This window comes from Burkholderia sp. AU38729 (assembly GCF_020419725.1).
Taxonomy (GTDB): domain Bacteria; phylum Pseudomonadota; class Gammaproteobacteria; order Burkholderiales; family Burkholderiaceae; genus Burkholderia.
In genome coordinates, this window is record NZ_JAIZQO010000005.1 from 168673 (window position 1) to 225867 (window position 57195).

The 57195-nt window shown below is 68.3% G+C and carries 52 protein-coding genes (1 of these 52 only partly in view); 32 read left to right on the top strand and 20 right to left on the bottom strand.

What is annotated here, in order from left to right; all coding sequences use genetic code 11:
* Positions 1–184: 184 nt before the first annotated feature.
* From LGM56_RS15310 to LGM56_RS15345, 8 genes are all read left to right on the top strand, one after another.
* Positions 185–529 carry a DUF4148 domain-containing protein gene (locus LGM56_RS15310; protein ID WP_089497719.1) on the top strand — a complete coding sequence of 115 codons (345 nt, stop codon included), beginning with the start codon at positions 185–187 and terminating at the stop codon, positions 527–529.
* An 84-nt stretch (positions 530–613) separates the two neighbouring features.
* Positions 614–1405 (top strand): alpha/beta fold hydrolase, encoded by a 792-nt coding sequence (locus LGM56_RS15315; RefSeq protein ID WP_226205464.1) that lies wholly within the window; start codon positions 614–616, stop codon positions 1403–1405.
* Positions 1406–1481: 76 nt separating this feature from the next.
* Entirely contained in the window at positions 1482–2882 is a 1401-nt protein-coding gene (locus LGM56_RS15320; RefSeq protein WP_226205466.1) for an amidase family protein, read from the top strand.
* Between the two features lie 423 nt (positions 2883–3305).
* On the top strand, positions 3306–3776 hold the full coding sequence (locus LGM56_RS15325; protein ID WP_226205467.1) for a rhodanese-like domain-containing protein: 471 nt from the start codon (positions 3306–3308) through the stop codon (positions 3774–3776).
* A 28-nt stretch (positions 3777–3804) separates the two neighbouring features.
* A complete protein-coding gene (gene epsC, locus LGM56_RS15330) occupies positions 3805–4743 on the top strand; it encodes a serine O-acetyltransferase EpsC (RefSeq protein WP_089497715.1) in 939 nt (312 codons plus the stop codon).
* 8 nt (positions 4744–4751) lie between these two features.
* Positions 4752–4973: a helix-turn-helix domain-containing protein gene (locus LGM56_RS15335; protein WP_006484517.1), complete on the top strand. Its 222-nt coding sequence runs from the start codon at positions 4752–4754 to the stop codon at positions 4971–4973.
* Positions 4974–5111: 138 nt separating this feature from the next.
* Positions 5112–6044 (top strand): family 2A encapsulin nanocompartment shell protein, encoded by a 933-nt coding sequence (locus tag LGM56_RS15340; RefSeq protein ID WP_006479760.1) that lies wholly within the window; start codon positions 5112–5114, stop codon positions 6042–6044.
* The gene (locus LGM56_RS15345; protein ID WP_226205469.1) at positions 6019–8019 is read left to right on the top strand and encodes a family 2A encapsulin nanocompartment cargo protein cysteine desulfurase; all 2001 of its coding nucleotides are present in this window, start codon (positions 6019–6021) and stop codon (positions 8017–8019) included. Before LGM56_RS15340 ends, LGM56_RS15345 begins: the two co-directional genes overlap by 26 nt.
* 60 nt (positions 8020–8079) lie before the next feature.
* Here the strand turns inward: LGM56_RS15345 and LGM56_RS15350 are convergent, their stop codons facing one another.
* From LGM56_RS15350 to LGM56_RS15375, 6 genes are all read right to left on the bottom strand, one after another.
* Positions 8080–8973 carry an acetylglutamate kinase gene (locus LGM56_RS15350; protein WP_226205471.1) on the bottom strand — a complete coding sequence of 298 codons (894 nt, stop codon included), beginning with the start codon at positions 8971–8973 and terminating at the stop codon, positions 8080–8082.
* A 59-nt stretch (positions 8974–9032) separates the two neighbouring features.
* A complete protein-coding gene (locus LGM56_RS15355; RefSeq protein ID WP_089497712.1) occupies positions 9033–9554 on the bottom strand; it encodes a PTS sugar transporter subunit IIA in 522 nt (173 codons plus the stop codon).
* Between the two features lie 409 nt (positions 9555–9963).
* On the bottom strand, positions 9964–10335 hold the full coding sequence (locus LGM56_RS15360) for a DUF6697 family protein (protein WP_039354345.1): 372 nt from the start codon (positions 10333–10335) through the stop codon (positions 9964–9966).
* Positions 10336–10882: 547 nt separating this feature from the next.
* The gene (gene groL / locus LGM56_RS15365) at positions 10883–12523 is read right to left on the bottom strand and encodes a chaperonin GroEL (protein ID WP_039354347.1); all 1641 of its coding nucleotides are present in this window, start codon (positions 12521–12523) and stop codon (positions 10883–10885) included.
* A 12-nt stretch (positions 12524–12535) separates the two neighbouring features.
* Positions 12536–12826: a co-chaperone GroES gene (locus tag LGM56_RS15370; protein WP_011694564.1), complete on the bottom strand. Its 291-nt coding sequence runs from the start codon at positions 12824–12826 to the stop codon at positions 12536–12538.
* A gap of 143 nt (positions 12827–12969) precedes the next feature.
* Entirely contained in the window at positions 12970–14253 is a 1284-nt protein-coding gene (locus LGM56_RS15375; RefSeq protein WP_226205473.1) for an alpha/beta fold hydrolase, read from the bottom strand.
* A gap of 390 nt (positions 14254–14643) precedes the next feature.
* On the opposite strand from LGM56_RS15375, the gene LGM56_RS15380 reads away from it, so the two are divergent.
* Both LGM56_RS15380 and LGM56_RS15385 read left to right on the top strand, forming a co-directional pair.
* Complete coding sequence (locus tag LGM56_RS15380) at positions 14644–15324, top strand: class II aldolase/adducin family protein (protein ID WP_089498186.1); 681 nt, start codon at positions 14644–14646, stop codon at positions 15322–15324.
* Between the two features lie 120 nt (positions 15325–15444).
* A complete protein-coding gene (locus LGM56_RS15385; RefSeq protein ID WP_089497706.1) occupies positions 15445–16572 on the top strand; it encodes a sigma-54 interaction domain-containing protein in 1128 nt (375 codons plus the stop codon).
* Here the strand turns inward: LGM56_RS15385 and LGM56_RS15390 are convergent.
* Genes LGM56_RS15390 through LGM56_RS15405 form a run of 4 tightly spaced genes read right to left on the bottom strand, consistent with a single transcriptional unit; the run spans position 16563 to position 20397 of the window.
* Positions 16563–17351, bottom strand: coding sequence for an ABC transporter permease (locus tag LGM56_RS15390; protein ID WP_226205475.1), 789 nt, complete (start codon positions 17349–17351; stop codon positions 16563–16565). The two genes, LGM56_RS15385 and LGM56_RS15390, sit on opposite strands and share 10 nt — an antisense overlap.
* Before the next feature lie 16 nt (positions 17352–17367).
* Positions 17368–18183: an ABC transporter permease gene (locus LGM56_RS15395; protein WP_226205477.1), complete on the bottom strand. Its 816-nt coding sequence runs from the start codon at positions 18181–18183 to the stop codon at positions 17368–17370.
* A complete protein-coding gene (locus tag LGM56_RS15400) occupies positions 18183–19289 on the bottom strand; it encodes a PhnD/SsuA/transferrin family substrate-binding protein (protein WP_226205479.1) in 1107 nt (368 codons plus the stop codon). The genes LGM56_RS15395 and LGM56_RS15400 overlap by 1 nt, the downstream gene beginning before the upstream one ends.
* Positions 19290–19320: 31 nt before the next feature.
* Positions 19321–20397 (bottom strand): ABC transporter substrate-binding protein, encoded by a 1077-nt coding sequence (locus LGM56_RS15405; RefSeq protein ID WP_226205481.1) that lies wholly within the window; start codon positions 20395–20397, stop codon positions 19321–19323.
* A gap of 455 nt (positions 20398–20852) precedes the next feature.
* Here LGM56_RS15405 and LGM56_RS15410 point away from each other — a divergent pair, with 455 nt between their 5' ends.
* The 8 genes from LGM56_RS15410 (at position 20853) to LGM56_RS15445 (ending at position 29966) form a co-directional block, all read left to right on the top strand.
* Positions 20853–22025 carry an LLM class flavin-dependent oxidoreductase gene (locus LGM56_RS15410; RefSeq protein ID WP_089497701.1) on the top strand — a complete coding sequence of 391 codons (1173 nt, stop codon included), beginning with the start codon at positions 20853–20855 and terminating at the stop codon, positions 22023–22025.
* Between the two features lie 50 nt (positions 22026–22075).
* Complete coding sequence (locus LGM56_RS15415) at positions 22076–23122, top strand: ABC transporter substrate-binding protein (RefSeq protein WP_039354360.1); 1047 nt, start codon at positions 22076–22078, stop codon at positions 23120–23122.
* A 33-nt stretch (positions 23123–23155) separates the two neighbouring features.
* On the top strand, positions 23156–23968 hold the full coding sequence (locus LGM56_RS15420; protein WP_226205483.1) for an energy transducer TonB: 813 nt from the start codon (positions 23156–23158) through the stop codon (positions 23966–23968).
* A 41-nt stretch (positions 23969–24009) separates the two neighbouring features.
* On the top strand, positions 24010–24726 hold the full coding sequence (locus tag LGM56_RS15425; RefSeq protein WP_226205486.1) for a MotA/TolQ/ExbB proton channel family protein: 717 nt from the start codon (positions 24010–24012) through the stop codon (positions 24724–24726).
* On the top strand, positions 24726–25136 hold the full coding sequence (locus tag LGM56_RS15430; protein WP_226205488.1) for an ExbD/TolR family protein: 411 nt from the start codon (positions 24726–24728) through the stop codon (positions 25134–25136). Before LGM56_RS15425 ends, LGM56_RS15430 begins: the two co-directional genes overlap by 1 nt.
* Positions 25137–25170: 34 nt before the next feature.
* Entirely contained in the window at positions 25171–26247 is a 1077-nt protein-coding gene (locus tag LGM56_RS15435) for an ABC transporter substrate-binding protein (protein ID WP_226205490.1), read from the top strand.
* Complete coding sequence (locus tag LGM56_RS15440; RefSeq protein ID WP_226205492.1) at positions 26244–27461, top strand: MFS transporter; 1218 nt, start codon at positions 26244–26246, stop codon at positions 27459–27461. Before LGM56_RS15435 ends, LGM56_RS15440 begins: the two co-directional genes overlap by 4 nt.
* A 192-nt stretch (positions 27462–27653) precedes the next feature.
* On the top strand, positions 27654–29966 hold the full coding sequence (locus LGM56_RS15445) for a TonB-dependent receptor (protein ID WP_226205494.1): 2313 nt from the start codon (positions 27654–27656) through the stop codon (positions 29964–29966).
* Positions 29967–30011: 45 nt separating this feature from the next.
* On the opposite strand, the gene LGM56_RS15450 is transcribed toward LGM56_RS15445, so the two are convergent.
* Positions 30012–30971: a LysR substrate-binding domain-containing protein gene (locus LGM56_RS15450; RefSeq protein ID WP_226205496.1), complete on the bottom strand. Its 960-nt coding sequence runs from the start codon at positions 30969–30971 to the stop codon at positions 30012–30014.
* Between the two features lie 185 nt (positions 30972–31156).
* On the opposite strand from LGM56_RS15450, the gene LGM56_RS15455 reads away from it, so the two are divergent.
* From LGM56_RS15455 to LGM56_RS15465, 3 genes are read left to right on the top strand one after another with little or no spacing between them, the layout of a single operon-like run.
* Positions 31157–32278 carry a M20 aminoacylase family protein gene (locus tag LGM56_RS15455; protein WP_226205842.1) on the top strand — a complete coding sequence of 374 codons (1122 nt, stop codon included), beginning with the start codon at positions 31157–31159 and terminating at the stop codon, positions 32276–32278.
* Positions 32279–32328: 50 nt separating this feature from the next.
* Complete coding sequence (locus LGM56_RS15460; RefSeq protein WP_089457612.1) at positions 32329–33117, top strand: ABC transporter substrate-binding protein; 789 nt, start codon at positions 32329–32331, stop codon at positions 33115–33117.
* A 52-nt stretch (positions 33118–33169) separates the two neighbouring features.
* The gene (locus tag LGM56_RS15465) at positions 33170–34360 is read left to right on the top strand and encodes a porin (protein ID WP_226205498.1); all 1191 of its coding nucleotides are present in this window, start codon (positions 33170–33172) and stop codon (positions 34358–34360) included.
* A 51-nt stretch (positions 34361–34411) separates the two neighbouring features.
* Here the strand turns inward: LGM56_RS15465 and LGM56_RS15470 are convergent, their stop codons facing one another.
* Complete coding sequence (locus tag LGM56_RS15470) at positions 34412–35431, bottom strand: zinc-dependent alcohol dehydrogenase family protein (RefSeq protein WP_226205500.1); 1020 nt, start codon at positions 35429–35431, stop codon at positions 34412–34414.
* Positions 35432–35557: 126 nt separating this feature from the next.
* On the opposite strand from LGM56_RS15470, the gene LGM56_RS15475 reads away from it, so the two are divergent.
* On the top strand, positions 35558–36469 hold the full coding sequence (locus LGM56_RS15475; protein WP_089428290.1) for a LysR family transcriptional regulator: 912 nt from the start codon (positions 35558–35560) through the stop codon (positions 36467–36469).
* A 45-nt stretch (positions 36470–36514) separates the two neighbouring features.
* Here the strand turns inward: LGM56_RS15475 and csgH are convergent, their stop codons facing one another.
* From csgH to LGM56_RS15505, 6 genes are all read right to left on the bottom strand, one after another.
* On the bottom strand, positions 36515–36835 hold the full coding sequence (csgH, locus tag LGM56_RS15480) for a curli-like amyloid fiber formation chaperone CsgH (protein ID WP_089497692.1): 321 nt from the start codon (positions 36833–36835) through the stop codon (positions 36515–36517).
* 72 nt (positions 36836–36907) lie between these two features.
* Positions 36908–38281, bottom strand: a complete 1374-nt coding sequence (locus LGM56_RS15485) for a beta strand repeat-containing protein (protein ID WP_226205502.1) — start codon at positions 38279–38281, stop codon at positions 36908–36910.
* A gap of 131 nt (positions 38282–38412) precedes the next feature.
* The gene (locus tag LGM56_RS15490) at positions 38413–38952 is read right to left on the bottom strand and encodes a hypothetical protein (protein WP_226205504.1); all 540 of its coding nucleotides are present in this window, start codon (positions 38950–38952) and stop codon (positions 38413–38415) included.
* A gap of 32 nt (positions 38953–38984) precedes the next feature.
* The gene (locus LGM56_RS15495; protein WP_226205506.1) at positions 38985–39869 is read right to left on the bottom strand and encodes a CsgG/HfaB family protein; all 885 of its coding nucleotides are present in this window, start codon (positions 39867–39869) and stop codon (positions 38985–38987) included.
* Positions 39870–39946: 77 nt separating this feature from the next.
* A complete protein-coding gene (locus LGM56_RS15500) occupies positions 39947–40384 on the bottom strand; it encodes a curli assembly protein CsgF (RefSeq protein ID WP_226205508.1) in 438 nt (145 codons plus the stop codon).
* A 30-nt stretch (positions 40385–40414) separates the two neighbouring features.
* Positions 40415–40981, bottom strand: a complete 567-nt coding sequence (locus LGM56_RS15505) for a CsgE family curli-type amyloid fiber assembly protein (protein WP_179254920.1) — start codon at positions 40979–40981, stop codon at positions 40415–40417.
* Between the two features lie 630 nt (positions 40982–41611).
* Here LGM56_RS15505 and LGM56_RS15510 point away from each other — a divergent pair.
* The 6 genes from LGM56_RS15510 to LGM56_RS15535 all read left to right on the top strand — a co-directional run bounded on the left by LGM56_RS15510 (position 41612) and on the right by LGM56_RS15535 (position 48712).
* The gene (locus tag LGM56_RS15510) at positions 41612–43570 is read left to right on the top strand and encodes an arylsulfatase (protein ID WP_226205510.1); all 1959 of its coding nucleotides are present in this window, start codon (positions 41612–41614) and stop codon (positions 43568–43570) included.
* A 16-nt stretch (positions 43571–43586) separates the two neighbouring features.
* Positions 43587–44636: a formylglycine-generating enzyme family protein gene (locus LGM56_RS15515; RefSeq protein ID WP_226205512.1), complete on the top strand. Its 1050-nt coding sequence runs from the start codon at positions 43587–43589 to the stop codon at positions 44634–44636.
* A complete protein-coding gene (locus LGM56_RS15520; protein ID WP_089497685.1) occupies positions 44633–45442 on the top strand; it encodes a MetQ/NlpA family lipoprotein in 810 nt (269 codons plus the stop codon). The genes LGM56_RS15515 and LGM56_RS15520 overlap by 4 nt, the downstream gene beginning before the upstream one ends.
* Positions 45436–46422: a YkgJ family cysteine cluster protein gene (locus LGM56_RS15525; RefSeq protein ID WP_226205514.1), complete on the top strand. Its 987-nt coding sequence runs from the start codon at positions 45436–45438 to the stop codon at positions 46420–46422. Before LGM56_RS15520 ends, LGM56_RS15525 begins: the two co-directional genes overlap by 7 nt.
* A 65-nt stretch (positions 46423–46487) precedes the next feature.
* A complete protein-coding gene (locus LGM56_RS15530; protein ID WP_089497683.1) occupies positions 46488–46826 on the top strand; it encodes an antibiotic biosynthesis monooxygenase family protein in 339 nt (112 codons plus the stop codon).
* 185 nt (positions 46827–47011) lie between these two features.
* Positions 47012–48712 carry a hypothetical protein gene (locus tag LGM56_RS15535; protein WP_226205516.1) on the top strand — a complete coding sequence of 567 codons (1701 nt, stop codon included), beginning with the start codon at positions 47012–47014 and terminating at the stop codon, positions 48710–48712.
* 93 nt (positions 48713–48805) lie between these two features.
* Here the strand turns inward: LGM56_RS15535 and LGM56_RS36785 are convergent, their stop codons facing one another.
* Both LGM56_RS36785 and LGM56_RS15540 read right to left on the bottom strand, forming a co-directional pair.
* Entirely contained in the window at positions 48806–48931 is a 126-nt protein-coding gene (locus tag LGM56_RS36785; RefSeq protein WP_256990131.1) for a hypothetical protein, read from the bottom strand.
* 104 nt (positions 48932–49035) lie between these two features.
* The gene (locus LGM56_RS15540) at positions 49036–49968 is read right to left on the bottom strand and encodes a LysR family transcriptional regulator (protein WP_089428277.1); all 933 of its coding nucleotides are present in this window, start codon (positions 49966–49968) and stop codon (positions 49036–49038) included.
* Between the two features lie 205 nt (positions 49969–50173).
* On the opposite strand from LGM56_RS15540, the gene LGM56_RS15545 reads away from it, so the two are divergent.
* The 4 genes from LGM56_RS15545 to pdeR form a co-directional block, all read left to right on the top strand.
* Complete coding sequence (locus LGM56_RS15545) at positions 50174–50947, top strand: putative hydro-lyase (protein ID WP_089497681.1); 774 nt, start codon at positions 50174–50176, stop codon at positions 50945–50947.
* Positions 50948–51030: 83 nt separating this feature from the next.
* The gene (locus LGM56_RS15550; RefSeq protein WP_226205519.1) at positions 51031–52329 is read left to right on the top strand and encodes an MFS transporter; all 1299 of its coding nucleotides are present in this window, start codon (positions 51031–51033) and stop codon (positions 52327–52329) included.
* 121 nt (positions 52330–52450) lie between these two features.
* Positions 52451–56101 (top strand): hydantoinase B/oxoprolinase family protein, encoded by a 3651-nt coding sequence (locus tag LGM56_RS15555; RefSeq protein ID WP_226205521.1) that lies wholly within the window; start codon positions 52451–52453, stop codon positions 56099–56101.
* Between the two features lie 563 nt (positions 56102–56664).
* Positions 56665–57195 carry the start of a cyclic di-GMP phosphodiesterase gene (gene pdeR, locus LGM56_RS15560; protein WP_089497678.1) on the top strand. It continues 1473 nt past the right edge of the window, so the window shows 531 of its 2004 coding nt (coding positions 1–531); it begins with the start codon at positions 56665–56667; the stop codon falls past the right edge of the window.

Here is a 57195-nt window from a genome sequence, read left to right on the forward strand (position 1 = left end):
GGTTTGTATCGCACTGTATCTGCGGCCGTTCCTGAAAAACTGGCATGCAGAAAGCCCCGGTTTCGGAAACATCGCAGATACGTGCGCGGGTTCTACTGTCGACATGCAGGAAACGTTCGATGCCAGACGAACTGGATCGGATGCCGAATGATCGACTGACCTACCTCTCTCAAGGAGAACCCTCATGAAAGCCGCTCGACTCCTCGCCGTTGCCGTCCTCGCTGCCATCCCCGCCCTGTCGTTCGCCGATACCGGCCACGGCCTCACGCGCGCCGACGTGCGCGCCGATCTCGTCCGCCTGGAGAAGGCCGGCTACCGCCCGGCCGGCAGCGAAGCGAACTACCCGAACGATATCGCGGCCGCGGAGGACGCCGTCGCCGCGCAGCAGGTCGCGCGTTCCGACCAGAACGGCCCGTCGAAGTCGCAAGGCGACAATGTGGCCGATGCGTCGACGCCGGCCGGCCATCACGACGCGTCCCAGTCGCGCTCCGCACGGAATGCCGCCGACGACCTGTACGCCCATTCGTGATTGGCTGCCGCGCTTGCCTCAGGCGGGCGCGGCCACCCCTGCAGCACTACATGTGAAAAACACAACAGAGCAAGGAGCATGACGATGGCCGGTTCGATGAAACGCGTTCTGGTATCCGCCGCGGTGATCGGCGGACTGTTCGGTGCGGTGGCGGCGCAGGCCGCGCCGAAAGAAGATCTGAAGGGGACGAACGTCGTGCTCGTGCACGGCGCGTTCGCCGACGGGTCGAGCTGGAACCGCGTGATTCCGCTGCTCGAGGCGCGCGGGCTGCACGTGGTGTCGGTGCAGAATCCGCTGAGTTCGCTCGTCGACGATGCGGCCGCGACGAAGCGCACGGTCGACGCGCAGAAGGGGCCGGTCGTGCTGGTCGGCCATTCGTGGGCCGGCGTCGTGATCAGCGAGGCGGGCAACGACGACAAGGTGAAGTCGCTCGTGTACGTCGCCGCGTTCGCGCCCGACAACGGCCAGTCGATCGCCGACGTCACGCAGGGGCTGCCGGCCCCTGCGTGGGCCGGTGAGCTGCGCAAGGACGCGGGCGGTTTCGCCACGCTGTCGGACAAGGCGATCGCGCAGGATTTCGCCCCCGACCTGCCGCCCGCGCAGCAGCGCATCGTTGCGGCGACCCAGGGGCCGTGGTATGGCGGTTGCCTCTCGGAGAAGGTCACGCAGGCCGCGTGGCATGCGAAGCCGTCGACGTTCGTCGTCGCGACGCAGGACAAGATGATCGACCCGACGCTGCAGGAAGCGATGGCGAAGCGGATCGGCGCGACGGTCACGCGCGTGAACGGCAGCCATGTGGCGATGCTGAGCCAGCCGAAGGCCGTGGCCGACGCGATCATCGCGGCGGCCGAACGCGCGAAGCAGGATCAGCAGTGAGTGAACGCGGCGCCGCGCTTTCGCAGGAAAGTGCGGCGCCATGAGTGAGTGTGATGTCCTTCCACAAGGAGAAGTCATGACGGAACTCTGGCAACTGCCCGCAACCGAACTCGCGAAGCGCGTGCGGCATCGTGACGTGTCCGCGCGAGAAGTGGCGGATGCGGTGCTCGACCGTCTCGAGGCGGTGAATCCGGCGATCAACGCGGTGATCGAGCACCGGCCCGACGATGTCCGGCGGCAAGCCGACGAAGTCGATCGCGCAATCGCGCGCGGCGACGATCCGGGGCCGCTCGCGGGCGTGCCCGTCACCGTGAAGATCAACGTCGACCAGGCGGAATTCGCGACGACCAACGGCACGCGCCTGCAGGAGAACCTGATCGCGCACGCCGACAGCCCGGTGGTCGGCAACATCCGGAAGGCCGGCGCAATCCTGCTCGGCCGCACCAATTCGCCGACGTTCGCGTTGCGCTGGTTCACGTCGAATCTCGTGCATGGCCGCACGCGCAATCCGCGCAACCCGTCGCTGACGCCGGGCGGATCGAGCGGCGGTGCGGCGGCAGCCGTGGCCGCCGGGATCGGCCCGCTTGCCGTCGGCACCGACATCGGCGGCTCGGTGCGTTACCCGGCCTACGCCTGTGGCGTGCATGGCATTCGTCCGTCGCTCGGTCGCGTGCCGGCGTTCAACGCGTCGTCGCCCGAGCGGGCGATCGGCGCGCAGCTGATGTCGACGGCGGGGCCGATTGCACGCACGATCGGCGATCTCGCGCTCGCGTTGCGTGCGTTCGCCGTACCGGACCCGCGCGATCCGTGGCACGTGGCGGTGCCGTTCGACGGGCGCGAGGTGCCGAAGCGCGCGGCACTGTGCGTGCGGCCGGGTGGGTTGCAGGTCGTGCCCGAGGTCGAGGCTGCATTGCGCGATGCCGCGCGGCGGTTGATCGATGCTGGCTGGACCGTCGACGAGATCGACGACACGCCGCCGATGCGCGAGGCGGCACTGTTGCAGGAGCAGCTCTGGCTCGGTGACGGATTCGACGCTTTGATGAACGCGGTCGTGAACGACGGCGATCCGGGGGCGGCTGCCGTGGTCGAGGCCGTGCGCGGCAAGGTGCGCGACCTGCCGGCCGACGTGATCAGCCGCGCGCTCGTCCGGCGCACGACGCTGACGCGTCAGTGGCGGCTGTTTCTCGACGAGTACGCGGTGCTGCTGCTGCCGGTGTCGTCGGAACTGCCGTTCCCGGACGATCTCGACCGCCAGGGGCAGGACGGGTTCGATCGCGTGTGGGAGGCGCAGCTCACGTTGCGCGCGTTGCCGGCGATGGGGCTGCCGGGGTTGGCCGTGACGACGGCGCTCGTGAATGGCGTGCCGGTCGGCGTGCAGGTGGTTGCCGCGCATCATCGCGAGGATCTGTGCCTGCTCGCGGGGCGCGATATCGAAGCGCGCGGCGTGCCGGTCGCGCCGGTCGACCCCGTGGTGTGACGCGTTGAAGCGTGAGTGCATCGGCGATGCCGCGTCCGGCGTCGCACCGATGCATTCCGCCAGCCAACAGGATGTCACCCGCTGTCCCTGCATGCGCGCGCGTGCATGCATGCCATTTCGGATTCCATTGCAACGCGCGGCACGCCGCGTTGATCGTCTTCCGCGAACCCTTTCAAAATCCTTCGATGCGTGACATCGAACGGTCACCATGCTTCCCGTCCTGCTCGCCGATGAACCCGCCCCGATAGCGCACGTCTGCTATTGCATTCCCCGTGCCGCTGATTAGGAAATGAATTTTTATTGGTTCAGCTTGCCCGGCCGCAATCGCATAGTGGCGCTGACGGCTATAGACAGCACGCAAGCTGCAACGGCCGCATTCCCGGTGTCTTTGATCATACGAATCAACGAAAACAAGGAAGTGTCATGACGGTTGCATTGGAAGAACGAACCGCTGCGCAGCAGGCGCTCGAAGGCGCGCGCGCGGCGGCTACGGCGGCCGGCACGCCCTATGCGGGCGGCGTCGCGCCGGAAGTGGCGTGGGCGCTGTTCACCGCCGGCGACGCATTGCTGGTGGACGTACGCACTGCCGAGGAACGGAAATTCGTCGGCCACGTGCCGGAATCGCTGCACGTGCCGTGGGCGACGGGCACGAGCCTGACACGCAACCCGCGCTTCGTGCGCGAACTGGAAGCGAAGACCGGCAAGGAGGCCGTCGTGCTGTTGCTGTGCCGCAGCGGCAACCGCTCGGCGCAGGCGGCCGAGGCGGCGACGAAGGGCGGCTTTACGCAGGTATTCAACGTGCTCGAAGGGTTCGAGGGCGACCTCGACGAGCGGCAGCAGCGCGGCGGCAGCAATGGCTGGCGTTTCCGCGGCCTGCCGTGGGCGCAGGACTGATTCACGGCCGTTACAGGGAGAAAGCAGCATGGCCGCATTCGACATCGACGACATCGTTCAATCGCTGCAGACCGTGCGCCGCGCATGGCGCGAGAAGCAGCGGCGCTCGCTGGAACCGGGCGGGCGCGACCTGCCGGCGCGCGAGGCGCTCGCGCAGATCATCGGCGCGCTGAAGGGCGTGCTGTTCCCGATGCGGCTCGGGCCGCCCGACCTGCGCCAGGAGAGCGAGAACTTCCACGTGGCCCATGCACTCGACGCCGCGCTGAATGCGCTGCTCGCGCAGGTGAAGCTGGAATTGCGCTATGCGGCGCGACAGCGCAATGCCGACGGGCCGGTCGACAACGTCGATGAAGTGGCGTCGGCGGCCGTGCAGGCATTCGCCGCGCGCTTGCCCGAGATTCGCCGGCTGCTCGACAGCGACGTGCTGGCCGCGTTCCATGGCGATCCGGCCGCCGGCAGCGTCGACGAGGTGCTGCTGTGCTACCCGGGCATCCTCGCGATGATTCACCACCGGCTCGCGCACGAGCTGTACGGGCTCGGGCTGCCGCTGCTCGCACGGATCATCGCCGAGCAGGCGCACGCGGAAACGGGCATCGACATTCATCCGGGCGCGCGCATCGGCGCGGGCTTCTTCATCGACCACGGCACGGGTGTCGTGATCGGCGAGACGGCGATCATCGGTGAGCGCGTGCGCGTGTACCAGGCCGTCACGCTCGGCGCGAAGCGCTTTCCGCGCGATGCTGACGGCCATCTGGAGAAGGGGCATGCCCGCCATCCGATCGTCGAGGACGACGTGGTGATCTATGCGGGCGCAACGATCCTTGGCCGCGTGACGATCGGACGCGGCGCGGTGATCGGCGGCAACGTATGGCTCACGCAGGACGTGTTGCCCGGCGAAAACGTCACGCAGGCCGTGCTGCGCAGCGAAGCGAACGCCGCGCCGCGCGCGGCGGCGCGCGTCGCCTAGGAGGCGCGATGAGCGACCTCATCCATCACTTCGGCGCCACCGTGCGCAAGCTGCGCGAGGCGCGCACGTGGTCGCAGGAGCAACTGGCCGAGCATGCGGGGCTGAACCGCTCGTATGTCGGCGAGATCGAGCGCGGCGAGGCGATCGCGTCGATCGTCACCGCCGACAAGATCGCGCGCGCATTCGACGTGTCGATCTCGACACTGCTGCCGGGCGCGTACGTCACCTGAGGCTGCCTCGTTTCATTTCCCTTTCGGTTGCACGCGACCTGACGGCTATAGCATGTTGAGCCGGCAGGTGCGTGCTTCCGATAATCACCGAGCGTCATAAGCAATCCCGTTTTTCATCTAAAGAACCCGGAGCCACACATGTCGACCGTTGCAAGCGGCACGGCCGCGCTGAGCGATCACGCCGCCCGCCAACTAGCGAACGCTACCAAGACCGTCCCCCAGCTTTCCACGATCACGCCGCGCTGGCTGACCCACCTGCTGCAATGGGTGCCGGTCGAGGCCGGCATCTATCGGCTGAACCAGGTGAAGAACCCGGAAGCCGTGCGCGCCGCGTGCACGCAGCTCGAGGACGAAAGCGTGCTGCCGCAGACCTTCGTGCCGTACGAGGAACAGCCGCGCGAGTATTTCCTGAACGCGGTGAGCACGGTGCTCGACGTGCATACGCGGATCTCCGATCTTTACAGCAGTCCTCACGACCAGATCAAGGAACAGCTGCGCCTGACGATCGAGACGATCAAGGAACTGCAGGAAAGCCAGCTGATCAACAATCCCGACTACGGGCTGCTGGCCAACGTGACCGACGAGCAGCGGATCTTCCCGCTGACGGGCGCGCCGACGCCGGACGATCTCGACGAGCTGCTGACCAAGGTGTGGAAGGAACCCGCGTTCTTCCTCACGCACCCGCTCGCGATCGCCGCGTTCGGCCGCGAATGCACGCGGCGCGGCGTGCCGCCGCCGACGGTCAGCCTGTTCGGTTCGCAGTTCCTCACGTGGCGCGGCATTCCGCTGATTCCGTCGGACAAGGTGCCGGTCGCGGACGGCAAGACCAAGATCCTGCTGCTGCGCGTCGGCGACAAGCGCCAGGGTGTGGTCGGCCTGTATCAGCCGGGCGTCGCGGGCGAGCAGGGCCCGGGCCTGTCGGTGCGCTTCATGGGGATCAACAACCAGGCGATCGCGTCGTACCTGATCTCGCTGTATTGCTCGCTCGCGGTCCATTCGCCGGATGCGCTGGCTGTCCTCGATGACGTCGAAATCGCCAAGTTCCATGACTATCCCGACACCTACCGTTAATCCCGGCCTGGCCGGCGGCGACGCGCACGCGCTGCCGCACGCGCCGCTGCCGGCCGGCTTGCCCGATCCGGCGACGCTCGCGCGGCTCGCGTCCGAGTTCTTCGCGACGCCGCCCGGGCAGGTCACCGCGCCCGGGCTGTCGGCGGGCAGCGGTGCGGTGGGCGGCGTGCCGTCCGCCCTGCCGGCCGCCGCGCCGATCCTGGCATCGGTGAGCAACCCGGTACCGGGCGGCTCGCCGCTCGCGGGGCCGGGTGGCGCAGGCACCGGCGTGCCGGGTCTCGCGCTCCCGCAAGGGAAGGTGCCCGGTGCGAACCTCGCGCCGTCCGCGCCGACGCACGTGCTGTCGCTCGGCAACCGCGCACCCGCGCTCGCGCCGCATGCGGCCGCGCAGAACGGGTTGCCCGACAACGTCGTGTCGATCGCGCCCGCGCTCGAACCGCGCGTCGGCGGCGCGGCGCTCGGCGTGCCGCAAGTGAATGCGCCGGTATCGGAAGGCGCGGCGAAGGCCTCGCCGTACTACTTCACCGACGGTTCGCTGCAGGGCTGGCAGGCGACGCCGCAGGACATCGTCGTGCCGTCGAACGGTCTTGCTTCGCCGGAAGCGTTCGGGCTGCCGGGCGACGACGCGCTGCGCGCACTGCTCGCCGTGCATCGCGACGTGCCGGTGTCGCGTGCATCGGGCGCCGACGTGCCGCGTTACTTCATCGACGATGCGCACGCAGCCGAGCCGCAAGGCCAGCTGTATCGCGGCGCGCATCCGCCGTTCGACGTGAACGCGATCCGCCGCGATTTCCCGATCCTGCAGGAGCGCGTGAACGGCAAGCAGCTCGTGTGGTTCGACAACGCGGCGACGACGCACAAGCCGCAGGCCGTGATCGACCGCCTCGCGTATTTCTACGCGCACGAGAACTCGAACATCCACCGCGCGGCGCATGCGTTGGCCGGCCGTGCGACGGACGCGTACGAGCATGCGCGGGAAACGGTGCAGCGCTTCATCGGTGCCTCGTCGCCCGATGAAATCGTGTTCGTGCGCGGCACGACCGAGGCGATCAACCTGATCGCGAAGTCGTGGGGCGTGCAGAACGTCGGCGAAGGCGACGAGATCATCGTGTCGAATCTCGAGCACCACGCGAACATCGTGCCGTGGCAGCAGCTTGCCGCGCTCAAGGGCGCGAAGCTGCGCGTGATTCCGGTCGACGATTCGGGGCAGGTGCTGCTCGACGAATACCGGAAGCTGCTCAACGACCGCACGAAGATCGTGTCCGTCACGCAGGTGTCGAACGCGCTCGGCACGGTCGTGCCGGTGAAGGAGATCGTCGAGCTCGCGCATCGTGCGGGTGCGAAGGCGCTCGTCGACGGCGCGCAGTCGATCTCGCACATGCGCGTGGACGTGCAGGCGCTCGATGCGGATTTCTTCGTGTTCTCCGGGCACAAGATCTACGGGCCGACCGGGATCGGCGTCGTGTACGGCAAGCGCGCGATCCTCGACGACATGCCGCCGTGGCAGGGCGGCGGCAACATGATCGCGGACGTGACGTTCGAGCGCACGGTGTTCCAGCCGCCGCCGAACCGGTTCGAGGCCGGCACCGGCAACATCGCGGATGCGGTGGGGCTGGGCGCCGCGCTCGACTACGTGAACCGGGTCGGCATCGAGAACATCGCGCGCTACGAGCACGACCTGCTTGCGTATGCAACGAGCGTGCTCGCGCCGGTGCCGGGCGTGCGGCTCGTCGGCACGGCCCGCGACAAGGCGAGCGTGCTGTCGTTCGTGCTGAAGGGCTATGAGACCGAGGAAGTCGGGCAGGCGCTGAACGAAGAGGGCATCGCGGTGCGCTCGGGGCATCACTGCGCGCAGCCGATCCTGCGGCGGTTCGGGCTCGAGGCCACGGTGCGGCCGTCGCTCGCGTTCTACAACACGTGCGACGAAGTCGATACGCTGGTGAGCGTCGTGCGGCGGCTTGCGACGCGGCGCTGACGCCATTCGCTTGCGGCGGCCCGGGTGGGTCGCCGCAAGCGTTTTATCGCTACAAGAAAGTCAGAACCGCACGACCTGCTTCTGCTCGACGTTGAAGCCGTCGCGCAGCACGCTCGCCGAATCCGCGAAGTAGCGGCGGGTTTCCGACAGCAGGTCGGTGTTGCCGCGCCGGCAGAACACGACCCCCGACCCTTCTTCCGTCAACAGTTCGTCGATCAGCGATTCGGGTTGCCCGATATCGGCGAGATGGACGTTCTGCACGCCGTGCGCAAGCGCATCGAGCGCGTCTCGCACGCAGGGCGCCGCCGTGGCGGCCGGGTGCTCGGCCAGCCACTGTTCGAGTTCCGTGATGCCATAGAGCCCCGCGAGTTCGCCAAGTTCGCGCAGCAGCGCACCGTCGACCATCATCACCAGCGTGACGGCGCCCGTGCGCTGCGCGAAGAGGCTGCCGAGCCGTTCCGCGCGCAGCAGGTGATCGTGGCCAGCGCCGTCCGGGGCGACCGGCATCACGACGGGCACCAGCCCGTTCTCGAGAAACGCGTTCAGCGCGGTGCCGTCGAACCGTGCGACCGCGCTCGCGTCGGTGCGGTCGGCATCGGCGCTCGCCACCAGCAGGCCGCCGTCGTGACCGTCGATGCCGATTGCCTTGGCGCCGTGACTGCCGATCAGGCGCACCAGTTCATGATTGACGCCCGCCATCGCCGCGTGAACGGCGTGGATCGATTGCGTGCCGGCCGCGGCCGGCACGCCCTGGACGACGATCGGGCGAACGCCGGTGAGGGCGAGCAGCGCGACATCCTGCGCGAACGCCTGGCGGGCGCGTGCATCGCTCGCGGCGCCGCCATCGACGATGACGACGGTCTGCCCGTGCAGGGCCTGCATGAACGGCAGCGAGCGCGCCAGGCCGGCTACGCGGCGCGACGTCAGGGTGGGACTTTCAGGGTCTGGGAACATGAGAATTCGAATGGATGAAGGGAGTGCTTGTCGCCGCAGGGTGCGGCATCAATTCGGCATCAGTGCGTGCGTTGCATCAGCTGGTGAATCTCGTCGGGCGTCAGCGCGTCGCGCGATGCCTGCCGAAACGGGCGTTCGCTGAAACACCGCGCCGCGTCGGCGAGCAGTTCGAGGTGTGCGCGATTGTCTTCCTGCGGCAGGACCAGCACGATGAATTCGCGCACGGGTTTGCGGTCCGGTGCGTTGAAGCTGAACGGATACTGCGCGCGGACGAACAGCGCGATGGCCGAGCGGAGACCGGCGACGCGTGCATGCGGAATCGCGACGCCCTGGCCGAGGCCGGTCGAGCCGAGTTGCTCGCGCTTGGTCAGTTCGGTCCTGATCCGTTCCGCGGACACGCCGCTGCCGCGCTCGACATAGCGCGCGACGAGGTCGAACAACTGGATCGCGCTTTCGACCGGTACGTCGAGCAGGATATTGTCCGGCGGGCAGGCGTCGGCCAGCCGGGTCGCGAACGGTGTGCCGCCGCGTCGGTAGGGAAGGTCGGGTTGGCCGCCGGCGGCGGCCTGCTGCGTTTGCATGCGGATCTCTCCGTGTCGGGATGACAGGGAAATCCTAGACAAAACCGCGTAAAGACGGTGTTAGATACGAGCGGGCCCGACATTAAAATTGTGTATCGATTGCCGATGGAGCCAGGCCCGAAACGTAGCGCTTCAGGTGCCCGACAGCACGAACGGCAGCGTCGTCAGCAGAAACACCGAAATGCCGACCACCGGCGCGCCGAACGCGATCGCCCCGAACGCCACCGCGGCGCTGGTCAGCACGAGCGTTCTCGACACCCGTCGGTGCCGGTCGTGTGCAGCCGCCCTGTCATCGCGGATTGCACCGGTCCGCGCACCGATCACGTGTTTCCAGAACGTCAGGCCAAGCATGATGGCTCCTGTATGAAAGATGGCCGGAATGGGGTGCGCGAGGCGCCCCGCATGCGTATCAGCAACGCTTGAGCTTGAGCACGCGCGAGATCTGCCCGGGCGTGAAGCTGCTGTTGCGTACGTAAGGCGCGCAGTCGAGCGGTGCGGTGAGCGATTCGCTGACGACGTACTGGCCGACGAAGCGGTACGCGTCGGTGGCCATGCGGATGAACACCGGAATCGCATCGCGTTGCGCGGCGAGCGTCCTGCCGGCCGCCCGTGCGGACGCGCTGCCGTCGCAGAGGATCACGTCGGGTGCGTGCGGATTGAGGTCCGTGCGCAGGCAGGCGGCCACGACCTTGCCGTTCTTCGTCGGCAGGAACGCCTGCTTGCTGCCGCCGCACGCGGTGTGGATGAATTCGCGGGTGTACTGCTTGTCGATCTCGAACATGATCGTGCTCCGGTATCGGAAACTTCCGTTGGTTAAATCAGGTATGCAAAGTAATCAGGTTGGATCGACATGGGGGATGCGAGGCATGCCAGTCGATCGTTGCCGGGGCGGCGGATCGATGGCGCGTCGTGAGGCGGGAATTTCCGCGCGGACACGCTTGCAGCGCGCGATGCGCGGCTAACGCATCGACGTCGTGTTCAAGCGTGCACGGGAAGGACTACGGCGCGCACCGTCCGCCTGCGGGCAGGACGGTGGCTCGGGAACAGAGAGACGCAGGCGTCCTGCCGGTCAGGCAGAAAAGCAACTCGGAGGGCGAGGACTTCGGATGCGCATATGCGTACTCGTGGATGGATCGATTGCGAACACATTCTAGTGAACGCATGCGCGGGCGCAAGTAAAAAGGTCGTAAAGGTTGTGTGGCTCGTGCGGCGTGGCGCACCAAGCAAAAAACGCGTGACGACTTTCATCGCCACGCGCAATGGGAGTCTGCAAGGTCGCGCGCATGCCGGCGAACCGGCACACGGCACACGGCACACGCGCTACATCGTCAGAAATCGAACCCCGGCCCACCCGCACCCGGGCCGCCCGGGGCTGCCGCCGGTGCCGCATCCTTCGGCGCCTCGAACACGGTCGCATCGGTCGTCAGCAACAGCCCCGCAACCGACGCTGCGTTCTGCAGCGCCGTGCGCGTGACCTTGGTCGGATCGAGCACGCCCGACTCGACGAGGTCGCCGTATTCACCGGTCTGTGCGTTGTACCCGAAGTTGCCCGAGCCTTCGGCCACTTTCGCGACGACCACGCTCGCTTCCTCGCCGGCATTCGTGACGATCTGGCGCAGCGGTTCCTCGAGCGCGCGCAGCACGATCTTGATTCCTGCGTTCTGGTCGGCGTTCACGCCCTGCAGCTCGCGGATCGCCTGCCGCACGCGGATCAGCGCGACGCCGCCGCCCGGCACGATGCCTTCCTCGACGGCCGCGCGCGTCGCGTGCAGCGCGTCGTCGACGCGGTCCTTCTTCTCCTTCACTTCGATTTCGGTGGCCCCGCCGACCTTGATCACCGCGACACCGCCCGCGAGCTTCGCGACGCGTTCCTGCAGCTTTTCACGGTCGTAGTCGGACGTCGCTTCGTCGATCTGCACGCGGATCTGCTTCACGCGGGCCTCGATGTTCTTCGCATCGCCCGCGCCGTCGATCACGGTCGTGTTTTCCTTGCCGACCTCGATGCGCTTCGCCTGGCCGAGTTCGGCGAGCGTCGCCTTCTCGAGCGTGAGGCCCGTCTCCTCGGCGATCACCTGCCCGCCGGTGAGGATCGCGATATCCTCGAGCAGCGCCTTGCGGCGGTCGCCGAAGCCCGGCGCCTTCACGGCGACCGTCTTCAGGATCCCGCGGATGTTGTTCACGACCAGCGTCGCGAGCGCTTCGCCTTCGACATCTTCCGCGATGATCAGCAGCGGCCGGCCCGATTTCGCGACCTGTTCGAGCACCGGCAGCAGGTCGCGGATGTTCGAGATCTTCTTGTCGTGCAGCAGGATGTACGGGCTTTCGATCTCGGCGATCTGCTTGTCCGGGTTGTTGATGAAGTACGGCGACAGGTAGCCGCGATCGAACTGCAGCCCTTCGACCACGTCGAGCTCGTCCGCGAGCGACTTGCCGTCCTCGACGGTGATCACGCCTTCCTTGCCGACACGGTCGATCGCTTCCGCGATGCGCTGGCCGATCGATTCCTCGCCGTTCGCGGAGATCGTCGCGACCTGCGCGATTTCCTTGCTCGTGGTGGTCGGCCGGCTGATCTTCTTCAGCTCGTCGACGGCCGCCGCGACGGCCTTGTCGATGCCGCGCTTCAGGTCGAGCGGGTTGAGCCCGGCCGCGACGTATTTCTGGCCTTCACGCACGATCGCCTGCGCGAGCACGGTGGCCGTCGTGGTGCCGTCGCCGGCGGCGTCGCTCGTGCGCGACGCGACTTCCTTCACGAGCTGCGCGCCGATGTTCTGCAGCTTGTCCGCGAGTTCGATTTCCTTCGCGACCGACACGCCGTCCTTCGTGACGACGGGTGCGCCGAAGCTGCGTTCGAGCACGACGTTGCGGCCCTTCGGCCCGAGCGTGACCTTCACCGCGTTCGCGAGAATGTTCACGCCTTCCGTCAGTTTCGCCCGTGCGACGTCGCTGAAAATGATTTCCTTCGCTGCCATGATTGCGCTCCGTTATTGATTGACGACCGCGACGATGTCTTCTTCGCGCAGCACGAGAAACTCGTTGCCGTCCACCTTGACGGCTTGCCCCGCGTACTTGCCGAACAGCACGCGTTCACCGACCTGCAGGTCGGGCACGATGCGCTGGCCGTCCGTATCCTTGCGGCCGGGGCCGACGGCGATCACTTCACCCTGGTCGGGCTTTTCCGCCGCGCTATCGGGGATCACGATGCCCGATGCGGTGGTGGTTTCCTGGTCGAGTCGTTTCACGATCACGCGGTCGTGCAAGGGGCGTAGGCTCATTGGTTCGTCCTGTGCTGATCTGTTGAATTGGGCTGGCACTCTTTAACAGAGAGTGCTGACGAGTATAAAAATGCGCGGCGGCACGATCCAATAACGGATTCCGAAATGCATTCGCGCCGACGTGCAAAAGCGCGTCATCTCAGCTATTGCGACACGGCCTGCTGGGCGGCGGGCGTGCAGACCGGGCGGATCGTCTCGCCGGCGAGCACGCGCTTCACGAACGGGATCGAATCCGCCAGCGACGCGTTCACGGTGCCGTTGTGTTCGCGGCCCGCATACAGGTGCGCCTCGACGGTCGTGCCCGCCGCACACGCATCCTTTGCGAGCGCGAGTTCGAGCGGCGCGAGCCCGTCGTCCGCGCCCGCGCCGATGAATACCGGCGTGGCGATCTTCAGCGTCGGGTATTTCAGGTATTCGTCCCACCAGGCCTTCAGCCGTGCATCGCCGCCGGGCTTCACGGTGTTCGCGTGCGTGAGGTGCGCGAGCGCCGCGTCGTCCTCGAGCGATGCAAGGCAACTGATGCGCGACTGTTCGAGGATCGGCAATGCCTGGTCGGTCAGCACCTCGTCCGCGCGCAGCGACGGGTCGATCTGCTGCGCGGAGAGCACCGAGTAGAACTGGTACGCGAGCGTCGGATCGACGCGCTCGGGATCGCGCCGGTACGCGCTCTCGAACTTCGGCAGCGACGCGAGCGTGGCGGGTGATGCGTTGTAGATCGTGCCGGTGGCCACGGTCGCGCGGATCGCGAGTTCGGGCGCATAGGTGGGTGCGTAGCCGGCCGCCGCGAACACGGCCGAGCCGCCCTGCGACTGGCCGACGAGCACGACCTCGTTCGCGAGGCCCGGTACGCCGCCGAGCACCGCGCGCACGCTGTCGAGCAGCGTGTAGCTGTTCGAGCGGTTGTTGAGCTGCGGATTCGGGCCGGGCGTGCCGAGCCCCTGGTAGTCGGTCGCGACGACCGCGAACCCTTGCTGAAGCCACGCGTTCAGGTAGCGCACGTCGCGGTACGAGCGGCCGAACCACGACGGTGCGCAGATGTCGGCCATCCCGAACGTGCCGTGCGCCCACGCAACGATCGGCCAGCCGCCGGCCGGCGGCGTGCCGCGCGGCACGAACAGCGCACCGGACACGGCGATCGGCGTGCGGCCGCCGACGCCGTCGGTCGATGCATAGAGGATGCGCAGTTGGTGGCCGGCGCTCGCGAGCCCGAGCGTCGCCGGCAGCGGCTCGGTGCGCAGCAGCACGCCGGGCGTCGCCGGAATGTCGCGGTCCCACGTGTAGAACGCGGACACGCGGCCGTCGCCTTGCAACGGATCGGGCGCAGGCACGCGGCCGGGGGACGCCGCATGCGACAGGAGAGACGAGACGGCGAGCGCCGAAGCCAGCAGCGTGCGCGCGGCGTAGCCGCGCAGGGGGAGGAGCATCATGGTCGGATGGGTGTCGGTGAAATCGGATCGGGCGCGCCGGACAGTGCGCGGCGCGGGCCGACCACGACGCAAGTTTCGAACCAGCGCAGCCGTTGGGCGCCAGGCGCGAGACACGACGGGCCGCCGCGCCGTACGGCGAGCCGCGCACGCTTTCGGCGGCTGCGCGTCGCGCAACAATCCGGGCCGGCAGGCTGTTGCTCCCGCAACAGAGGTGCACGCGGGGATCGCATGACGCGCGTCGTGCAACAGGCGCACACGCACCGTGGCACGGGCCTGCGCCGCATGCATGCCCGGCTGGCACGATTGCTGCTGATCCGGTGGCCGTGCGTCGCGGTGTCACGACATCGCGATGCGAGCCCATCCGTCCAACCGATCAAGGAAACCGTCCTTATGCCAGTCACCTCAACCATCGACAGCGGCGAACTCGTGGCATTCGTCGAGCGCGCCACGCGCGAATTCACGCAGGCCGAACGCGTGCTGAAGGACACGCGCACGCTGTCCGCGACCAACACGTTCCAGGCGTTCCAGCGCGTGCCGGGCACGGAACTCATCGTCGCGCTGTCGGCGCCGAGCCCGTGGGCCGCGTCGCAGGAGATCCAGCCCGTCGTCGTGACGTTCGACGGCGACGTGCTGCACGGCGACGCGCGCGCGGGCGGCAGCGGGCCGCGCTATGCGGACGTGTTCCGCGAGGTGCCGGAAGTCGGCGTCGTGATCCACGTGCACGGCCCGTACCTCGGTGCGTGGGCGAGCGCGCATCGCCCGCTGCCGATCCGCTATGCGCCGGCCGCGCGCTACACGCGCGCCCGCGAGATTCCGGTGTATGTCGATCGTCGCCCCGGCGAGCCGCGCTTCATCGTGGACACGATCCGCCGCGACCCCGAGGTGCCGGCGATCATCGAGGCGAACGGCGGCGCGACGTTCTGGGGCACATCGATCCTCGATGTTTCGAAGTACATCCTGATCCTCGAGGAGGCCGCGTATTTCCAGGCGCTCGCGGAACCGCTCGGCGGCTCGCTCGAATTCGGGCCGGGCGCGCTCGAGCAGCAATGGAAGATGACCGGCCTCGCGTGACGCCGCGCGGCGGCGGGCGCAATCCGGCCGCCGTCATACCGATAGCTCGATGAATTGGTTCGTGGCCGGCGCGCGCCTTGCTATCGTCGAACCTTCCCCGTTCAACACGCCGGTCGTGCCATGGCCATCTTCAGCTTGCCGGACCCGACTTCGCATGCGATCACGATTCGTGCGAAGGCGCTGACGTTCGACGATCCCAAATCGCGGGTGCTGCTCGAGCGCATCCAGCTCGTCGCGCCCAGCGACGCGACCGTGCTCGTCACCGGCGAGAGCGGCACCGGCAAGGAGCTGATCGCGCGCCTCGTGCATTCGCTGAGCGAGCGCCACGACGGCCCGTTCGTCGCGGTCAACTGCGGCGCATTCTCCGAGACGCTGATCGAGAGCGAGCTGTTCGGCCACGAGCGCGGCGCGTTCACCGGCGCGATCAACAGCCAGCCCGGCTGGTTCGAATCCGCGAATCGCGGCACGCTGTTTCTCGACGAGGTGGGCGACCTGCCGCTGTCCGCGCAGGTGAAGCTGCTGCGCGTGCTGCAGGAGCGCGAAGTGACGCCGGTCGGCTCGCGCAAGACCGTGAAGATCGACGTGCGGCTCGTCGCGGCCACCAACGTGAATCTCGAAGCCGCGGTGCGCGCGGGCAATTTCCGCGAGGATCTGTACTACCGGCTCAACGTCGTGAAGCTGAGCCTGCTGCCGCTGCGCGAGCGGCCCGGCGATATCGCGCCGCTGATCGAGCACTTCATCGACACCTACGCGAAGCGGCTGCGCGTGGCCGCGCCGACGCTGACGGACGCCGCGCGCGCCCGGCTGCATGCGCATGCGTGGCCCGGCAACATCCGCGAACTCGAGAACGTGATCCACCACGCGGTGCTGATCTGCGCGGGTGGCGCGATCGACGTGGGCGACCTGCAGTTTTCCGCGCTGTCGCTGGCGCCCGATGCCGGTGATCCGCGCAGCACGGCGGCGGCGCCGCCGCGCCGGGCGCGCGACGTGGCCGAGGCCACCGATGCGCTGCGCCACGCGGTGATCGAGCTGCTGGATCTCGGCACGCCGGCGCTGTGGCAGCACATCGAGGACACCGTCTACCGCAGCGTGTTCGACTACAGCGACCACAACCAGCTTCGCATGTCGCGTCTGCTCGACCAGTCGCGCAACATCGTGCGCGCGCGGCTCGCGCAGCTCGGCATCCTGAAGCCGCGCGACGCGGGCGACGCGAGCGACGCCGACGCGCGGCTGCGCCGTCAGGCGTGATCGCGCCAGCGCAGCGCACGCTGCGCGATTCGCTCGCATAGCGCACTCATGCCGACGGCAAGCGCCGTCACCCCCAGCACGCAGACCAGCAACACGTCGGCACGTGCGCCGGCCTGCGCGTTCTGCATCAGGCTGCCGACACCCGCACCCGCGTTGAACAGCAGCTCGCTGCTGGTCGCGGTGATCCATGCGAACGGCACGGCCTGCAGCACGCCCGCGAACAGGTCGGGCAGCGCGTCCGGGATCAGCACGTCGCGCCAAAGGCCGATGCGCGTCAGGCGATACGACCGCGCGAGTTCGACGTAGCGCGGATCGACGCGGCGCAGCCCGTCGAAGCTGGCGGTGGTCATCGGGTAGAACGCGGCGAGCGCGATGATGAACACCTTCGCGAATTCACCGGTGCCGGCCCATAAACTCAGCAGCGGAATCAGCCCGAGCAGCGGCACGTAGCGCAGCGCCTGGAACGTCGGCTCGCCGAGCTTGCGTGCGAGCGTCGAGCGCGCCATCGCCGCGCCGAACACGAGCCCGAACGCGACACCCGTCAGGAGGCCGACTGTCGTGCGGCGCAGGCTCGCACCGAGATCGGTCGCGAGTTCGCCGCTGCGTGCGAGCTCGACGAGCGCGGCGCCGACCTGCTGCAACGGCACGAACGCGTATTGATGGGCCGCGTCGCCGGACGACGCGTATTGCCAGGCGGCGACCAGCAGGGCCGGCACGACGAGGCCGCGTGCACGACGGCGCAGCGCGGCGAACGAGAATGCGGGGATGGCGAGGGTCATTCGGATACCTGTTCGTTCAGCGCGCGGGCGTCTGCCAGCGCAATGCGTAGCGTTGCACGAGCGCGATCGACCGGTCGATCGCGAAGCCGATCAGCCCGATCACCGCGACGTCGATGAGTACGACGTCGAGGCGCAGCATCTGCCGCGCCAGTTCCATCATCTGGCCGATCCCGCTGTCGGCGCTGAGCAGCTCGACCGCGACGAGCGCGAGCCACGCGCGCGCGAGCGCGATCCGCACGCCGGTCAGCAGCGGCGGCAACGCGGCCGGCAGCAGCACGTCGCGCAGCAGCGCGAAGCGGCCGAGCCCGTAGTGCCGCGCCATCTCGACGAGGTCGCGCGGCGCGTCGTGCACGCCCGTGTACGCGGCCAGCGCGACGGGAAAGAACACGGCCTTGCCGACGACGACGAGCTTCAGCGGCTCATCGACGCCGATCAGCAGGATCAGTAGCGGAATCAGCGTGAGCGTCGGCACCTGCCGCAGCAGGTCGAACGTTGGCCGCAGGTAGTCGGCGAACAGCCGGCTGCGCGCAAGCAGGATGCCGAACGCGGCACCGCCGGTCGCGCCGATCGCGAAGCCGAGCGCGAGGCGATGCAGCGTGATCAGCAGGTTGTCGCGCAGTTCGCCGGTGTCGAGCAGCGTGCGCAGCGTTGCCGCCAGCCGATCCGGCGGCACGACGAGCTGCGGCGGAAACCAGCGCTGCGCGCTCGCGAGCCACCACAGTGTGACGAACGCGACGGGCGTGGCCCACCACAGCGCGAGCCCGCCAAGCCGGGCAATCCCGGGCAGGCGCAGCGCGCGTGCACCGTTCGACGCGAAGGCATGCATCGGCATCAGCGGCTCGCGACGCGTGCCGCGTCGGCGCGCCAGTAGCCGTCGAGCCCGAGCTGCTTGAGCGCGGTCGCGACGAACGTCGGCGCGAGCAGCGCGTTCACGTCGACCGGCGTGGACGTCAGGCCGGCCTGGCGACTGTACGCGATGACGTCGCGGTAGTGGCCGGTCAGCGCGGGCGTGAAGAGCGGCGTCCATTGATCCTTCCACGGCGTCGCCTCATCCGCGTATTCGCGGCGCACGACGCTTTCCGGCTGGCCGGATGCGCTCAGGATCTTCACGTACGCGTCGCGGTTCTGCGGCTGCGAGATCCAGTGCGCGGCACGCACGTAGGCCGTCGCGACGAGCTGCGTGAGGTCGGGATAGCGCCGCACGAAATCGTCGGACGCCCACAGTTCCGCGCGCATCTTCCAGTCGTCGGGCGCGGTCTTGGTCGACCAGATGATCTTGCCGACGTGCTTGTCGACGAGCGAATACGCGTCGGACAGCGTGAAGAAGCCGTCGACGCGTCCGGCCGCGACGGCGGCCGCACCGGCCTGCGGGTCGAGGTTGTAGATCTTGAAGTCGGACAGCTTCAGCCCGTTTTCGGCGAGCAGCTTGCTGAACGTGACTTCCCACGGGCGGCCGCGATTGAGCGCGATGCGCTTGCCTTTCAGGTCGACGATCGATTTCGCGGTCGAGCCGGCCGGCACGACGAGATACGTGTTGCTGCCGACACCGCCCGGCACGATCAGGCGCGTATGGGTGCCCGACGCGTTGACGACGACCGACGGCAGGTCGCCGTAGCCGGCGAAATCGATGCTGCCGTTCGTGAACGCTTCGTTCACGAGCGTGCCGACCGCCGCGGTCGACACCGGCACCCATTGCAGCTTCACGTGCCGCGCGGCAAGCGCCTTCTCGAGCGACTTGTCGGCGTCGATCAGTGCCGACGCGCCCGCGTACTGCGTCTTGCCGCCGCTCGAATAGGCGACGACGGCGATCCGCACGACCTTGGGCGCGTCGTCCGCATGCGCGGCCGGTGCGGCGAGCGAGGCCGCGGCGAACGGCAGCGCGGCGAACAGCGCGCGCAGCGGGCGGCGCAGCGCGGCGAGGGAGAGCGTGTGTTTCATGATGGTCAGGAACGGTAGGCGGAAATGGGGCTCACGCGCGCTTCTGCAGCGACGGCCGCAGGACGTCGGCGAGCGGGCGCGGGTCGATCCAGTCGGCGACGTCGAAGTCGGCCTCCAGAAAGCCGTGGTCGTGCAGGAACGTCTTGAAGTCGTCGAGCGCGGCGACCGATTCGTCGTCGAGGTTGACGCCGAGATGTCGGTGCAGCTGGTTGCCGTACGCGGCGCGGACCCAGTCGATCGACGACGCGGTTTCGCCGGCCACGTAGAGCGCGGTTTCGTCGGGATGCGTGCCGGCCCAGTCACCGGCCGCGACCACGAGCTTCAGGAAGCCGGCGACGATGTCCGGATGATTCGCGAGCACGTCCGCGTTGACGGTCAGCGGGCGCGGCGTGCCGTTGTTGTTGCGGATCGCGCGCTCGGGATGAAAGCCGATGTCGATCACGACGTGCGCGCCGATCAGCTGCGCGATCTCGAGGCCGGTCGAGCCCTTGACGTAGATCGCGTCGACCTCGCCGCGCAATAGCGCGCCGGCTTCGGCCGCGTACAGCGCGCGGCTCGAGAAGCCGTGCGGCGACGCGAACAGGTCCGCCGCGCGCGCCGGCCCGACGGCCTGCAGCGTGCGGGCGCGCACATCGACGCATTCGACGTCGCGCGTGGTCAGCCCGTCGAGGCTCAACGCGTTGACGAAGCCGCGCAGCGCCGACGCGCGGAAGATGTCGATGCGGTCGTCGGGGCGGCTCGGGATCGCGATGCGGCGCCCGCGCAAGGCCTTCACCGAGCGGATGCCCGACTCGGGCCGCGCGAGGATCAACTGCGATTCGTCGACCCACGACAGCCCGATCACGCGCGTGTTCGCGCCGTTCGAGCGCGCCCACATCGCGGGGATGCTGCCGCCCTGGCGGAACGACTGCGCGAGCGTGTGATCGCTGATCGACGACACGTCGTGCCGCGTGGCGCCGCGCGGCGAGCGGATCGCGACACCGTCGGCCGACGTCTCGCCGTTGAGCCAGCCGAGATGCACGGCGATGCCGAGCGGGGTCGGCACGGGCGACCGGGCGTACCAGAACGTCTGTTGCTTGTCCGATGACGAATCGGGCCTGTCTGTCATGGGTGAGATTCCCTCTCTGCGTAAGCATGGTTGAAGCCCGGTCGTGCGCGGTGTCGGTGTCGCACGCGCGGGCCGGTCAACGTTGCAAGTTCCGGGCCAGTGAGCGGAAACGGCGCGGCCGCACGCGGCGCGGGCATCGCGCGGGAGGGGTGGTGCGCGTACCGATGCAGCGCCTGTTGCGCCAGCAACAGTCGCGTCGGCCGCTGTTGCGCGCGCAGCAGCAGTGGGGGCGGTGCAGCAGCGCGATAGGTGCGTGTCGGGACGGCATGGGTAACCGCGAGCGGGGGCGATTCGATTGCCGCTGACGCCCGGTATGCAAGGCACTGCGCGGGATCGCCGGCGACCACGTTCGCGCAGCGGCGAGCGCGTTGGCACACCGCGTGCTTTACAGCGCAGCACTCGCGCGGCACGCCGATGCCGCACGCAATCCGAATGGCCCGACCAGGAGAACTCCGATGGCTGTTGAATTTCTGTGGCGCCTGCCGATGCATGGCGACGGCCGGCGCGCACACGACCTGCATACGCGCGGCGAATGGAACCGCCAGCGCGCATCGCGCGTGGCGCCGAAAGTCGACGACGACGATTTCGGCTACATCGACTATCTGTCGCAGGTCGCGCGCGCGGCCGACATCGCCGGCTTCCACGGCGCGCTGATTCCGATCTTTCGGTTTACCGAGGAACCGTGGGTCGTCGCTGCCGCGCTGGCGCGTGAGACCCGCCGGCTGCGGCTCCTGATCGCGCTGCAGCCGCATTTCGTGCATCCGGTCTATGCGGCGCAGATGGCCGCGAGCCTGCAGCGGATCAGCCGCGGGCGCGTCGAGTGGAACGTCGTCACGGGCGGCGGCGGCCCCGACCAGCGTGCGTACGGCGACTTCATCGATCACGACAGCCGCTATGCGCGCACCGACGAATTCCTCGATGTCGTGAAGGGCGTCGCGGCCGGCGAGCCGTTCACGTTCGACGGCCGCTTCTATCGCGTCGAAGCCGGCGGCCTGCTGCCGCCGCTGAGCGGCCAGAAGCCGCCGCGCATCTACCTGGCCGGCGCGAGCGATGCCGCGCTCGCGGTGGCCGCGAAGCACGGCGACGTGCACCTGAGCTGGGGCGAACCGCTCGCGAAACAGAAGGAAGTGATCGATGCGGCGCGCCGCGCGCTTGACCGCCAGAACGCCGAGCGCGACCTGCGCTTCGGCATGCGCATCGACATCCTGGCGCGCGAGACCGAGGAGCAGGCGTGGGCCGAGTTGAGGCAGATGTTCGCGACGGTGGGCGACGCGACGCGCGGCGGATTCGGCGGGCGCGGCGAATCGTCGGAGTCGGTCGGCGCGAAACGCCAGTTCGCGCTGCACCAGGGCAACACGCAGCACTTCGACGACCTGATCGTCGGCCCGAACCTGTGGGCCGGGATGTCGCAGATTCGCGGCGGGCCCGGCTGCGTGATCGTCGGCAGCCACGAGCAGGTGGCCGAGCGGCTCGCGGAATACGTCGACATCGGTGTGTCGACGTTCATTCTCGCCAGCAACCCGCATCTCGAGGAGGCGTACCGCGTGGGCGAGGAAGTGCTGCCGCTCGTCGACGGCGCGCTGAACGCGCGCGGCACGCAGGCGGCGCTGCGCGTGGCCGGCGCATGAACGCGACGGCCTTCCCGCGTCATCCAACGACATCGACAAGGACATTCACCATGACGACACTCGCTGCGCAGGCCACGGCCTGCGACGCACTCTGGTACACGCGCTGCCCGGTGCCGACCGCGCTCGGCATCGCCGTGCACCGCGGCTGGTTCGACGAGGAGTTCGGGCCGGACGGCATCACGCTGAATTCGCTGCAGGAGACGGCCGATGCCGGCAAGCGCGAATCGCATTTCGATCACAGCCTGCCGCACTCGTTCCGGCAGGGCGGCAACATTCCGGCGCTATGGGCGCGGGCACGCGGCGCCGATACGCGCGTGATCGGCCTGTCGTGGACCAACGAGTTCCAGGCGATCGTCACGCTGCCCGATCGCGGCATTCGCTCGGTGCGCGATCTGCGCGGCCGGCGGCTCGGGTTGCCGCGCCATCCGATCAGCATCGACTTCTGGCGGGCGGCCGCGCTGAAAGGCTTCCTGAGCGCGCTCGAACTGGAAGGGCTCGGGCACGGCGACGCCGAATGGGTTGACCTGCCCGACGAACGTGAACGTCGCACCGGCCCGGCATCGTTCACGCGCGGCCCGCACGAGTACGGGATCGAGATCGCGGCGCTCGTGCGCGGCGAGGTCGACGCGGTGTTCGTGAAAGGCGTCGAAGGGCTCGAGACCGTGCATCTGATCGATGCGCAGGTCGTCATCGATCTCGGCGCGCACCCCGATCCGCTCGTGCGGATCGGCAACGGCACGCCGCGCACGCTGACCGTCGACCGCGCACTGATCGACGCGCGCCCCGATCTCGTGAGCCGCTTCCTGTCGGTGGTGGTGGGGGCGGGCGACTGGGCCGCGCGCCATCCGGCGGAGACGGTTGCGTATATCGGCCGCGAGACGCGCGCATCCGACGAGTGGGTGCGCTATGCGTACGGCGCGGACGTGCACCGCCATCTGGAGACGGGGCTCGCGCAGACGTCGATCGACGGGCTGGTCGCGTTCAAGGACTTCCTCGTCGAGTGGGGCTTTCTCGAACAGGATTTCGATGCGCGCGCGTGGATCGACCCGGCGCCGTTCACGCGCATCGACCGGCAACGCCATGCGTGGGTCGCGTAGCGCGCCGCGGCGCGTCATTGCAAGGAGTCGAGCATGACAGGTCTGACGATCGAATACGGCGTGCCGCCGGCGCGCCGGCATGCGGCGCGCGCCGTGCCGCGTGCAGGTGCGGGTGCGAGCGGGGCGGCGGTCGCGCGTCCGCCGTCCGCTTCCCCGTCGGCACGGCCGGATGCGCCGAAGGCGAAGCCGGGCGCGTGGCGCGTCACGGGGGCGATTGCGCTCGCCGTCACGGCGCTGCATGCGGGTGTCGCGTTGCTGGCCGCCCGCACACCTGCCGCGCCGCCCGTGCAGCCGCCGCGGCCGCTGCCGATGACGGTCGAATTGACGCGGCCGCCCGAACCGTTGCCGCAGGCCGCGCATCCGCCGCCGCCGGCAGTGCCCCCGAAGCCGCTGAAGCAGGCGCCGACCCCGCCGAAGCCGCGTGCGGCCGTCGCGCATCCGGCGCCTGTGCCCGCTGCCGCGCCGCAAGTCACCCGCGAGGCGGCCCCCGCGACGGCGGCACCGGCCGCCGCCGCGCCAGCCACGCCGGCTCCCGCGCCGGCCGCGCTTGCCGCACCGGTGCGCGAAACCGCACCGATCGGCGACGCGGCCTACCTGCGCAACCCGGCGCCCGACTATCCGGCGTTCGCGCAGGACCAGGGCTGGGAAGGGCGCGTCGTGCTGCGCGTGCACGTGCTCGCGAACGGTTCACCCGATTCCGTCGAGGTCCGCACGAGCAGTGGCCGCCGCATGCTCGACACGGCGGCGGTGGCCGCCGTGAAGCGCTGGACGTTCGTGCCCGCGAAGCGCGGCGACGAAGCGGTCGACGGCTGGGTCAACGTGCCGATCGATTTCAAGCTGGGCTGACCCGCCGGGCAGCCCGCCACATTTTCAAAGGAACTCACATCATGAACGGTATTCCGACCACCTTCATCGTCCAGGGCGCGCTCTGGCTGCTCGTCGTCTTCTCCGTCGTCACGTGGACGCTGATCGTCGTGAAGGCGATCCAGAGCCTGCGGGCGAGCGCGCGCAACCGCCGCTACGTCAGCGCGTTCTGGGCGGCGAACAGCTTCCACGAGGCCGCCGCGCTCGACGGCGCGAACAGCCCGGTGGGCGAACTCGCCGCGACGGGCTTCGACGCGCTGCGGCGCGCCGACGAGAGCAGCGCGCACGATCTCGAACACAGCTGGAGCCGCCACGACCTGCTCGAACGGCATCTGCGGCAGCAGATCCACAACGCGCGCCGGCGCGAGGAGGCGGGGCTGGCGGTGCTCGCGTCGATCGGCAGCACCGCGCCGTTCGTCGGCCTGTTCGGCACCGTATTCGGCATCATCCATGCGCTGACCGCGATCACGCACAGCGCGTCGGCGAGCATCGACGTCGTGGCCGGGCCGATCGGCGAGGCGCTCGTCGCGACCGGGATCGGCATCGCGGTCGCCGTGCCGGCCGTGCTCGCGTACAACTTCTTCGTGCGCCGCGTGAAGGCCGCGTCGGCCGACCTCGACGCGTTCGCCACCGATTTCGTCACGCTCGCGCAGAAGGCCAGCTTCCGCGTGCCGGCCGCTGCCGCCGCGCCCGCGCCGGCGCGCCGTGCCGGCGACACCCGTCAGGAGGCCTTCGCATAATGGCTTTCTCCTCTTCCTCCGACAACGACGACGTGCTCAGCGAAATCAACATCACGCCGCTCGTCGACGTGATGCTCGTGCTGCTCGTCGCCTTCATCGTCACGGCGCCGCTGCTGAACAACGCGGTGCACGTGAACCTGCCGAACACCGTCGCCACGGCGCCGACCGATCGCAAGCCGAACGTCACCGTGAGCGTCGACGACAAGGGCGTCGTGTATCTCGACAAGCGGGCGGTCGCGCTCGCCGCCGTGCCGGCCGAGCTGGCCGCGCTGAAGGCCGGCCGGCCCGACGTCGCGCTCGACCTGCAGGCCGACGAGCACGTGCCGTACGGCACGGTCGCGAAGCTGATGGCCGCGATCGAGCATGCGGGCATCACGCGGCTGTCGGTGCTCACCGCGCCGCGCGGCTGACGCGCGGTTCACGACTTCCTCCAAGAACGCATCCATGAGCATCACGGCTTCCTCCAACGTCCAGTCGATCTGGTACACGCGCTGTCCGGTGCCGACGCCGCTCGGCATCGCCGCGCATCTCGGCTGGCTCGACAGCGAATTCGCCGGCGACGGCATCACCGTGCGCGCGCTGCAGGAGAGCCAGCACGCGGCGCTGCATCACGCGCACGTCGATCATTCGCTCGACAACGCATTCCGGCAGGGCGGCAGCATTCCCGCGCTGTGGGCGCGCGCGGCCGGCGCCGAGACGCGCGTGGTCGCGCTGACCTGGGTCGACGAGGCGCAGGCGATCGTCGCGCTGCCGGAAAGCGGGCTGACGCGGCCGAAGGACCTGCGCGGGCGCCGGATCGGCCTGCCGCGCCGCGACGGCGAGCGCATCGACATCTTCCGCGCGGCGGCGCTGCGCGGCTTCGTCAGCGCGCTGTCGCTCGACGGGCTCGGCCCCGCCGACGTCGAATGGGTCGACGTGCCCGCGTCGAACCTGCGCGCACCGGTGTCGACCCCGGCGACGCGCGACGCGGCCTTCAGCCATCCCGCGAGCCTGTCGAGCCGCCGGCTCTATGCGGCCGAAGCGGCCGCGCTCGTGCGCGGCGAGGTCGACGCGATCTACGTGAAGGGCTCGCTCGGGCTCGAAACCGCGCACCTGATCGGCGCGCAGGCGGTGATCGACATCGGCTTTCATCCCGATCCGCAGATCCGCATCAACAACGGGTCGCCGCGCCCGCTGACCGTCAATGCGTCGACGCTCGAACGGCATCCCGACATCGTCAGCCGCTTCCTCGCGCGCGTGACCGATGTCGAAGGCTGGGCGCGCGAGCACGAGCAGGACGTGCTCGGCTATCTCGGCCGCGAGACGGGATCGGGCCATGACTGGCTGCGGCTCGCGTACGGCGCGGACGTGCACCGGCGGCTGCGCACCGATCTCGACGAAGCATCGATCGCCGCGCTCGACGATTTCAAGCGCTTCCTCGTCGAATGGCGCTTCCTGCCGGCCGACTTCGACGTGCATGCGTGGATCGACCGGCGTGCGCTCGACGGCATCGCGACGCGGTCTCGCGACGCCGCGCGGTGAGCGCGCCGGCACGCGTCGCCGACGCATGGCGGCGCGAGCGTTTCACCGGCGGCTTCATGCTGCTTGCGCTCGCGAGCGGCACGACGATCAGCATGGCGCAGCTCGCGACGACGCTGTACGCGCTCGCGCTCGGCGTCGACAGCGCACGGCTTGGCATCATCGCGGCGATGGAGCCGCTCGGCATCGCGTTGATGACGCTGCCGGCCGGGTTGCTCGTCGCGCGCTACGGCGCGCGGCGCGTGTACTTCGTCGCGAGCATGGGGCCGATGCTGCTCAATCTCGTCGTGCCGTTCACCGGCGCATGGCCGCTGATCGCGCTCACGCAAGTGTTGATCGGGCTGTGCATCCCGTTCCGGATCGTGTCGATCAACGGCGTGTTCCTCGCGCGTCTCGCGCAGATCGGCCTCGCCCGCGCCGGCTGGTACCGCGCGGCGATGTCGGTCGGCACCGGCATGGTCGGGCCGTGGCTCGCGAGCGGGCTGATCGGCGCGCACGGCGCGGTCGCGACGTTCTGCGCGGCATCCGCGAGCTTCGCGGGCATGGCGCTGTTCAGCCGGACGCTGCTCGGCGATGCGGAGCCCGCGGCGCGAGGCGCGCCGCCTGAACCCGGCGGCCTGCGCGCGTTGCTGGCGCTCGCGTGGAGTCACGACGTGCGCGAGCAGCTTGTGCTCGAAGCCGTGAACAGCGCGACCCGTTCGCTCGCCGGCGCATATACGGTGGTGCTGGCGATCCAGTCGCTCGGGCTGTCGCAGACGAAAGCCGTCGCGCTGCTGACGCTGCAGGGCGTCGTCGCGGTGATCGCGCTGTTCGGGCTCGGGCACGTCGCGCAACGGATGACCGCGCGCCGTTGCCAGGCACTCAGTCTTGCCGGTGGCGTGGCCGGGTTGCTCGCGCTGGGTCTCGCCCATGACGCATGGGTCGTCGGCGCGGGGCTCGCCGCGCTGTGCGCCGGCTCGTCGCTGCTGCATCTCGTCAACATGCAGCGCCTCGGCCGTCACCCGGCCGACAAGAGCCAGGTGTCGAGCCTCTACAACCTCGCGTCGATGACGGGTGCGTTCTGCGGCCCGCTGGCCGGCAGCGCGCTCGTGCCTGTTGTCGGGTTGCAGGGCGTGTTCCTGTGCTGGCTGCCGGTCGTCGTGCTGGTTGGGCTCGCGTTGCATGCTTCGACGGGGCGGCGCGAGGCAGCGCGTTCCGCGACTGCGAAGCTGTCCTGACGACCCTCATCAGGTGTTGCGTGACAAGCAGTTTGCTTCCCGTCACAGATGCGCATGCAGCAACACCTGCGCCTCACACATACCGGAAGCCCCGTGCGACGGGCCTCTCGATGCTGGCATCCGAATTGCAATAGATCACCCGTGCGTCGCGCACGCACGTGCGTTCAACCGATCAAACAGGATGACTCATCGATGTTCAGGAAAAAACTAATCGTCACCGCGCTGGGGGGACTGCTGACGGGCGCAGCCGTATCGTTGCCCGCATGGGCGGAAGACGGCGCGGTGACGGCGGCGCCGGACGCGAAACCGGTGCAACAGGGCGCGGACGATGCAGCCGCGGCGGCGCCGAAGGCCGCCCGTGCGAACCGCGGCACGGCCGCACGCGAAACGAACCTCGGCACGGTGACGGTGACCGCGCGCCGGCGCAAGGAGAGCATCCAGGACGTGCCGGTCGCGGTGAGCGCGCTGAGCGGGGACACGATCAAGAACAACGAGCTGCGCGTGGTGAACGACGTCACGAAGTACGTGCCGAACTTCACCGGCCAGTCGACCGAAGGCCGCGAGCGGCCGCGCTGGTTCCTGCGCGGCGTCGGCAGCAACGATCCGTCGGACCTGTCGCTGAGCCCGATCGGCGTGTACTTCGACGACGTCTACATCAACAGCGTGTTCGGGCAGGGCTTCCCGCTGTTCGACCTCGATCGCATCGAAGTGCTGCGCGGCCCGCAGGGCACGCTGTGGGGCAAGAATACCGTCGGCGGCGCGCTCAGCATCACGTCGCAGAAGCCGACCTTCGACGTGAGCGGCTACGGCAAGATCGGGCTCGGCCAGTACAACAGCCGGCTCGCGGAAGCCGCGATCGGCGGGCCGATCGGCAAGAACGACGTGCTGGCCGCGCGCGTGTCGGTGTATCACGAGAACGCCGACAGCTTCTACACGAACACGGTGCAGCAAGGGCGCTTCGGCGGCTTCCACGACAATGCGGTGCGCTTCCAGGTGCTGGCCGTGCCGACCTCGGACACCGACTTCCTGTTCAACATCCACGGCCGCAACTACACGGGCGGCGGCAACGCGTGGCACGCGGAGGGCGCGGGGCCGGGCGGCGCGAACCAGTTCGGCTTCGTCGGGTCGAGCGATCCGTACACGGTGTCGCTCAATGCGCCGTCGAGCGATCACATCTCGACCTGGGGCACGTCGCTCACCGCGCACTGGCGCATCAACCCGGCGGTGACGCTGACGTCGATCACCGCGTTCGAAGGGCTGCACCGCTGGTACCAGGACGACGAGGACTATTCCGCGTTCGATGCCGCACGCTCGCACGATCGCCTGTCGAGCCGCCAGTTCTCGCAGGAATTCCGGCTCGAATCGCCGCAGAACGACCGGTTCAGCTGGCTCGTCGGCACGCACCTGTTCACCGAGCAACTGGCCGAGCAGGGTGCCGGCGGCGGCCTGCCGGGCTCGCCGTCGCCCGCGTTCTACCACCTGACCGACCTCACGCAGCACACGCAGAGCGCGGCGATCTTCGGCAGCGTGAAGTACCGCTTCACCGACCGCTTCAACGTGACGGGCGGGCTGCGTTACACGATCGAGCGCAAGAACATCAACCTGACGGGGCTGCAGGGCACCGGCAACGTGACGTTCAGCAATCCGGGCAGCTGGTGGGATCCGTCGTCGGTGTCGTCGCCGTTGGCGGTCAGCGCGCGGCAGAACCAGACGAACACGTGGCGCGCGCCGACCTGGGACCTCACGCCCGAATATGCGCTCAGCAGCAACGTGCGTGCGTATTTCCGCTATGCGCGCGGCTTCCGCTCGGGCGGCTACAACGGCAACGCGTACACGCAGAGCACGGTGTCGACCGTGTCGCCGGAGTACCTGACCGACTACGAAGTCGGCATCAAGAGCGAGTGGTTCGACAAGCGGCTGATCGTCAACGCGAGCGTGTTCCACTACGACTATCGCGACATCCAGGTGTTCGCGCTGGCGCCGAACCCGTTCGGCGGCCCGCCGGTGTCGACGCTGTCGAATGCGGGGCAGGGGCGTGCGGACGGTTTCGAGCTGGAGCTGAAGGCGCAGCCGGTCAACAGCCTCTACCTGTTCGCGAACCTCGGGATGCTGAACACGCGCTACACGGAGTTCCGCAACGTGCCGACCGCCGTCGGCAATTCGTTCGCGCGTTCGCCGCATACGACGATCAACGCGGGCTTCGACTATCGCGTGCCGGTGTCGTTCGGCACGCTGACGGCCGGCGGCGACGTGAATTACCGCAGCCGCGAATACTTCAGCGCGACGCGGCAGACGATGCCGCAGCTCTGGCAGGGCGGCTACACGGTGCTGAACGCGCACGTGTCCTACACGACGCCGAACCAGAAGTACATCGTGACGGGCTACGTGACGAACCTGACCAACAAGGTCTACAAGAAGCTCGAGCTGTTGCCGTCGTATGGCGCGTATCCGGTGCTGTATGGCGATCCGCGCACGGTCGGGATCACGCTGACGGCGAAGATCTGACGGGCAACATGCGGCGGCGCGGCGGCGAGCCGCGTCTGCCGCGCGTCAGATCAGCAACGACAGCGTCCTGAACAGCGCGAGATCCGCCTTGCGTGCCGAGCGCGCATGCCGGCGGATCACGTGCAGCAGGCAGTCGATGAAGCAGCGCGCCGCGTCGCTGTGCGTGCTGCTGCGCCGCGTGACGATCCCGAGGTCGCGCGGCTCGAAGGTCTCCTTCAACTGCAACGCGCGCATCCGTTCGCCGAACGACGGCACGGCCGCGAGGATCGTCGGGCACCACGTGCACATGTCGGCCTGCTCGAGCATCGTCTGCAGCATTGCCACCGACTGCGCACGCACGATGCGCCGCTCGTCGATTTTGGCGCCGTGGCGCGTGAACAGGTAATCGACGAGCGCGCCCTGGCCGTCGGCCGCGAAATTCAGCACCCAGTCGTGGTCGAGCAGGTCGTGGATCGACCGCGCGTGCTCGAGCGGATGGCCGGCGCGCACCATCACCGCGGTCTCGTAGCGCAGCATCGGCTCGAACGCGAATTCCTGCGTGCCGCCCGGTTGCACGTGCCCGAGCGCGAAGTCCATGCTGCCGTCGCGCAACAGCGGCTGCGCGACGGCCATCAGCGCCTCGTAGAGTTCGAGGCGCACGTCGGGCATCTGCTCCCGAAAACGCAACACCGCTTCCGCGAGGAAGGTCATCGTGAGCCACGGCGTGACGCCGATGCTCAACCGGCCCTCGATGCGGCCGCGCATGCGCTCGAGATCGCTCTGCGCGTGTTCGAGCTGCTTCAGCACGAGCTTCGCGTGCGTGAGCAGCGTCTTCCCGTATTCGGTGAAGCCGATCCCCTCCGGCGCGCGGACCAGCAGCGGCAGGCGTTCGCTGGCCTCCAGCTCGCGCAGCGCGCGCGTGACGGCCGCCTGCGACAGCCCGAGCGTGCGCGCCGCGCCGCGGATGCTGCCGGCCTCCGCGCTCGCGACGAGCGCCTGCAACTGATGCAGCTTGATCGTGCTCATGGGTGCGATACCCGACAACGAAAGGTTGTCATCATAACGAAACCGCGGCTGTTCGCCGGGATTTTCGCTGCCTACGATGCGGACACGATCGGTCATTCGGGCGATCGGCAACCGGAACGCATCGAGGAGAATCGGGGTTGGACCATAAACCTATCCATCCGGAAATGGCGGCCATCGAGGCGGAGATGATCGCGCTGCGCCACCGGCTGCACGCGCATCCGGAGCTTGGCTTCGAGGAACATGCGACGAGCGATCTCGTGGCCGGTTTCCTGACAACGTGGGGTTATCGGGTGACGCGCGGGATCGGCGGCACGGGCGTGGTCGGCACGTTGACGCGGGGCCCCGGCAAGCGGCTGGGGCTGCGCGCGGACATGGACGCGCTGCCGATCCGCGAGACGACCGGGCTGCCGCACGCGAGCCGCTGCGACGGCGTGATGCACGCGTGCGGCCACGACGGCCATACGGCGATGCTGCTCGCGGCGGCGCGCTGCCTGGCCGAGCGGGAGCGCTTCACAGGCACGCTGAACCTGATTTTCCAGCCGGCCGAGGAAGGGCTCGGCGGCGCGAAGCGGATGATCGACGACGGGCTGTTCGAGCGGTTTCCGTGCGATGCGGTGTTCGCGATGCACAACGTGCCGGGCCTGCCGGCCGGCGTGCTCGGTTTCTGCGACGGCCCGGCGATGGCCTCGGCCGACGAGGTGCAAGTGCGTGTGATCGGGCGCGGCGGGCATGGCGCGGCGCCGCATACGACGATCGATCCGGTGGTCGTGTGCGCGTCGATCGTGATGGCGCTGCAGACCGTCGTGTCGCGTAACGTGAACCCGCAGGAGATGGCGATCGTGACGGCCGGCTCGATCCATGCCGGCGCCGCATCGAACGTGATTCCGCCGCACGCGGATCTGGCACTCAGCGTGCGTGCGCTGTCGCCGGACGTGCGGGCGCTACTTGAACGGCGCATTCGCGAGATCGTGCACGGGCAGGCCGCGAGCTATGGCGCGACCGCCGAAATCGACTACCGGCACGCGTACCCGGTGCTCGTCAATCACGCGGAGCAAACCGCGTTTGCACGCGACGTCGCCCGCGAATGGGGCGGCGACGGTGCGCTGATCCCGCACCTGCGGCCGATCGCGGCAAGCGAGGACTTCGCGTTCATGCTGGACGCGTGCCCCGGCAGCTACCTGTCGATCGGCAACGGCGACGGCGCCGCCGGATGCGGGCTGCACCACCCCGGCTACGACTTCAACGACGCGTGCCTCGCCACCGGCGCGAGCTACTGGATTGCACTGGCGGAGCGCTACCTCGCGTGATGGGCCCGCACGATTTTGACTGACGATTCACACAAGGAAGGAGACTGGCAATGAAGCAGTGGAAACGGATGGCGGCGCTCGCGGTGGCGCTGGCGGCGGGGGCGGCGCATGCGGGCGACTGGGCGGGCAAGGAGATCCGCCTCGCGGTCGATCCGACGTACCCGCCGCTCGAATACAAGCTGCCCGACGGCACGCTCACGGGCTTCGGGATCGACATCACGAACGCGTTGTGCGCGGAGCTGCATGCGCGCTGCGTGTGGGTCGAGTCGAGTTTCGACGGGATGATTCCGGGGCTGCTCGCGCGCAAGTTCGACGTGATCGCGTCGTCGATGACGATCACGCCGAAGCGGCAGCAGCAGATCGCGTTCACGAACCGGATCTCGAATGCGCCGGCGCGTCTCGTCGCGCGCAAGGGCTCGCCGCTGCTGCCGACGGCCGACGCGCTGAAGGGCAAGCGCGTGGGCGTCGAGCAGGGTTCCGCGCAGGCCGACTACGCGGTCGCGAACTGGCAGCCGGCCGGTGTGCAGGTCGTGTCGTACCAGAACCAGGACCAGGTCTATGCCGATCTCGTGACGGGCCGGCTCGACGCGGCGTTCCAGGCATCGATCGCGGCCAGCGACGGTTTCCTGAAGAAGCCGCAGGGCAAGGATTTCGCGTTCGTCGGCGCGGCGATCGACGACGTGAAGTACTTCGGGCAGGGCGACGGGCTCGGGCTGCGCAAGCAGGACAACGACCTGCGCGACGCCTTCAACCACGCACTTGCGACGATCCTCGCGAACGGCACGTACCAGCGGATCAACAAGAAGTACTTCGACTTCGACATTTACGGCGCGAAGTAAGCAGCGACGCCCGGAACACGGGCAGTCACGAAACGATAAATAAGGAAAACGAATGAACTGGAGATTGGCTTTCGTCGCGGTCCCGGCGCTGTGTGCGGCGCCCGCGCTCGCATTCGCGCAAGGCAGCGTCACGTTGTACGGCCTCGTCGATGCGGGCATCGACTACACGAACAACGTCGGCGGCCACAGCGCGTGGCAGATGGCAAGCGGCTTCGCGCAAGGCAGCCGCTGGGGGCTGAAGGGCACCGAGGATCTGGGCGGCGGCTACAGCGCGCTGTTCCAGCTCGAGAACGGCTTCAACGTGAACAACGGCACGCTCGCGCAGGGCGGCCGCATGTTCGGGCGGCAGGCGTACGTCGGGCTCGGCAGCGCGCGGTTCGGCACGCTGACGCTCGGCCGGCAATACGATGCGGTGGTCGACTATCTCGCGCCGACGACCGCGAACGGAAGCTGGGGCGTCTACCCGTTCTCGCATCCGCTCGACAACGACAACACCGGCAACACGTTCCGCGTGAACAACACGGTGAAGTATGCGAGCCCGGATTTCGCCGGCTTCTCGTTCGGCGGCACATACAGCTTCAGCAACGACACGGGCTTCGCGAACAACCGGCAGTGGAGCGTCGGCGCGCAGTACGAGCAGGGCGGCTTGCTGGTCGGCGCAGCCTTCCTGAATGCGGACAACCCGGGCGCCACGGCGGGCGGCGCGATCGCCGGCTCGGGATCGGTCGGCGCCGATGCGAACTTTGCGTCGGCGCGGCTGCGGATCTTCGGTGCGGGCATCAACTACACGGCCGGGCCCGCGACGGTCGGGTTCGCGTACACGAACAGCAACGTCACGCGGCCGACCGCGAACGTCGGCTACCTGTTCGGCGACGAAACGATCGAGCCGGTGACCGGCCCGCTCGCGGGGGGCACGGTGTCGTCGATCAAGTACCAGAACTTCGAGGTGAACGGCAAATACCAGTTCACGCCGGCGTTGTTCGTCGGGGCGCAGTACGTGTACACGACGGTGCGCTACGACGCGACGACGGGCAGCGCGAAGCCGAAGATCCATTCGCTCGGGCTGATGGCCGACTACAGCCTGTCGAAGCGCACGGACGTGTACCTGATGGGCGCGTACCAGCGGATCGCGGGCGACGCGACGGGCTCGTCGCTCGACCAGGCCTATGTTCCCGGCGCGGCGGACCTGTCGTCGACCTCGAAGCAGCTGATGGTTCACGCGGGGATCCGTCACAAGTTCTGAGTGCGATGACGGAAGAGGCGGCGGGCCGAGCGACCCGCCGCCTCGACGCGCTTACTGCGCAACGCGGATCACGACCTTTCCGAAGTGTTGCCCCGACTGCAGATAGGCATACGCCTGCGGCGCCTCGTCGAAGCCGAACACGCGATCGACCACCGGCCGGATCTGCTTCGCGTCGACGAGCCGCACGACATCGTCGAGCATCGCGCGGCTGCCGACCATGATCCCGTGCAACTGCCGGATCCCGCCGATCAGCGACAGCAGCCCGAGTTCGGGGCCGGCGAAGCTGCTGAGGCCGCCGATCACCGACACGATGCCGCCCAGCTTCGTCGCGGCGACCGAGCGCGGCAGCGTATCCTTGCCGCCGACCTCGACGACCAGATCCGCCCCCGCGCCGCCGGTGAGCCGCAGCACTTCGTGCTGCCATTCGGGCGTCGCGCGATAGTTGATGGTGGCGTCCGCACCGAGTGCGCGCGCGCGCTCGAGCTTCGCATCGCTCGACGACGTGACGATCGTGCGCAGCCCCGCCGCATGCGCGAGCTGCAGCGCGACGATCGACACGCCGCCGGTGCCGAGCAGCACGACGGTCGCGCCCGGCCGCAGGCCGCCGTCGGCGAACAGCGCGTTCCACGCGGTAATCCCGGCGCACGACAGCGTCGCCGCCTCGTCGTAGTTCAGATGCGCGGGAATCGCGACCAGCGCGGCTTCGTCGGACACGAAATGTTCGGCCAGCACGCCGTCGAATTGCGCGCCGGGCGACCCCGAGACTTTCCGCGGCGTGGGCGGCCCGTCGATCCAGTGCGGGAAGTACGTGTTGATCACGCGATCGCCCGGCTTGAAGCGCGTGACGTCGCGGCCGGTTTCGACGACTTCGCCGGCGCCGTCGGCCACCGGGATCAGCGCGTCCGTGCCGATGCCGAGATAGTCGCCGCGCGCGAACATCAGGTCGCGGTAGTTCAGGCCGGCGGAATGGATCTTCACGACGACGTCGGTCGGCCCGACCGCGCGGCGTGTCGCGTCGATGCGCCGAAGCCCGGCCGCGCCGTCGCCCGGTTTCACTTGCCATGCGTGCATGTCGACTCCTTTTCGAGATAGAGCGGACTATCATAGTGTTGCGCACGCGGACGCATTGGCGAGAATTCGGCCGACGACTGTCGCCTGTGTGGACACAACCCTGTGACCCAACTGGAGCGGAATCGCATGGACGAGCGGCTGAGAGGCGTGGCCGAATTTGTCGACGTGGTGGAGTCGGGCAGCTTCGCGGCGGCCGCGCTGCGGCTCGGCGTCACGCGCTCGGCCGTCGCGAAGGTCGTCGCGCGGCTGGAACGCCGCCTCGGCGCGCGGCTCCTGCAGCGCACGACCCGCCAGCTCGGCCTGACCGACGAAGGGCTCGTCTATTACGAGCAATGCCGGCGGCTGCTGGCCGAACTCGGCGAGACGGAGGCCGCGCTCGACGCGGGGCAACGCGAGCCGGCGGGGCGGCTGCGCGTCAGCGTGCCGGTGCTGTTCGGGCGGCAATGCGTGGCGCCCGTGATGCGGCGCCTCGTCGAGCGCCATCCGCGGCTCGAGATCGACGTGTCGTTCAGCGACCGCGTGGCCGACCTGGTGAACGACGGCTTCGACATCGCGGTGCGCATCGGCGAGCTGGCCGACACGAGCGCGCTCGTCGGCCGCAAGCTCGGCGTGCAGCGCATGGGGATCTGCGCGTCGCCCGCGTATCTCGACCGTCATGGCCGGCCGGCGGGGCTCGACGCGCTCGCGTCGCACGTCGGCATCGCGTATTCGCGCGGCGGGCAACCGACGCCGTGGCGGGTTCTCGGCGCGGACGGCGCGGTGCACGACCATCGCCCGGCCGGCCGCCTGCGGCTCGACGACCTGCAGGCGATCGCCGATGCGGCCGCCGCCGGCGCGGGCCTCGCGTGGCTGCCGTGCTGGCTGATGGCGCCTTACCTGCGCGACGGCCGCCTCGCGCTCGTGATGGACAGCAACAGCGTGTCGGGCGCCGAAGTGTTCGCGGTGCGGCCGGCCTCGCGCCAGGTGCCGTCGAAGGTGCGCGTGGTCATCGATGCGCTCGTCGACGAGATACCGCGCATGCTGGCGTCGGATGATTGAGGCGGGCGCGGTGCGGCGTTCGCGACAGGCTCGCGCCGCGCCGGCTCAATTCGCGGCCCGATGCGGATTGCAGTCCACCGAATACTCCGCGTGCTCGCCATTGACGTGCAATACCAGCGTCGCCGTGCAGATGTCGCCCGAATCGACGCTCAGCCGCAGCGTCGCAAGCGGTTGATCCTCGCCGCCGGCGAGCCGCGATTCGCCGGAGCGTGTGAGCGAGGCCGAGCCGGCGCCGCCGGTTTTGGTAATGCGCAGGCTGTACGACACGTCGACCGGCGCGGCCGCCCGCACGTGCGGCACGATGTTCACGCCGCCGGCACTGGCGGCGATGTCGAAATAGGCGTTGAGATCGTGAATGCCGACCATGATCGTCCCCTGTCGAATGAAAAAAAAGGCCGAACGGGCAACCGTCCGGCCTTTTCGTTACACCGGCGGTGCTCAGTGCTGCTTGATCGATGCGGTGTTGAAGGCGCCCGTCTGGCTGATGCTCGCGTAGTTGCCGTTGCCTTGCTGCAGCAGCGTGGCATTGTTGCTGTAGCCGATCTGCGTCACGTAGCCCTGGTTGCCCGTGCCCGACACTTGCGACGCGTTGATGATGTTGAAGCCACCGGTTTGCGAGAGGCTCAGCAGGTCATCCGCACCCGTCTGCGACGCATTGGCGTAGTTGCCGATGTCGCCCGACTGGCTCACCGTCGTTGACGAACCCGATGCCGACTGCGTCACCGACGCCACGTTGTCCGCCGAAGCCTGCGTGATGGATGCCGTCGAACCGTTCGAGCTGCTCTGCGTGATCGACGCCGTGTTGAACGCGGCCGTTTGCGTGATGGACGCGCCGTTGCCGTAACCGTACTGCTGCGTGATCGTTGCGTTGTTCGATGCGGCCGACTGGTTGATCGTCGCGCTGTCGCCGGACTCGAACCACTGGTTGACCGTGGCGTTGTTGCCGTCGGCGGTCTGCGTGATCGACGTCGCGTTGCCGGCCGCCGCGAGCTGGTGCACCGCTGCGTTGTTGCCGCTCACGCCGCCCGATTGCGAAATCGTCGTCGAGTTGCCGCCGCCGAACGACGAATTCACGGTGGCGGTTTCGGTGCCGCTCTGGGTCGTCGTGACCTGGTCGCCAATCTCGGCGAACTGCGTCACGCTGGCGTTGGTCGTGCCGCCCGTTTGCGTGATCGACGTCGCGTTCCCGCCGCCCCAGGTCGTCTGGACGTTCGCGGTGCCGTTGTTGCCGGTCTGCGTGATGCCGACGGTGTTGCCGACCGTGTCCGTCTGCGCGACGGTCGCGTTGTTGCCGATCGCCGACTGGCTCGGCGAGCCCTGGTTGATCGTCACCGCGTTCCAGCCGCCGCCCTGCTGCGAGATCGACGCGCTGTCGATATAGCTGTACTGGTTGATCGTGTTGGTGTCGTATTGCGGGCCGCCCGTGTAGGCCGACGTCGTCTGCGTGATGGTCGCCGAGAAGTCGCCGCCACCGGACTGCGTCACATAGTTCCGCTCATGCGACGTGCCCGTCTGCGACACGTTCACGCTCGAATACGGCTCCGCCCACCAGGAGTTCTGCTGGATCACCGTCGTGTCGCCGCTGCCGCCCACGGTCGTCACGTTGGCGACGAACCCGTAACGGGGATCGTCGCCGGCTGCCGACTGGTTGATCGACACCGAATCACCGCTCGTCGCCGTCTGTTCGACGGTTGCCGAGTTGAAGCTACCGGTTTGCCCGACGGTCACGTTGTTACCCGACGAATCGGCCTGTGCCGCAGCCGATGCGAGCATCAGCACTGCGATTGCGATTGCAGACTTGGTCACCTTCATTTGTTGCTCCTGATTCGAAAGAAAATTCGCCGGAAAAGTGGGTCTTTGCCGGCACCCCCGCCAATTGAGGACGCTCTCACGTCCCACACCTCACACCACTTGAAGCAAAGCACCTGCAAACTGCGTCACCGTTACCGCGTCAGCACCGTCGCGCGCGCACCGTTGCCGGTCTGGATCACCTGGATGCCGGCGTTCGATCCGCCCTGCACGAGGTTCACCGCGTTGTTGCTGCCGTTCTGCGTGACGCGCGCCGACAGCGACGTGCCGACCTGCGTCGAGTCGACCGAATTGCCGGCGCCGTTCTGTTGCACCTGCAACGTGTTGCCGTTGCCGCGCTGCGTCGCATTCAGCTTGTTGCCGACGCCGGCCTGCGACGCCGCGATCCAGTTCTGCGCGCCGGCCTGCCGCGCGACGATCGCGTTGCCGTCGCCGGCCTGCCAGATCAGCGCACCGCTGTGGCCGGCCTGGTCCAGCGACGCGGCATTGCCGACACCGCTCTGGCGCACCGCGACGATGTTGCCGCTGTAGTCGAATGCCGGTTCGGGCGGGCCGAGATCGTTGAGCGGCACGGGTGCCGCACACGCTGCCTGCATGGCGGCCGCTGCCCACACGGTCGCGAGCGCCTGCCATGCCACGCGGGCGCGCCCGTTTCGATCATGGTGTCGATTCATCCTGTTTTCTCCGCTGGCCGGCCTGATGCCGGTTAATGAGTGGACACGCCCGAGCGATCGATCTTCTGCGGGTCGTACGCGGTGTTCGCGTCCTCCATGTCCTGCGCGTATTTCCGGTCTTCCTGCAGATACCGCTGCATCGTCGGGTCGTACCAGTCCTGGTCGTTCTTCAGCACCCAGGTCTGATTCGCGACCCCCTGGACGATCAGGTGCGTGAGCGCCGATTCGATCGCTTCGTTCACGCAGATCTGCGCGGGTTCGTTACGTGTCAGCCCGGCTTCCGCCTGCAGCAGGTCCTTGAAGCCGACGAAGCGATAGATGCCCGTGTCGACCTGATAGGAGTAGACGGTCTTGGTCGTCGACACGCTGTTGAGCACCTGGCCCGTGCGGATGTCGATCGCGCGCAGGTTGACCGTGACCTGGTCGATCCGGTATTGCGTCGACCCGCTGATCCCGAGGTACGCGACGCCGGCCCCGCCGGTCCGGACGTTCGTGTCGTAGCCGACGATGCCGCCCTCGAGCACGATGTTCGCGGGCATCAGCGGCGCCATCGCATCGTTCTGCGCCTTCTTCGCATCCGCGCCGTCGGTGGCGCGCATGATCTTGCGTTCGGTCAGCAGGTCCTGCAGGTTCTCGCGTTCCACCGGCGTGAACCAGCCGGAGTCGCGCATCGCCTTGACGAGGAACGACGCGCCGCCCTGCGTGACCTGCGACGAGAAGGAGCTGTCCGGCGAGGCCTTGTACTGCCCCGTCAGATCGCGAAAGCCGTACACGGCCGCGACGATCTTGCCCTTCGGCGGCGGCAGGTGCGTGAGGTCGCGCGTGGTGCGCGTCGGCGGCGTCAGCGTCGCGTTGCTCAAGGCCGGCATCGGCCGCGTGACGCAGCCGACCAGCGACAGCAGCAACAGCGCGCCCATGGCGATCCGTGTCGTCCCCGTGTTCAAGCGTGTGCGTTCAGCATTTTTTTTCATGATTCGCTCAGTCGTTTTTTGATTTATTGGCCGTTGCTGACGATGAACGTCGAGGTCGCACCCGTCGTCTTGTCGGTGGTCGTCACTTGCAGGTTGCCGTTGCCGGCCGCACTCACGACGATCGTGAAGTTGCCCGTGCTGATCGTCCCCGGCTTGAGCTCGCCGTTGGTGCCGACGATCGAGTTCGTCACCGAGCCGGCGACGCGCGACAGGATCGCCTGCTGCAACTGCGCGTTGAACTGGTCGAGCGATGACGTGGACGTCGGCGATGAAAAGGCCGACAGCGACGGATCCGTATGCTTGTTCTGCGCGTTGGCCTCGTTGAGCAGGTTGGGACCGTTTGCCGGGTTGCCGCCGAAATTCGGGTTGTTCGGCTGATAAACCAGCGTCGACGACCACGCATACGGCGACACCGCGGTCATCGCGACCAGCGCGAGCACGCTCAATCTGATTCGATTCATTTTCTCCAACCCCCGTTTTTGATTAATCGATTAAATTTCGTCTTTGGCCAGATCCGAATCGGGAAACAGCAAATTCGACAGATCGTCCTGAATGACGGTCTGAAAGGAAATACTGGCGGCGCTTTCGGCCACGGCCTTGACGTTTGCGCGTGCGATCGGCAGGAAAGTCTGGAATACGCGCTTTTGCTGGAATTCGACCCAGATCAGGCTGCCGTAACGCCCGGACGGACGTTCGTGAATGGCGACCATGTAGCGCTCGCTCAGCGGGATTTCCGACCACGTCTGCGAGAAGTAGGTATAGAAATCACGGCCGGCGAGCGTCACGGCATCGGTCGTGACCGTGCCGCCGAGCTGGTCTTCCGGAAGGGCGCGGCGGGCGGCGGCCCGGGCACCGGCCGACGCGGCGCCGGCGGCCGGCTTCGCCGCGGCCGGGCCCGCGCCGGGCGCGGGCTTCGGTGCTTCAAGGACGCGTTCGGCGTTCAGCAGCGTCGAGGGCGGCGCAATCGGATGGCCGCCATTCACCGCCGCGGCAGGCGGTGCGTCGACGGTGTCTTGTGCCTGCGCGCGCGCCGTCGCGAATAGCGACAGACACGTCACGGCCCCCCAGGCCAATCGCCTGCTTGCGCTCGATACCATTTCCCCGACCCCGGAATCATTTGTACGAAATAAGGCCCCGCCCGATTTTCGGGTTATTCGTTCCTGGTCGAACGCGGCACATGGTGGGGGGAGTCAGCAAGAGGCATGCCTGCCGTTGTTTTAAACGGTATATTTTGTTAAGTCGTTATTCGTCTAATTTTTTAATCGCATATTTTCGTCGCGTAAAACGTTTGCGAGTTGGATATTCATTAACAAGCTTTCTTTTATAAATGGAGTATTACAGTTTAATCAGACGATATTTTCTGAAAATCGTGATTTGGAAATTCCTCGCGATGCTGACGCGGAGAAAACGTAACGTGTTGCTACGGGTTCGGCCGTAACGACACGACGTAACGTGCCGTTACGCACGTGGAATCGTCCGATGAAAAGCGCAGGGTTCCGGTGCTCGCGACGATGCCCGCGCGCCGGTGTCGGCGCGCATCGCGCTCGCGCATATGTGTGCGCGCTGATGGCGGGTATTCTGTTTGCGCGCATATTCCGCCACCCCGTTAGCATGTGACGAATCGGACTTTGGGTGCCGCGCACGCGACGCTAAGATCGCCGATCCCGTAGATCGAGCGTTCCAGAACAATGAAAAAGTCCGCGTCGCCGTTGCATGCCTTTCGTTTCCGTGTCGTCTGCGCCGCGATTGCCGGCGCGCTGTCGCTTGCATCGTGCGGCGGCGTCGACAGCGGTTCGCCGTCGTCCCAGACGAACACCCCGCCGCCGCTGGCCGCGAAACGCCCGAACATCCTGTACATCATGGCCGACGATCTCGGCTATTCCGACATCCATGCATTCGGCGGCGAGATCAACACGCCGAACCTCGACGCGCTCGTCGCGTCGGGCCGCATCCTGTCGAACCATCACACGGGCACCGTCTGCGCGATCACGCGCGCGATGCTGGTGTCCGGCACCGACCACCATCTCGTCGGCGAAGGCACGATGGGCGTACCGACCGACGAACGGCGCGGGCTGCCCGGCTACGAGGGCTACCTGAACGACCGTGCGCTGTCGTTCGCACAACTATTGAAGGATGCCGGCTACCACACGTACATCGCGGGCAAGTGGCACATCGGCTCGGGGATCGTCGGCAGCGCGACGGGCAGCGGGCAGACGCCCGACCAGTGGGGCTTCGAGCGCAGCTACGTGCTGCTCGGCGGCGCGGCGACGAATCACTTCGCGCACGAGCCGGCCGGCTCGTCGAACTACACGGAAGACGGCCGCTACGTGCAGCCTGGCCAGCCCGGGCAGCCGGGCGGCACGGGCGGCAGCCCGGCCGTGTTCTATTCGACCGATTTCTATACGCAGAAGCTGATCTCGTACATCGATTCGAACCAGCGCGACGGCAAGCCGTTCTTCGCGTACGCGGCCTACACGTCGCCGCACTGGCCGCTGCAGGTGCCCGAGCCGTGGCTGCACAAGTACGCGGGCGTCTATGACGCCGGCTACGACGCGATCCGCAACGCACGGATCGCGCGGCAGAAGGCGCTCGGCCTGATCCCCGCCGATTTCAAGCCGTTCGACGGCCTGCCTGAAACCACGGCTGCGTCGCCCGCGACCGCGAACAACGGCACGGCCGCCGCGAAGTACATCAGCGCGGTGCATTCGGCCGCGGACGGCTACAGCGACTACGGCCCCGGCAAGGTCGACAAGCTGTGGGCGAGCCTGTCGCCGGCCGAGCGCAAGGCTCAGGCGCGCTACATGGAGATCTATGCGGGGATGGTCGAGAACCTCGACTACAACATCGGCCTGCTGATCCAGCACCTGAAGGACATCGGCGAATACGACAACACGTTCATCATGTTCCAGTCGGACAACGGCGCGGAAGGCTGGCCGATCGATTCGGGCGCCGACCCGACGGCGACCGATACCGCGAACGGGCAGGACCCGATCTATTCGACGCTCGGCACCGACAACGGCAAGCAGAACGCGCAGCGCCTGCAGTACGGGTTGCGCTGGGCCGAAGTTAGCGCGTCGCCGTTCCGGCTCACGAAGGGCTATTCGGCCGAAGGCGGCGTCTCGACGCCGACGATCGTGCGCCTGCCGGGCCAGACGCAGCAGTTGCCGACGCTGCGCGCGTTCACGCACGTGACCGACAACACGGCGACGTTCCTCGCGGTCGCGGGCGTCACGCCGCCGTCGCAGCCGGCGCCGCCGCTCGTCAACACGCTGACGGGCGTCGACCAGAACAAGGGCAAGGTCGTCTACAACAACCGCTACGTGTATCCGGTCACCGGCCAGTCGCTGCTGCCGGTGCTGACGGGCACGGCGACGGGCGAGGTGCATACCGCGCCGTTCGGCGACGAAGCGTACGGCCGCGCGTACCTGCGCAGCGCCGACGGCCGCTGGAAGGCGTTGTGGACCGAGCCGCCGCTCGGGCCGCTCGACGGCCACTGGCAGCTGTACGACCTCGCGGCGGATCGCGGCGAGACGACCGACGTGTCCGCGCAGAACCCGTCGGTGATCAGCACGCTCGTCGACCAGTGGAAGACCTACATGAGCAACGTCGGCGGTGTCGAACCGCTGCGTCCGCGCGGCTACTACTGAAGCCGGGAGCGACACGATGCGGTTCCGGTTCTGGACCATCGGCGCGGCGCTGGCCGGCACGCTGTTCGCAGCGGCATTCGCGGCCGGCTATGCGAATCCCGTCGCGCCGGCGGGCGGCGCCTTCGACGACGCGAATCGCGGCCGCGCGCTCGCGCCGCTCGGTTCGGAGCGACAGTGCGCGCGTTATTCGGGGCTGCCGGCCGGATGGCGCGACGACCCGAAAGCCGGGATGGTGCACCTGCGCGGCGGCGCGTTCGTGTTCGGCAGCACGCGCGGCTATGCGGACGAGCGCCCGGCGGGCGACGGCCGCACGCGTGTCGGCGGGTTCTGGATCGACCAGACCGACGTGACGATCGCGCAGTTCGCCGCGTTCGTGCAGGCGACCGGCTACGTGACCGAGGCCGAGCAGCAGGAGGGGGCGGCCGTGTTCCATGTGCCGACGCGCGACGAGATGAACGCGCGCGATCTTGCCTGGTGGTCGTGGGTGAAGGGCGCGTCGTGGCGTCATCCGCACGGGCCGGGCAGCGGCATCGACGGGCTCGGCAACCTGCCCGTCACGCTCGTCACGCAGCGCGATGCGCTCGCGTATGCGCGCTGGCTCGGCCGCGACCTGCCGACCGAAGCCGAGTGGGAATACGCGGGCAAGGCCGGCCGCGACGACGCAGCGCTCGACGCGGCGCCGCGCGACGCGCAGGGCAAGCCGGCCGCGAACTACTGGCAGGGCGTGTTCCCGGTGCTCGACACGGCCGAGGACGGCCATGCGGGGCTCGCGCCCGTCGGCTGCTATGCGGCGAACGGGTTCCGGCTCTACGACATGATCGGCAATGCATGGGAATGGACCAAGGACACGTACACGGGCCCGCATCAGTCGCATACGAACGGCGACACGGTGGCCGTCGCGCCGCCGACGCGGAAGCACGATACGCCGATGGTCATCAAGGGCGGCTCGTTCCTGTGCTCGCGCGACTACTGCGTGCGCTATCGCGCGTCGTCGCGCGAACAGCAGGAAGCCGATCTCGGCGCGTCGCATATCGGATTTCGCACGATTCTGAGGGATGCGTCATGAAGCGCGTCATGGTTTGCGTGGGCGCGTGGCTGATGGCGGCGTGTGCAATCGTTCATTCGGGTTTGACCTTGGCCGCCGAATCGGCCGCACCGGCGGTGCGCGTCGGCGTGACGCGCGGCGTACATGCGCAGATCCTCGACGAAGTGAAGCGGGTCGCCGCATCGCGAGGATTCGGCATCGACGTCGTCGAATTCGACGATGCATCGCGCATCGACGCGGCGCTGGCCGACGGCCGGATCGACGCAGCCAGCTTCGAGGATGCGCAACAGCTTGCCGCGACGCGCGCGCAGAAACGCTACGCGCTGACCGAAATCGCGCCGACCGTCACGCTGCCGATGGCGCTCTATTCGCGCAAGCTGAAGAACCTGAACGAACTGCAGCCCGGGGCGACGGTCGCGATTCCCGCCGATCCGCGCGGGATGGCGCGCGCGCTCGTGCTGCTGCAGAACGACACGCTGGTGACGCTGCGCGAGCGGGCCGGCCTGCGTGCGACGCTGCGCGACGTGACCGGCAACCGGCTCGGGCTGAAGCTCGTCGCGCTGCGCCGCGATCGCCTTTATGCCGCGCTCGATTCGGCCGCGTTCGTCGCGATCGACAGCGACGATGCCGCGCATGCCGGGCTGCAACCCGCACGCGACAGCATCAGCATCGAGGATGCGCGCTCGCCGTATGCGAACGTGCTGACGGTGCGCGAGGCCGATCGCGCGAAGCCGTGGGTCACGCAGCTCGTCGCCGCGTATCATTCGGACGACGTCGCGCGCTTCATCCTCACGCGCTACCAGGATTCGGTGCGACGGCCGTGGTAGACACCTGGCTGCTCGCGTGCAACGCATGCGGACGCTGCTGCAACAGCGCACCGACGCTGTCGTTGCGCGAACTGTTCCGGCACGGGCATCGCTTCGTCGGTGTGCTGACGATCCGCCGCGTGCCGACGCGGCGAACCGGCGAGCGCTGGCGTGCGGGCGGCCGCGAGCACGCGCTCGATGCGGACGACGTCGCGGCTTCCGATGCGCTGTCGGCGCGGTTGTTTCATCGCAGCGGTGGCGCGGGGAGCGACTGGATCGCGCTGACGTTGCAAGGCTACGACTATCCGTCGCTCGGTCGTTGCGCGGCCCTGGCCGACGACGGGCGCTGCAGCGTGCATGCGGACAAGCCGTCGATCTGCCGTGCGGTGCCGCTCGATCCGATGCTGCCGGATCGCTTGCAGTCGCGCGTGCTGGCCGCGCGGCGCGACGATGCGGGATGGCTCGGCGCGAACTGCATCGTCGAAACGGCGAGCGCGCAATCGTCCGTTGAATCGTCATTCCCGATTCCGCTGGTGACGGCCGGAGAGGTCGCGGACCGCGCGGCGCTCGACGCGTATCGCGATGCGCTCGTGTTCGAGCGCGCGGTGTGGCGGGATGCCGTGTTCGCATCGTTGACCGATGGCGGGCAGGACGTGCGGCATGCCCTGTCGCGGCTTGCGCCCGGCGGCTATCTGACCGTGTCGATCGTGCCGGTGCTGCTGGCCGTCGCCTCGATATCAGCCCATTGCCGCGCACGCTGCCTTGCGTTCATCGACGCGCAACTCGCGTTGATCGGATTGAACATCGAAGCAGCACTCGCGCGCCGGCACGCCGACGACCGGCCCGCGACGCGCGAGTTGCGCGGTTTCGCGCAGGCGCTTGAACGGGCACGGCACGCCCTGGCCGCGATGCCGGCGCCCACGGCCGGCATCCGTGAGGACGCACCGCGCATCGACGCGTGGCTCGCCGACCGGCCCGACCTCGATACGCTCGCCGCGTAGCGACAGCGGCCAGCCGCACGTGCCTTACAATCTGCGCTCTTTCAATCGCTTTCGATGGAGCGGGCATGTACGCGTCGACCTTCATTTTCCGTGCCGGGCAATACGACGACGAATTCCACCGGCTCGACCGGCAGATCGCCGACATGGCGCGCACAACGCCCGGCTATCTGGGCGAGGAGACGTGGGAGAACGCAGCATCGGGGCTGATCCAGAACGTCTATTACTGGGAGTCGGAGGCGGCGCTGCAGCAGTTGATGCAGCACCCGGCGCATCTCGAGGCGAAGACGAAACAGGCGCGCTGGCTGGACGGCTATCGCGTCGTGATTTCGAAAGTGTTGCGCGAGTATGGCGACGGCAAGCTCGCGCAGCCGCATGCGGGGCAGTGCGCCCGAATTGCTGTCTGATTCATTTCTTTCGCATTACGGATCAATAACAAGGTGCCGTGCGCGGCAGCCCGTGTTTTCACGCGGGTTTCCGCGGGATCGCGTGCAATCAATTCTTCATCAAGCATGGCTAAGGTGGCGGGGCTTCACGTCGTCAGTCTGTCCACCCACAACGTCCTCACTCGATGTCGTACGGAGCCTTGTCCATGCCGAATCTCGCCTTGTCCGCGAAGCGCCGCCGTGCGCTGCGCGATCGCACCGTTCCCGTCTTCGCACTGACGCTGATTGCCGCGAGCATCGGCGCACACGCTGCCCCGCACGACAACGACGGCGACAGCCGTTTCGAGCCGGGTTTCGTGCCGGGCTTCCTGGTCGTCAGCCGCAGCGTGTACGACAACGTGTCGGCCAACGTCCAGCCCGGCGCGATCCTGCCGCCGAACTGCGCGAAGACCACCGGCGGATGCGGCGCGGCATCCGGCGCGCCGAACGACGGCACCTATCCGACCGTGTGGAACAACGACCGCTACGACGGCAGCTTCGGCATCACGTCGCGTATCTTCCTCGACCAGATCACGCCGGCCGGTGGTGTCGTCAGCACGCTCGAAGTGCCGAACAGCCTGCAGAAAGGCTTCGCGCACGACCAGCTGGTGACGAGCTTCAGCTCGAAGTCGGAACTCGGCCTGCACCTGTCGCTCGACGGCCGCTATCTGACGTTCATGGGCTACGTCGCGCCGGTCAATGCGATCGACGTGTCGAACTCGAACACGCCGCTCGCGGTCGATACGACCAACCCGGACGGGCAGAACTTCTATCGCGCGATCGCGCGCATCGATCGCCACGGGCATGTCCGCTTCACCGAGACGAACGCGTACAGCGGCAACAACGGCCGCGCGGCGATCCTGAACAATCGCGACGGCCGCGAGATCTACTACACGTCGGGCAACGCCGGCAACGGCGCGAACCCGCAGCCGGACAACGTGATCCTCGGCGCGGGCGCGCAGCTCATCGACGGGGCGAAGCATCACGAAGCGCAGCAGGATCCGGGCGTGCCGACGCCGCTCGCGAGCTTCTCGGTCACGGAACTCGGCGCGAAGGCCGACAAGATCGGCAAGGACGACAACTTCCGCGGCATCGCGGTGCACGACAACGTCGTGTACTACACGAAGGGTAGCGGCGGCAACGGCGTGAACACGGTGTACTTCGTCGATACGACCGGCACCGCGTGCCCGTCGGGCGTCGGCGTGCCGTCGCCGAAGGCCGTGCTGCCGACGGCGCCGCTCGCGTACAACGCCGCCACGCTTCAGACGGCGGGCCTGCCGAACAACATGTGCGTGCTGGCCGGCTTCCCGAGCACGCCGAACAAGACCGCGACGACGCTCGCCTATCCGTTCGGGATCTGGTTCGCCGACGCGAACACGCTGTATGTCGCGGACGAAGGCGATGGCTACACGGGCGGCGCGGACCTGTACACGCATGCCGCGGCGCAGAAGACGGCGGGCCTGCAGAAGTGGGTCTACGACGCGGGTACGAAGCAGTGGAAGCTCGCGTACACGCTGCAGAACGGGTTGAACCTCGGCCAGCCGTATTCGGTCGCCGGCTATCCGGCGGGCAACAATTCGGCGACGGGCCTGCCGTGGGCACCGGCGACGGCCGGCCTGCGCAACCTGACGGGCCGCGTCGAACGCGACGGCACGGTGACGATCTGGGCGATTACGTCGACCGTCAGCGGCAACGGCGACGTCGGTGCGGATCCGAACCGGCTGGTGGCGGTGCGTGACGTGTTGAAGAACACGAGCGCGGCGACGGCCGCGCATGAGCAATTCGCGGTGCTGCGGACTGCGAAGTTCGCGGAAGTGCTGCGGGGGATCGAGTTCGCGCCGGGGACGGAGGCGGGGCGGTCGCACTGAAGTAGCAGAGCCCCGGGCTGATTGATGCCGGGTGACTCGGGCACGGCCGCGCGTTGGTGTGGCCGTGCCCTTCGACTTTGTCGTGGTACGGATTCAGCCGGCGCGTTGCGTTTCGCTGTCTTTCGGCTCAGCCCGAGCCGCACGCCGCCAGATCGGAAACATCGCATTCTTGTCTGATGCCTGCGCGTCGATGACCTTGCGGTGATCGATGCCCGGCATGCACGACGCATGGGGCGCACGCGTCGCAGGCGAGTGTGGGTGATTCGCGCGATGTCGAATGCGTGCCGGATACCCGGCCCGGCCATTCACCGGCTTGCACCGCATCAAAGCGCCTCAACCAGCAACCGCTTGCTCTTCTCGCAATACTCGTGACAAGCCGCCCGCGCGGCAATCGACGCGCCATGCACGAACCGCGGCGCATCGGCCCGCCGCGACATCGACACGACGATCGACGGCGGCGACGGCTGCAGCGGCAACTCCACGACTTCACCACTTTCGATCAACGCATCGACGAACAGCACCGGAATCGCCGCCACGCCAAACCCGTCGCGCACGAGCTGCACGATCACCGAGATCGACGGCGACCCGGTGATACGCGTGTCCGACAACGGCACGCCGTGCGCATGCGCGAGCGTGCGGACGATATCCTCCAGCGCGCGATGCGGCGCCGTACCACGCCCGTAGGTGAGAATCGGCTGCCGCAGCACCTGCCTGGCGAGCCCCGTGCGCGTGTTCGGCAGCAGCCCCGCGCGCGCGATCCAGCGCACCGGGTAGTTCGCGAGCGCATCGCACACGACCGACGCCTCGTCGCTGCCTTCCACGCGGATGATCAGGTCGAGCTCGCCGGCCATCAGCCGGCGCTGCAGCACGACGCTGACGTCGACGGTCAGGTCGATCTCGAGCTGCGGATAGTCGGCCGCCAGCCGCCGCATGTAGTGCGGCAGCCAGCTGTGCACGACGGTCTCGATCACGCCGAGCCGCAGCTTGCCGCGCAGCGCGCGCTCGCCGGAGGCCGCGGCCTGCAGCTCCTGCGTCGCCTCGACCACGGCCTTCGCATAGCCGAGCAGGTATTCGCCGTTCGGCGTGAGCCGGAATTCGCGGCTGTCGCGGTCGACGAGTACCGTCTGCAGTTCGTCCTCGAGCGCTTTCAGGCGCTGCGAGATCGCGGCCGGCGTCGCGTGCAGCGCGGCGGCCGTCGTGCGGAAGTTGCGCAGCTTCGCGAGCGTGACGAAGGTTTCGAGAAAACGCGTGTTCATGGCGGTCGGACGGAGGGTGAGCGCGCACTTTGCCGGTGAGGAAAAGTGAACGGAGCCGGGGAAAACCCCGAGATCCGTTAAGAAATTCTATACACGAAGCGCAAAAAAACTCGTTGGCGACAAAATTTTTTCTTTTCTACTCTTCGCTGTATCCGATGACACGGCACCGTCATCCCGACGACACACCGATCTGCGACAGAACCTCATGACCCCTTCCGAATTCCGCCAGTCCGTGCGTCACGGCGCGTTCCGCGGCCCGACCGCCGGCCACTGCGGCCCGTACGCGCAAGCGAACCTCGCGATCCTGCCCGACGCGTTCGCGCACGATTTCCTGCGCTTCTGTCAGGCGAACCCGAAAGCCTGCCCGCTGCTGGGCGTCGGCGAACCGGGCGCGTTCCGGGTCGACGTGCTCGGCGAGGATCTCGACATCCGCACCGACGTGCCGAGCTACAACGTCTACCGCGACGGCCGCCTGACCGAGCGCGTCGAATCGCTGGAGGCACTGTGGCGCGACGATTTCGTCGTGTTCGCGATCGGCTGCTCGTTCTCGTTCGAGGACATGCTGGCGCGCGAAGGCATCGGCCTGCGCCATGTGGAGGAGGGGCGCAACGTGCCGATGTACCGCACGTCGATTCCGAATCGCCGCGCGGGGATCTTCGGCGGCCAGCTCGTCGTGTCGATGCGGCCGATGCGCGGCGCCGACGCGATTCGCGCGGTGCAGATCACGAGCCGGTTTCCGGGCGTGCACGGCGCGCCGATCCATCTCGGCGATCCGCGCGAGCTGGGCATCGCCGACCTGAACGCCCCCGAATTCGGCGACGCGGTGACGATCCGCGACGGCGAGCTTCCGGTGTTCTGGGCGTGCGGCGTGACGCCGCAAACCGCGCTGATGGACGCGAAGCTGCCGATCGCGATCGCGCATACGCCCGGCCACATGCTGATGACCGACATCACGAACGCGTCGCTGGCCGTGTTCTGAGCCAGGACGACGACAACCCGACCCGCACGGCACGCCGCACGCGCGACAATCATTCGACGGCGCATAACGACAGGAGTACCACCATGGAAAGCAAGACCCTCGCGGCGCACGCCGCGGAGCCCGCGAGCCCCGAGCGTAACGGCCTGTTCTCGTGGTACGGGGACGCGCAGCCGCGCGAGCGCCGCGCGTTCTGGAGCTGCAAGGTCGGCTACATGCTCGACGGGATGGACACGCAGATGCTGTCGTTCGTGATCCCGACGCTCGTCGCGACCTGGGGCATCTCGCTCGCCGACGCGGGCTTCATCGGCACGATCACGCTGCTCGCGTCGGCGGCCGGCGGCTGGATCGCCGGCATCCTGTCCGACCGGATCGGCCGCGTGCGCACGCTGCAGCTCACCGTGCTGTGGTTCGCCGTGTTCACCGCGCTGTGCGGGCTCGCGCAGAACTACCACCAGCTGCTCGCGGCGCGCGCGCTGATGGGTTTCGGTTTCGGCGGCGAATGGACGGCCGGCGCGGTGCTGATCGGCGAGGTGATCCGCGCGCGCGACCGCGGCAGGGCGGTCGGCCTCGTGCAGTCGGGCTGGGCGATCGGCTGGGGGCTGTGCGCGCTGCTGTATGCGCTGCTGTTCTCGGTGCTGCCGGCCGAGCAGGCGTGGCGCGCGCTGTTCCTCGTCGGCCTCGCGCCCGCGCTGCTGGTCGTCGCGATCCGTCGCTACGTGAAGGAGCCGGACGTCTACGAGAAGGAGAAGGCCGCGCAGGCGAAAGTGGCCGATGCGCCGCGCCTCACCGAGATCTTCGCGCCGAAGCTGATCACGACGACGCTGCGCGCGGCGCTGCTGACCACCGGCGCGCAGGGCGGCTACTACGCGATCACGACGTGGCTGCCGACCTTCCTGAAGACCGAGCGGCACCTCACGGTGATGGGCACCGGCGGCTATCTCGCGATGATCATCTTCGGCTCGTGGGTCGGCTACCTGACGAGCGCGTACCTGACCGACCGGCTGGGCCGCAAGCCGAACTTCATCCTGTTCGCGGTGAGCTCGATGGTGATCGCGTTCGCGTACACGTCGCTGAACCTGACCAACGCGTCGATGCTGTGGCTCGGCTTCCCGCTCGGCTTCTTCGCATCGGGCATCTTCTCGGGGATGGGCGCGTTCCTCACTGAACTGTTCCCGACCCGCGTGCGCGGTTCCGGCCAGGGCTTCTGCTACAACGTGGGCCGCGCGATCGGTGCGCTGTTCCCGTTCCTGATCGGCGCGCTGTCCAAGCAATACGGGCTCGGCACGAGCATCGGCCTCTTCGCGGTGGCCGCGTACGGCGTGGTGATCGTCGCCGCGCTGACGCTGCCCGAGACCCGCGGCCGCGAACTCGACGCCGCGTAAGCGGCACGGGCGGCCGGCCCGTCGTTTTTCTTCCCCCTTGACCGACCCCGCGACACGGCGTGCGACGCGCGCCGTGCGGCGGCGCTCATCCCTCGATTCCACGACGCATCGACCCGACATCATGACTGACCGACACCTTTCCTCCGTTCCGTCCGACGCCGCACGCTGGCAATTCTGGATCGACCGCGGCGGCACCTTCACCGACATCGTCGCGCGCCGGCCCGACGGCACGCTCGTCACGCACAAGCTGCTGTCCGAGAACCCCGAGCAGTACCGCGATGCGGCCGTGGCCGGGATTCGCCACCTGCTCGGCCTCGCGGCCGGCGAGCCGATCACGCCCGAGCGCGTCGACATGGTGAAGATGGGCACGACGGTGGCGACCAACGCGCTGCTCGAACGCAAGGGCGAACGCACCGCGCTCGCGACGACGCGCGGCTTTCGCGACGTGCTGCGCATCGCGTACCAGAACCGGCCGCGCCTGTTCGATCTCGACATCGTGCTGCCGGATGCGCTGTACGAGACCGTCGTCGAGATCGACGAGCGTATCGGCGCGCACGGCGACGTCGTCGTGCCGTTCGATGCGCGGGGCGCCGAGGCGTCGCTGCGCCGCGTGTTCGACTCGGGCGTGCGCGCGCTCGCGATCGTGCTGATCCACGGCTATCGCTACACCGCGCACGAACGCGCGCTGGCGGACCTGGCGCGCCGCATCGGCTTCACGCAGGTGTCGGTGTCGCACGAGGTGTCGCCGCTGATGAAGATGGTATCGCGCGGCGATACGACGGTGGTCGACGCCTACCTGTCGCCGATCCTGCGCCGCTATGTCGAGCAGGTCGCGCACGAGATGCCGGGCGTGAACCTGCAGTTCATGCAGAGCAGCGGCGGGCTGACGCGCGCCGATGCGTTCCAGGGCAAGGACGCGATCCTGTCGGGCCCGGCCGGCGGCATCGTCGGGATGGTGCGCGCCGCGCAGGCGGCCGGCTTCGAGCGCGTGATCGGCTTCGACATGGGCGGCACGTCGACCGACGTGTCGCACTATCACGGCGAGTTCGAGCGCGTGTTCGAGACGCAGGTGGCCGGCGTGCGGATGCGCGCGCCGATGATGAGCATCCACACGGTGGCCGCGGGCGGCGGCTCGGTGCTCGGCTTCGACGGCGCACGGCTGCGCGTCGGGCCCGAGTCGGCCGGCGCGAACCCGGGGCCGGCGGCCTACCGGCGCGGCGGCCCGCTGACGGTGACCGACTGCAACGTGATGCTCGGCAAGATCCAGCCCGATCATTTCCCGCGCGTGTTCGGCCCGCATGCGGACGAACCGCTCGACCGCGACGGCGTGGTCGCGAAGTTCGCCGCGCTCGCCGACGAGATTCACGCAGCGACCGGGCGGCGCGAGACGCCCGAGGCGCTCGCCGAAGGCTTCCTGGAAATCGCGATCGGCAGCATGGCGAACGCGATCAAGAAGATTTCCGTGCAGCGCGGCCACGACGTGTCGCGCTACGTGCTGACGACGTTCGGCGGCGCGGGCGGCCAGCACGCGTGCGGCGTCGCCGATGCGCTCGGCATGACGCAGGTGTTCGCGCATCCGCTCGCGGGCGTGCTGTCCGCATACGGGATGGGCCTCGCCGACCAGACCGCGATGCGCGAGCGCGCGGTCGAGGCGGTGTTGTCCGACGATTCATTGCCGGCGCTGAATGCCGCGCTCGACCGGCTGGCCGACGAGGCCGTCGGCGCGCTGCTCGAACAGGGCGTGCCGCCGGAGCGGATCGCGACCGAGCGGCGCGTGCACCTGCGCTACCAGGGCACCGATTCGGCGCTCGACGTGCCGGCCGGCAGCGTCGCCGAGATGCAGCACGCGTTCGAGGCCGCGTACCGGCAGCGCTACGCGTTCCTGATGCCCGGCACGCCGCTCGTCGCCGAGCTCGCGTCGGTCGAGGCGATCGGCCGCTCCGACGCGCCGGTGGAGATCGCCCCGCTCGCGCCGCGCCACGCGGGCAACGGCGACGATGCCGCACTGCGCGCCCATTCCGCGGTGCGCTTCCATTCCGGCGGCCAATGGCACGACGCGGCGCTCTACGTGCGCGACACGCTGCGGGCCGGCGACGCGATCGACGGCCCGGCGATCGTCGCGGAGCAGAACGGCACGACCGTCGTCGAGCCCGGCTGGCGCGCGCAGATGACCGCGCAGGGCAACCTCGTGCTGACGCGCACGACACCGCTGCCGACGCGCCGCTCGCTCGGCACCGACGCCGACCCGGTGCGGCTCGAAATCTTCAACAACCTGTTCATGTCGATCGCCGAGCAGATGGGGCTGCGGCTGCAGAACACCGCGTACTCGGTGAACATCAAGGAGCGCCTCGACTTCTCGTGCGCGATCTTCGACGGCGACGGCAACCTGATCGCGAACGCGCCGCACATGCCCGTGCACCTCGGCTCGATGGGCGAGAGCATCCGCACGGTGATCGAGCGCAACCGCGGCCGCATGCGCGACGGCGACGTGTTCATGCTGAACGACCCGTATCACGGCGGCACCCACCTGCCGGACGTGACGGTCATCACGCCGGTGTTCGCGGACGGTTCGGACACGCCGCTGTTCTACGTCGGCTCGCGCGGCCACCACGCGGACATCGGCGGCACGACGCCGGGCTCGATGCCGCCCGATTCGACCCACATCGACGAGGAGGGCGTGCTGATCGACAACTGGCAGCTCGTGTCGGCCGGCACGCTGCGCGATGCGCAAACCCGCGCGCTGCTCGCATCGGGCCGCTACCCGGCGCGCAACGTCGAGCAGAACATGGCCGACCTGCGCGCGCAGGTCGCCGCGAACCAGAAGGGCGTCGACGAATTGCGCCGGATGGTCGCGCAGTTCGGCCGCGACGTCGTGCTCGCGTTCATGGGGCACGTGCAGGACAACGCGGAAGAAGCCGTGCGGCGCGTGATCGGCGCGCTGCAGGACGGCGCGTACCGCTACCCGCTCGACAACGGTGCGGAGATTCGCGTCGCGATCCGCGTCGACCGTGCGGCACGGCGCGCGGAAATCGACTTCACGGGCACGTCCGCGCAGCTCGACAACAACTTCAACGCGCCGAAGGCCGTGTGCATGGCCGCCGTGCTGTACGTGTTCCGCACGCTGGTCGGCGACGACATCCCGCTGAATGCCGGCTGCCTGAAGCCGCTCACGGTGATCGTGCCCGCGCGCTCGATGCTGAACCCCGAGTATCCGGCGGCGGTCGTGTCGGGCAACGTGGAAACGTCGTCGGCGATCACCAACGCGCTGTACGGCGCGCTCGGCTGCGTCGCGTCGAGCCAGGGAACGATGAACAACTTCACATTCGGCAACGATCGCTACCAGTACTACGAGACGATTGCGGGCGGCAGTGGCGCCGGCGACGGGTTCGCGGGCGTCGGCGCGGTGCAGACGCACATGACCAACTCGCGGCTCACCGATCCGGAGGTGCTCGAATGGCGCTACCCGGTGCGGCTCGACTCGCACCGGATCCGCGCCGGGTCAGGCGGCGGCGGGCGCTGGCGCGGCGGCGACGGCGCGGTGCGGCGGATCCGCTTCCTGGAGCCGATGACCGCGTCGATCCTGTCGAACAACCGGATCCACGCGCCGTTCGGCGCGGCGGGCGGGGAGGCCGGCGCGCTCGGCCGCAACACGATCGAGCGCGCGGACGGCACGGTCGAGGCGCTCGACCATATCGGCCGCGCGCAGATGGCGCCGGGTGATGTATTCGTCGTCGAAACCCCGGGCGGCGGCGGATACGGCGCCGCGGGCTGAGCCGGGCAGCCGGTGCCGGCGCGTCGCGCCGGCGCTCGGCCGGCATTGCAACGGACTGTGGAATAAAGCTGCGCATTAACGCACGAAAGGAATCAAATTCGACGGAAGGTCGGGTCGCCGGAGGGCGATCCGACCCTGTCCTCGCGGTCGCGTCACCGCGCGCTCCCCGAATGCTGGAATCAGCCGCAAACGCCCGACTGGCGGGGCGCTCAGCCAACCCGCCGAACCCGCTTCGCAGCGCCGCCACCCCAATTGAGCCGGCTGCCAATCATGAAAAATCCGGCTTGCCAATCGAGTCCCAATTCCTTGACACTCTGCTCTAAATGTGAGTGCCAATCCTGATCGTCATTTGATAAGATGGCTCTCATCATTCGTTAGGCAGCACCTGCGCGCATGACGCGCGAACGCCGGGTCGCATTAGCGGGAAACAAGTACGGGACGAGGCCCATCAGCACGGCACTCACGGCCGCCTTGCCGGGCGCGCATGACGCGCGACCCGGCAGGGCGGCCGGCCGGCTCGCCTCCGTCTAAACTGTGCGTTTTTTCTGGATCGGGGCGTCTCCATGGATGACGAAAACGATAGCGCGGTGCTCGAGGCGCACGTCGGTACGCGCAGCCCCTGCTGGCGTCTCGGCAGCGACAGCAACGCACTCGAACTGGCGGCCGTCCGCGGCCTGACCAACGTTGCCGTCGCGCTGACGGTCGAACAGGCCGCGTGCATCCGCGCGCTGACCGGCGTCACGTCGCACCTGGTGCTCGACATCGCGCTGTTCGGCGAACCGGTCAAGCTCCATCTCGTCGGCCGGAAGGTCGACACGACCAACTGGGCCGGCACGGCGTCCGCCTATTCCGATGCCGAGTCCGTCGCGGGCGATCTCGCGCACGGGCTCGCATTCGCCGAGCAGGTCGTGTCCGAAGTGAATTCGCTCGTGGTGATCCTCGACCGCAACGGGATGGTGCAGCGCTTCAACCGTCTGTGCGAGGAAGTGACGGGCAAGCGCGAGGTCGACGTGATCGGCCGCAGCGCGTTCGAGCTGTTCATGACCCCCGAGCAGGGCGCGCAGTCGCGCAGCAACATCACGGGATTTTTCGCG

Coding starts and splice junctions, on each gene's coding strand:
- LGM56_RS15310 (WP_089497719.1), top strand. CDS start 185: ATGAAAGCCGCTCGACTCCTCGCCGTTGCCGTCCTCGCTGCCATCCCC.
- LGM56_RS15315 (WP_226205464.1), top strand. CDS start 614: ATGGCCGGTTCGATGAAACGCGTTCTGGTATCCGCCGCGGTGATCGGC.
- LGM56_RS15320 (WP_226205466.1), top strand. CDS start 1,482: ATGACGGAACTCTGGCAACTGCCCGCAACCGAACTCGCGAAGCGCGTG.
- LGM56_RS15325 (WP_226205467.1), top strand. CDS start 3,306: ATGACGGTTGCATTGGAAGAACGAACCGCTGCGCAGCAGGCGCTCGAA.
- epsC (WP_089497715.1), top strand. CDS start 3,805: ATGGCCGCATTCGACATCGACGACATCGTTCAATCGCTGCAGACCGTG.
- LGM56_RS15335 (WP_006484517.1), top strand. CDS start 4,752: ATGAGCGACCTCATCCATCACTTCGGCGCCACCGTGCGCAAGCTGCGC.
- LGM56_RS15340 (WP_006479760.1), top strand. CDS start 5,112: ATGTCGACCGTTGCAAGCGGCACGGCCGCGCTGAGCGATCACGCCGCC.
- LGM56_RS15345 (WP_226205469.1), top strand. CDS start 6,019: ATGACTATCCCGACACCTACCGTTAATCCCGGCCTGGCCGGCGGCGAC.
- LGM56_RS15350 (WP_226205471.1), bottom strand. CDS start 8,973: ATGTTCCCAGACCCTGAAAGTCCCACCCTGACGTCGCGCCGCGTAGCC.
- LGM56_RS15355 (WP_089497712.1), bottom strand. CDS start 9,554: ATGCAAACGCAGCAGGCCGCCGCCGGCGGCCAACCCGACCTTCCCTAC.
- LGM56_RS15360 (WP_039354345.1), bottom strand. CDS start 10,335: ATGTTCGAGATCGACAAGCAGTACACCCGCGAATTCATCCACACCGCG.
- groL (WP_039354347.1), bottom strand. CDS start 12,523: ATGGCAGCGAAGGAAATCATTTTCAGCGACGTCGCACGGGCGAAACTG.
- LGM56_RS15370 (WP_011694564.1), bottom strand. CDS start 12,826: ATGAGCCTACGCCCCTTGCACGACCGCGTGATCGTGAAACGACTCGAC.
- LGM56_RS15375 (WP_226205473.1), bottom strand. CDS start 14,253: ATGATGCTCCTCCCCCTGCGCGGCTACGCCGCGCGCACGCTGCTGGCT.
- LGM56_RS15380 (WP_089498186.1), top strand. CDS start 14,644: ATGCCAGTCACCTCAACCATCGACAGCGGCGAACTCGTGGCATTCGTC.
- LGM56_RS15385 (WP_089497706.1), top strand. CDS start 15,445: ATGGCCATCTTCAGCTTGCCGGACCCGACTTCGCATGCGATCACGATT.
- LGM56_RS15390 (WP_226205475.1), bottom strand. CDS start 17,351: ATGACCCTCGCCATCCCCGCATTCTCGTTCGCCGCGCTGCGCCGTCGT.
- LGM56_RS15395 (WP_226205477.1), bottom strand. CDS start 18,183: ATGCCGATGCATGCCTTCGCGTCGAACGGTGCACGCGCGCTGCGCCTG.
- LGM56_RS15400 (WP_226205479.1), bottom strand. CDS start 19,289: ATGAAACACACGCTCTCCCTCGCCGCGCTGCGCCGCCCGCTGCGCGCG.
- LGM56_RS15405 (WP_226205481.1), bottom strand. CDS start 20,397: ATGACAGACAGGCCCGATTCGTCATCGGACAAGCAACAGACGTTCTGG.
- LGM56_RS15410 (WP_089497701.1), top strand. CDS start 20,853: ATGGCTGTTGAATTTCTGTGGCGCCTGCCGATGCATGGCGACGGCCGG.
- LGM56_RS15415 (WP_039354360.1), top strand. CDS start 22,076: ATGACGACACTCGCTGCGCAGGCCACGGCCTGCGACGCACTCTGGTAC.
- LGM56_RS15420 (WP_226205483.1), top strand. CDS start 23,156: ATGACAGGTCTGACGATCGAATACGGCGTGCCGCCGGCGCGCCGGCAT.
- LGM56_RS15425 (WP_226205486.1), top strand. CDS start 24,010: ATGAACGGTATTCCGACCACCTTCATCGTCCAGGGCGCGCTCTGGCTG.
- LGM56_RS15430 (WP_226205488.1), top strand. CDS start 24,726: ATGGCTTTCTCCTCTTCCTCCGACAACGACGACGTGCTCAGCGAAATC.
- LGM56_RS15435 (WP_226205490.1), top strand. CDS start 25,171: ATGAGCATCACGGCTTCCTCCAACGTCCAGTCGATCTGGTACACGCGC.
- LGM56_RS15445 (WP_226205494.1), top strand. CDS start 27,654: ATGTTCAGGAAAAAACTAATCGTCACCGCGCTGGGGGGACTGCTGACG.
- LGM56_RS15450 (WP_226205496.1), bottom strand. CDS start 30,971: ATGAGCACGATCAAGCTGCATCAGTTGCAGGCGCTCGTCGCGAGCGCG.
- LGM56_RS15455 (WP_226205842.1), top strand. CDS start 31,157: ATGATCGCGCTGCGCCACCGGCTGCACGCGCATCCGGAGCTTGGCTTC.
- LGM56_RS15460 (WP_089457612.1), top strand. CDS start 32,329: ATGAAGCAGTGGAAACGGATGGCGGCGCTCGCGGTGGCGCTGGCGGCG.
- LGM56_RS15465 (WP_226205498.1), top strand. CDS start 33,170: ATGAACTGGAGATTGGCTTTCGTCGCGGTCCCGGCGCTGTGTGCGGCG.
- LGM56_RS15470 (WP_226205500.1), bottom strand. CDS start 35,431: ATGCACGCATGGCAAGTGAAACCGGGCGACGGCGCGGCCGGGCTTCGG.
- LGM56_RS15475 (WP_089428290.1), top strand. CDS start 35,558: ATGGACGAGCGGCTGAGAGGCGTGGCCGAATTTGTCGACGTGGTGGAG.
- csgH (WP_089497692.1), bottom strand. CDS start 36,835: ATGGTCGGCATTCACGATCTCAACGCCTATTTCGACATCGCCGCCAGT.
- LGM56_RS15485 (WP_226205502.1), bottom strand. CDS start 38,281: ATGAAGGTGACCAAGTCTGCAATCGCAATCGCAGTGCTGATGCTCGCA.
- LGM56_RS15490 (WP_226205504.1), bottom strand. CDS start 38,952: ATGAATCGACACCATGATCGAAACGGGCGCGCCCGCGTGGCATGGCAG.
- LGM56_RS15495 (WP_226205506.1), bottom strand. CDS start 39,869: ATGGGCGCGCTGTTGCTGCTGTCGCTGGTCGGCTGCGTCACGCGGCCG.
- LGM56_RS15500 (WP_226205508.1), bottom strand. CDS start 40,384: ATGAATCGAATCAGATTGAGCGTGCTCGCGCTGGTCGCGATGACCGCG.
- LGM56_RS15510 (WP_226205510.1), top strand. CDS start 41,612: ATGAAAAAGTCCGCGTCGCCGTTGCATGCCTTTCGTTTCCGTGTCGTC.
- LGM56_RS15515 (WP_226205512.1), top strand. CDS start 43,587: ATGCGGTTCCGGTTCTGGACCATCGGCGCGGCGCTGGCCGGCACGCTG.
- LGM56_RS15520 (WP_089497685.1), top strand. CDS start 44,633: ATGAAGCGCGTCATGGTTTGCGTGGGCGCGTGGCTGATGGCGGCGTGT.
- LGM56_RS15530 (WP_089497683.1), top strand. CDS start 46,488: ATGTACGCGTCGACCTTCATTTTCCGTGCCGGGCAATACGACGACGAA.
- LGM56_RS15535 (WP_226205516.1), top strand. CDS start 47,012: ATGCCGAATCTCGCCTTGTCCGCGAAGCGCCGCCGTGCGCTGCGCGAT.
- LGM56_RS36785 (WP_256990131.1), bottom strand. CDS start 48,931: ATGCCGGGCATCGATCACCGCAAGGTCATCGACGCGCAGGCATCAGAC.
- LGM56_RS15540 (WP_089428277.1), bottom strand. CDS start 49,968: ATGAACACGCGTTTTCTCGAAACCTTCGTCACGCTCGCGAAGCTGCGC.
- LGM56_RS15545 (WP_089497681.1), top strand. CDS start 50,174: ATGACCCCTTCCGAATTCCGCCAGTCCGTGCGTCACGGCGCGTTCCGC.
- LGM56_RS15550 (WP_226205519.1), top strand. CDS start 51,031: ATGGAAAGCAAGACCCTCGCGGCGCACGCCGCGGAGCCCGCGAGCCCC.
- LGM56_RS15555 (WP_226205521.1), top strand. CDS start 52,451: ATGACTGACCGACACCTTTCCTCCGTTCCGTCCGACGCCGCACGCTGG.